This is a genomic window from Streptococcus suis, assembly GCF_046032535.1.
Taxonomy (GTDB): Bacteria; Bacillota; Bacilli; order Lactobacillales; family Streptococcaceae; genus Streptococcus; species Streptococcus suis_AK.
The window spans coordinates 5,232-62,902 of sequence record NZ_JARQPL010000005.1 but is presented as its reverse complement, the minus strand read 5'-3'; the positions used below and the strand labels follow the sequence as shown (position 1 = coordinate 62,902).

The 57,671-nt window shown below is 42.0% G+C and carries 62 protein-coding genes (1 of these 62 only partly in view); 14 read left to right on the top strand and 48 right to left on the bottom strand.

Annotated features, from left to right (window positions below; genetic code table 11):
* The 3 genes from racE to P7J58_RS02945 all read right to left on the bottom strand — a co-directional run.
* Window positions 1–397, bottom strand: partial view of a glutamate racemase gene (racE, locus tag P7J58_RS02955; RefSeq protein WP_029179821.1) — the beginning only. It extends 398 nt beyond the left edge of the window; the window shows 397 of its 795 coding nt (coding positions 1–397); the start codon lies at window positions 395–397; its stop codon lies beyond the left edge, outside the window.
* Window positions 398–486: 89 nt separating this feature from the next.
* On the bottom strand, window positions 487–729 hold the full coding sequence (locus P7J58_RS02950; protein WP_024375830.1) for a YneF family protein: 243 nt from the start codon (window positions 727–729) through the stop codon (window positions 487–489).
* A gap of 72 nt (window positions 730–801) precedes the next feature.
* Window positions 802–2,049 (bottom strand): diaminopimelate decarboxylase, encoded by a 1,248-nt coding sequence (locus P7J58_RS02945; RefSeq protein ID WP_408555633.1) that lies wholly within the window; start codon window positions 2,047–2,049, stop codon window positions 802–804.
* Between the two features lie 133 nt (window positions 2,050–2,182).
* Between P7J58_RS02945 and pepC the strand changes: the two genes are divergently transcribed.
* A complete protein-coding gene (gene pepC / locus P7J58_RS02940; RefSeq protein WP_408555634.1) occupies window positions 2,183–3,514 on the top strand; it encodes an aminopeptidase C in 1,332 nt (443 codons plus the stop codon).
* Window positions 3,515–3,562: 48 nt separating this feature from the next.
* Here pepC and P7J58_RS02935 read toward each other — a convergent pair whose 3' ends face one another.
* The 3 genes from P7J58_RS02935 to P7J58_RS02925 are packed head-to-tail and all read right to left on the bottom strand — an operon-like array spanning window position 3,563 to window position 5,555.
* On the bottom strand, window positions 3,563–4,264 hold the full coding sequence (locus P7J58_RS02935; protein ID WP_136648417.1) for a Bax inhibitor-1/YccA family protein: 702 nt from the start codon (window positions 4,262–4,264) through the stop codon (window positions 3,563–3,565).
* 21 nt (window positions 4,265–4,285) lie between these two features.
* Window positions 4,286–4,768 (bottom strand): HD domain-containing protein, encoded by a 483-nt coding sequence (locus P7J58_RS02930; RefSeq protein ID WP_002942738.1) that lies wholly within the window; start codon window positions 4,766–4,768, stop codon window positions 4,286–4,288.
* Window positions 4,769–4,814: 46 nt separating this feature from the next.
* On the bottom strand, window positions 4,815–5,555 hold the full coding sequence (locus tag P7J58_RS02925) for a TrmH family RNA methyltransferase (protein WP_408555635.1): 741 nt from the start codon (window positions 5,553–5,555) through the stop codon (window positions 4,815–4,817).
* A 130-nt stretch (window positions 5,556–5,685) separates the two neighbouring features.
* Here P7J58_RS02925 and P7J58_RS02920 point away from each other — a divergent pair, with 130 nt between their 5' ends.
* Together P7J58_RS02920 and yidC are read left to right on the top strand one after the other, a co-directional pair.
* Window positions 5,686–5,967, top strand: coding sequence for an acylphosphatase (locus P7J58_RS02920; RefSeq protein WP_408555636.1), 282 nt, complete (start codon window positions 5,686–5,688; stop codon window positions 5,965–5,967).
* A gap of 69 nt (window positions 5,968–6,036) precedes the next feature.
* On the top strand, window positions 6,037–6,948 hold the full coding sequence (gene yidC, locus P7J58_RS02915) for a membrane protein insertase YidC (RefSeq protein ID WP_408555637.1): 912 nt from the start codon (window positions 6,037–6,039) through the stop codon (window positions 6,946–6,948).
* An 83-nt stretch (window positions 6,949–7,031) separates the two neighbouring features.
* Here the strand turns inward: yidC and greA are convergent, their stop codons facing one another.
* The 25 genes from greA to rsmH all read right to left on the bottom strand — a co-directional run bounded on the left by greA (window position 7,032) and on the right by rsmH (window position 33,389).
* On the bottom strand, window positions 7,032–7,514 hold the full coding sequence (greA, locus tag P7J58_RS02910) for a transcription elongation factor GreA (protein WP_002938298.1): 483 nt from the start codon (window positions 7,512–7,514) through the stop codon (window positions 7,032–7,034).
* A gap of 73 nt (window positions 7,515–7,587) precedes the next feature.
* Window positions 7,588–9,405 (bottom strand): endolytic transglycosylase MltG, encoded by a 1,818-nt coding sequence (gene mltG / locus P7J58_RS02905; protein WP_408555638.1) that lies wholly within the window; start codon window positions 9,403–9,405, stop codon window positions 7,588–7,590.
* A gap of 71 nt (window positions 9,406–9,476) precedes the next feature.
* A complete protein-coding gene (locus P7J58_RS02900) occupies window positions 9,477–9,962 on the bottom strand; it encodes a GNAT family N-acetyltransferase (protein ID WP_408555639.1) in 486 nt (161 codons plus the stop codon).
* A gap of 55 nt (window positions 9,963–10,017) precedes the next feature.
* Complete coding sequence (gene murC, locus P7J58_RS02895) at window positions 10,018–11,349, bottom strand: UDP-N-acetylmuramate--L-alanine ligase (RefSeq protein ID WP_024378795.1); 1,332 nt, start codon at window positions 11,347–11,349, stop codon at window positions 10,018–10,020.
* Window position 11,350: 1 nt separating this feature from the next.
* Complete coding sequence (locus P7J58_RS02890; RefSeq protein WP_024376675.1) at window positions 11,351–12,013, bottom strand: hypothetical protein; 663 nt, start codon at window positions 12,011–12,013, stop codon at window positions 11,351–11,353.
* A 78-nt stretch (window positions 12,014–12,091) separates the two neighbouring features.
* Entirely contained in the window at window positions 12,092–15,184 is a 3,093-nt protein-coding gene (locus tag P7J58_RS02885) for an SNF2-related protein (RefSeq protein WP_408555640.1), read from the bottom strand.
* A 138-nt stretch (window positions 15,185–15,322) separates the two neighbouring features.
* Complete coding sequence (locus tag P7J58_RS02880) at window positions 15,323–15,631, bottom strand: hypothetical protein (protein WP_044767374.1); 309 nt, start codon at window positions 15,629–15,631, stop codon at window positions 15,323–15,325.
* 1 nt (window position 15,632) lies between these two features.
* Window positions 15,633–15,971, bottom strand: a complete 339-nt coding sequence (locus tag P7J58_RS02875) for an MFS transporter (RefSeq protein WP_408555641.1) — start codon at window positions 15,969–15,971, stop codon at window positions 15,633–15,635.
* 68 nt (window positions 15,972–16,039) lie between these two features.
* Window positions 16,040–17,350, bottom strand: a complete 1,311-nt coding sequence (gene der / locus P7J58_RS02870) for a ribosome biogenesis GTPase Der (RefSeq protein WP_012027640.1) — start codon at window positions 17,348–17,350, stop codon at window positions 16,040–16,042.
* Window positions 17,351–17,586: 236 nt separating this feature from the next.
* Window positions 17,587–18,300, bottom strand: a complete 714-nt coding sequence (locus tag P7J58_RS02865; RefSeq protein WP_408555642.1) for an NADPH-dependent oxidoreductase — start codon at window positions 18,298–18,300, stop codon at window positions 17,587–17,589.
* Complete coding sequence (gene dnaI, locus P7J58_RS02860) at window positions 18,297–19,196, bottom strand: primosomal protein DnaI (protein WP_408555643.1); 900 nt, start codon at window positions 19,194–19,196, stop codon at window positions 18,297–18,299. The genes P7J58_RS02865 and dnaI overlap by 4 nt, the downstream gene beginning before the upstream one ends.
* Window positions 19,196–20,347 (bottom strand): replication initiation/membrane attachment protein, encoded by a 1,152-nt coding sequence (locus P7J58_RS02855; protein ID WP_408555644.1) that lies wholly within the window; start codon window positions 20,345–20,347, stop codon window positions 19,196–19,198. The genes dnaI and P7J58_RS02855 overlap by 1 nt, the downstream gene beginning before the upstream one ends.
* Entirely contained in the window at window positions 20,334–20,825 is a 492-nt protein-coding gene (gene nrdR, locus P7J58_RS02850) for a transcriptional regulator NrdR (RefSeq protein WP_002938341.1), read from the bottom strand. Before nrdR ends, P7J58_RS02855 begins: the two co-directional genes overlap by 14 nt.
* 71 nt (window positions 20,826–20,896) lie before the next feature.
* A complete protein-coding gene (locus P7J58_RS02845) occupies window positions 20,897–22,027 on the bottom strand; it encodes an AI-2E family transporter (protein WP_024399411.1) in 1,131 nt (376 codons plus the stop codon).
* Window positions 22,028–22,497: 470 nt separating this feature from the next.
* On the bottom strand, window positions 22,498–23,187 hold the full coding sequence (locus P7J58_RS02840; protein ID WP_002942700.1) for a DNA-binding response regulator: 690 nt from the start codon (window positions 23,185–23,187) through the stop codon (window positions 22,498–22,500).
* An 81-nt stretch (window positions 23,188–23,268) separates the two neighbouring features.
* On the bottom strand, window positions 23,269–24,696 hold the full coding sequence (gene gndA, locus P7J58_RS02835) for an NADP-dependent phosphogluconate dehydrogenase (protein ID WP_002942698.1): 1,428 nt from the start codon (window positions 24,694–24,696) through the stop codon (window positions 23,269–23,271).
* Between the two features lie 87 nt (window positions 24,697–24,783).
* On the bottom strand, window positions 24,784–25,323 hold the full coding sequence (locus P7J58_RS02830; RefSeq protein ID WP_029176115.1) for a YceD family protein: 540 nt from the start codon (window positions 25,321–25,323) through the stop codon (window positions 24,784–24,786).
* A gap of 9 nt (window positions 25,324–25,332) precedes the next feature.
* Window positions 25,333–26,250 (bottom strand): thioredoxin-disulfide reductase, encoded by a 918-nt coding sequence (trxB, locus tag P7J58_RS02825; RefSeq protein ID WP_408555645.1) that lies wholly within the window; start codon window positions 26,248–26,250, stop codon window positions 25,333–25,335.
* Window positions 26,251–26,263: 13 nt separating this feature from the next.
* Window positions 26,264–26,488 (bottom strand): DUF4059 family protein, encoded by a 225-nt coding sequence (locus P7J58_RS02820; RefSeq protein ID WP_002936682.1) that lies wholly within the window; start codon window positions 26,486–26,488, stop codon window positions 26,264–26,266.
* A 17-nt stretch (window positions 26,489–26,505) separates the two neighbouring features.
* Window positions 26,506–27,849, bottom strand: a complete 1,344-nt coding sequence (locus P7J58_RS02815; RefSeq protein ID WP_029174431.1) for a DEAD/DEAH box helicase — start codon at window positions 27,847–27,849, stop codon at window positions 26,506–26,508.
* Window positions 27,850–27,928: 79 nt separating this feature from the next.
* Complete coding sequence (locus tag P7J58_RS02810) at window positions 27,929–28,762, bottom strand: hypothetical protein (protein WP_012027651.1); 834 nt, start codon at window positions 28,760–28,762, stop codon at window positions 27,929–27,931.
* 93 nt (window positions 28,763–28,855) lie between these two features.
* Window positions 28,856–29,854: a phospho-N-acetylmuramoyl-pentapeptide-transferase gene (gene mraY, locus P7J58_RS02805; RefSeq protein WP_408555646.1), complete on the bottom strand. Its 999-nt coding sequence runs from the start codon at window positions 29,852–29,854 to the stop codon at window positions 28,856–28,858.
* A 1-nt stretch (window position 29,855) separates the two neighbouring features.
* Window positions 29,856–32,105, bottom strand: a complete 2,250-nt coding sequence (gene pbp2X / locus P7J58_RS02800) for a penicillin-binding protein PBP2X (protein ID WP_408555647.1) — start codon at window positions 32,103–32,105, stop codon at window positions 29,856–29,858.
* Window positions 32,105–32,428: a cell division protein FtsL gene (gene ftsL / locus P7J58_RS02795; RefSeq protein WP_002937992.1), complete on the bottom strand. Its 324-nt coding sequence runs from the start codon at window positions 32,426–32,428 to the stop codon at window positions 32,105–32,107. The genes pbp2X and ftsL overlap by 1 nt, the downstream gene beginning before the upstream one ends.
* A gap of 10 nt (window positions 32,429–32,438) precedes the next feature.
* A complete protein-coding gene (rsmH, locus tag P7J58_RS02790) occupies window positions 32,439–33,389 on the bottom strand; it encodes a 16S rRNA (cytosine(1402)-N(4))-methyltransferase RsmH (protein ID WP_408555648.1) in 951 nt (316 codons plus the stop codon).
* Window positions 33,390–33,658: 269 nt separating this feature from the next.
* Here rsmH and P7J58_RS02785 point away from each other — a divergent pair, with 269 nt between their 5' ends.
* Genes P7J58_RS02785 through P7J58_RS02755 form a run of 7 tightly spaced genes read left to right on the top strand, consistent with a single transcriptional unit; the run spans window position 33,659 to window position 36,874 of the window.
* A complete protein-coding gene (locus tag P7J58_RS02785) occupies window positions 33,659–33,847 on the top strand; it encodes a helix-turn-helix transcriptional regulator (RefSeq protein ID WP_002942681.1) in 189 nt (62 codons plus the stop codon).
* A gap of 10 nt (window positions 33,848–33,857) precedes the next feature.
* The gene (locus tag P7J58_RS02780) at window positions 33,858–34,391 is read left to right on the top strand and encodes a DUF3278 domain-containing protein (protein ID WP_024399402.1); all 534 of its coding nucleotides are present in this window, start codon (window positions 33,858–33,860) and stop codon (window positions 34,389–34,391) included.
* A gap of 14 nt (window positions 34,392–34,405) precedes the next feature.
* Window positions 34,406–34,606, top strand: coding sequence for a hypothetical protein (locus P7J58_RS02775; protein ID WP_002942673.1), 201 nt, complete (start codon window positions 34,406–34,408; stop codon window positions 34,604–34,606).
* A gap of 10 nt (window positions 34,607–34,616) precedes the next feature.
* Window positions 34,617–35,699: a DUF3278 domain-containing protein gene (locus tag P7J58_RS02770; RefSeq protein ID WP_408555649.1), complete on the top strand. Its 1,083-nt coding sequence runs from the start codon at window positions 34,617–34,619 to the stop codon at window positions 35,697–35,699.
* Window positions 35,700–35,711: 12 nt separating this feature from the next.
* Window positions 35,712–36,056, top strand: a complete 345-nt coding sequence (locus P7J58_RS02765) for a hypothetical protein (protein ID WP_044760142.1) — start codon at window positions 35,712–35,714, stop codon at window positions 36,054–36,056.
* Entirely contained in the window at window positions 36,046–36,393 is a 348-nt protein-coding gene (locus P7J58_RS02760) for a hypothetical protein (RefSeq protein ID WP_408555650.1), read from the top strand. Before P7J58_RS02765 ends, P7J58_RS02760 begins: the two co-directional genes overlap by 11 nt.
* Window positions 36,394–36,445: 52 nt before the next feature.
* Complete coding sequence (locus P7J58_RS02755) at window positions 36,446–36,874, top strand: NusG domain II-containing protein (protein ID WP_408555651.1); 429 nt, start codon at window positions 36,446–36,448, stop codon at window positions 36,872–36,874.
* Window positions 36,875–36,915: 41 nt separating this feature from the next.
* On the opposite strand, the gene menA is transcribed toward P7J58_RS02755, so the two are convergent.
* The 5 genes from menA to P7J58_RS02730 all read right to left on the bottom strand — a co-directional run bounded on the left by menA (window position 36,916) and on the right by P7J58_RS02730 (window position 42,449).
* On the bottom strand, window positions 36,916–37,872 hold the full coding sequence (menA, locus tag P7J58_RS02750; RefSeq protein WP_408555652.1) for a 1,4-dihydroxy-2-naphthoate polyprenyltransferase: 957 nt from the start codon (window positions 37,870–37,872) through the stop codon (window positions 36,916–36,918).
* Window positions 37,865–38,914: an FAD:protein FMN transferase gene (locus P7J58_RS02745; RefSeq protein WP_044760156.1), complete on the bottom strand. Its 1,050-nt coding sequence runs from the start codon at window positions 38,912–38,914 to the stop codon at window positions 37,865–37,867. The genes menA and P7J58_RS02745 overlap by 8 nt, the downstream gene beginning before the upstream one ends.
* A 76-nt stretch (window positions 38,915–38,990) precedes the next feature.
* The gene (locus P7J58_RS02740; protein ID WP_002942658.1) at window positions 38,991–39,470 is read right to left on the bottom strand and encodes an FMN-binding protein; all 480 of its coding nucleotides are present in this window, start codon (window positions 39,468–39,470) and stop codon (window positions 38,991–38,993) included.
* 78 nt (window positions 39,471–39,548) lie between these two features.
* On the bottom strand, window positions 39,549–40,538 hold the full coding sequence (locus tag P7J58_RS02735) for a polyprenyl synthetase family protein (protein WP_172013033.1): 990 nt from the start codon (window positions 40,536–40,538) through the stop codon (window positions 39,549–39,551).
* 18 nt (window positions 40,539–40,556) lie between these two features.
* Complete coding sequence (locus P7J58_RS02730) at window positions 40,557–42,449, bottom strand: NAD(P)/FAD-dependent oxidoreductase (RefSeq protein WP_024380526.1); 1,893 nt, start codon at window positions 42,447–42,449, stop codon at window positions 40,557–40,559.
* Between the two features lie 183 nt (window positions 42,450–42,632).
* Here P7J58_RS02730 and P7J58_RS02725 point away from each other — a divergent pair, with 183 nt between their 5' ends.
* From P7J58_RS02725 to P7J58_RS02710, 4 genes are all read left to right on the top strand, one after another.
* Window positions 42,633–43,172, top strand: coding sequence for a Gx transporter family protein (locus P7J58_RS02725; protein WP_408555653.1), 540 nt, complete (start codon window positions 42,633–42,635; stop codon window positions 43,170–43,172).
* A gap of 262 nt (window positions 43,173–43,434) precedes the next feature.
* A complete protein-coding gene (locus P7J58_RS02720; RefSeq protein WP_029174444.1) occupies window positions 43,435–44,784 on the top strand; it encodes a TrkH family potassium uptake protein in 1,350 nt (449 codons plus the stop codon).
* Window positions 44,785–44,795: 11 nt separating this feature from the next.
* Entirely contained in the window at window positions 44,796–45,461 is a 666-nt protein-coding gene (locus tag P7J58_RS02715) for a potassium channel family protein (protein ID WP_044777586.1), read from the top strand.
* A gap of 320 nt (window positions 45,462–45,781) precedes the next feature.
* Entirely contained in the window at window positions 45,782–47,119 is a 1,338-nt protein-coding gene (locus tag P7J58_RS02710; protein WP_044672759.1) for an MATE family efflux transporter, read from the top strand.
* 21 nt (window positions 47,120–47,140) lie between these two features.
* Here P7J58_RS02710 and P7J58_RS02705 read toward each other — a convergent pair whose 3' ends face one another.
* The 12 genes from P7J58_RS02705 to P7J58_RS02650 form a co-directional block, all read right to left on the bottom strand.
* Window positions 47,141–47,512: a hypothetical protein gene (locus tag P7J58_RS02705; protein ID WP_044672758.1), complete on the bottom strand. Its 372-nt coding sequence runs from the start codon at window positions 47,510–47,512 to the stop codon at window positions 47,141–47,143.
* A gap of 139 nt (window positions 47,513–47,651) precedes the next feature.
* Window positions 47,652–47,909: a DUF896 family protein gene (locus P7J58_RS02700; RefSeq protein ID WP_408555654.1), complete on the bottom strand. Its 258-nt coding sequence runs from the start codon at window positions 47,907–47,909 to the stop codon at window positions 47,652–47,654.
* Between the two features lie 9 nt (window positions 47,910–47,918).
* Complete coding sequence (gene glyS / locus P7J58_RS02695; protein WP_408555655.1) at window positions 47,919–49,952, bottom strand: glycine--tRNA ligase subunit beta; 2,034 nt, start codon at window positions 49,950–49,952, stop codon at window positions 47,919–47,921.
* Window positions 49,953–49,963: 11 nt separating this feature from the next.
* Window positions 49,964–50,344, bottom strand: coding sequence for a hypothetical protein (locus tag P7J58_RS02690; protein WP_024376684.1), 381 nt, complete (start codon window positions 50,342–50,344; stop codon window positions 49,964–49,966).
* Window positions 50,344–51,261, bottom strand: coding sequence for a glycine--tRNA ligase subunit alpha (gene glyQ, locus P7J58_RS02685; RefSeq protein WP_024376683.1), 918 nt, complete (start codon window positions 51,259–51,261; stop codon window positions 50,344–50,346). The genes P7J58_RS02690 and glyQ overlap by 1 nt, the downstream gene beginning before the upstream one ends.
* A 34-nt stretch (window positions 51,262–51,295) precedes the next feature.
* Entirely contained in the window at window positions 51,296–51,775 is a 480-nt protein-coding gene (locus P7J58_RS02680) for a DUF1398 domain-containing protein (RefSeq protein ID WP_024378145.1), read from the bottom strand.
* Window positions 51,776–52,041: 266 nt separating this feature from the next.
* Window positions 52,042–52,746, bottom strand: a complete 705-nt coding sequence (locus P7J58_RS02675) for a B3/4 domain-containing protein (RefSeq protein WP_029184893.1) — start codon at window positions 52,744–52,746, stop codon at window positions 52,042–52,044.
* A gap of 170 nt (window positions 52,747–52,916) precedes the next feature.
* Window positions 52,917–53,609, bottom strand: coding sequence for a methionine ABC transporter permease (locus P7J58_RS02670; RefSeq protein ID WP_014638544.1), 693 nt, complete (start codon window positions 53,607–53,609; stop codon window positions 52,917–52,919).
* Window positions 53,610–54,674, bottom strand: a complete 1,065-nt coding sequence (locus tag P7J58_RS02665) for a methionine ABC transporter ATP-binding protein (RefSeq protein WP_408555656.1) — start codon at window positions 54,672–54,674, stop codon at window positions 53,610–53,612.
* Complete coding sequence (locus tag P7J58_RS02660; RefSeq protein ID WP_408555657.1) at window positions 54,667–56,034, bottom strand: M20/M25/M40 family metallo-hydrolase; 1,368 nt, start codon at window positions 56,032–56,034, stop codon at window positions 54,667–54,669. Before P7J58_RS02660 ends, P7J58_RS02665 begins: the two co-directional genes overlap by 8 nt.
* A 154-nt stretch (window positions 56,035–56,188) precedes the next feature.
* Window positions 56,189–57,046 carry a MetQ/NlpA family ABC transporter substrate-binding protein gene (locus P7J58_RS02655; RefSeq protein WP_029177834.1) on the bottom strand — a complete coding sequence of 286 codons (858 nt, stop codon included), beginning with the start codon at window positions 57,044–57,046 and terminating at the stop codon, window positions 56,189–56,191.
* Between the two features lie 179 nt (window positions 57,047–57,225).
* Window positions 57,226–57,671: LPXTG cell wall anchor domain-containing protein (locus P7J58_RS02650; RefSeq protein ID WP_408572553.1), on the bottom strand; the 446-nt coding region annotated here is incomplete at its 5' end.

Genomic DNA, 57,671 nt, shown 5'->3' with positions numbered 1-57,671 from the left:
GGGCCTGAATCTTTTGTCGATAAATATCTGATTGAATGGTCATAGCCGTTCCTAAGACTCCAACCTTACCAGTTTGCGTTGCCTTAATAGCTGCCGAAGCACCTGGTAAAATAACACCCAAAACAGGAATATCCAACTTTTCCTTGACTTCTTCCCAGGCTACCGCTGTTGCCGTATTGCAGGCAAAGACAATCATTTTTACATTTTTTGTCAAAAGGAAATTGACCAACTGCCAAGTATATTCTCTGATTTGTTCTGCTGGACGTGGTCCATATGGTGCCCGTGCCGAATCTCCGATATAAACGATTTCTTCATGGGGAAGCTGGCGCATTAACTCACGCGCAACCGTTAATCCCCCAACCCCTGAATCTAAAAAACCTATTGGTCGATTATCCATAACATTGAGAATAGCCAGAAAATCTGACTAGCCTTTCTTTTCTACTCAAAAAATGGGATCTGGGAATGAATATCCCAGTCCCAGTTTGATTATTTTTTCTTGCTTGCCACTTTTTGTTGGCTCTTGATTTGGCGAAGTACTTGTTGTACTTTTGCTTCGCTTGGTTTCTGCCCCATTTGGCTCATCATCAAACGCAAAGCATTTTCATCCAAAACTGGCTTGTCAGCAATGTAGTTTTCCACTTGTTTGCGAGACAAGTAAATACCCAAGGCTACTCCACCTGCAAATGCCACAAGCACCAAAACAATTACTAAACCGATACCTAATTGCATATCAATCTCCTCAAATCTTTATTTCTACATAACTGCTTCTATTATACCAAATTCAGAAGGCTTTTCCAAGACTTACCTGTCAAATTCAAAACCGTAAATGGTCGCAAAATAATCCTCAGGAGTTTCAGCACGGCGAATCATACGAGCTGTGCCATCTTCCTGCAAAAGGATTTCAGAGGAACGCAGACGACCGTTATAGTTGTAACCCATGGAGAAGCCATGTGCACCGCTGTCATGAATGACCAAAGTGTCTCCTACTTCTGCCCGTGGTAATTCCCTATTAACCGCAAACTTGTCGTTGTTTTCACATAGAGAACCTGCCACATCCACCACTTCGATTGGCGCATCAGGGCGCGTGATGTTGGTGATATGGTGGTAGGCACCATAGAAAGCTGGACGCATGAGATTGGCTGCCGATGCATCCACACCAATATAAGTCCTATAGGTTTCCTTACGATGGAGTACCTTTGTAATCAAGTGACCGTGTGGCGCCAACATAAAGCGACCAAGTTCCGTAAAGATTTTGACCTGTCCCATACCAGCTGGCGTGAGAATTTCCTCGTAAACCTTACGAACACCCTCACCAATGACAGCAATGTCGTTTGGTTCTTGCTCAGGACGATAGTTGACTCCAATCCCACCTGATAGGTTGATGAAGTCTAAGGTCACACCTGTTTCCTCACGAATTTCCAAGGCCAATTCAAAGAGTTGACGCGCCAGAACAGGATAATAGTCATTGGTAACGGTGTTAGAAGCTAGAAAGGCATGGATACCAAATTCCTTGACACCTAGCTCTTTCAGTTCCTTATAGCCTTTCATCAACTGTTCCTTGGTCATCCCAAACTTAGACTCTTCTGGGTGGTCCATAATATCCGTTCCCAGCGAGAAGACCCCTCCAGGATTGTAACGGAGACAGACCGTTTCTGGAATCCCAGCAACATTTTTCAAAAACTCAATATGCTCATAGGCATCAAGGTTAATGGTCGCCCCAACTTTTCGCGCGTAGACAAATTCTTGCGCCTGGGTGTCATTAGATGTGAACATGATGTCCTTAAAGCCCAATTTTTCACTCATCAGCACTTCTACATCTGTTGCACAGTCCACTCCACAACCTTCTTCTTGAAGAATTTTTAAAATAGCGGGTGTCGGAGTCGCTTTGACCGCAAAATATTCCTTAAAGCCTTTGTTCCATGAAAAAGCTGCATTAAGGGCACGCGCCTTCTCGCGAATACCTTTTTCATCATACAAATGAAAGGGAGTCGGAAATTGCTCCGTAATGCTTTCTAAAACTTCTTTACTAACAAATGGTGTCTTGGTCATATCTCTACCTCATCAAATATTTTTCTTATTATATCACAAATATGTGAGGAACTGTAGCTTTCAACTCCACCAAATACTTGCAAAATAAATTTCTAGCGCTATAATGTGATTATCATTAAAAAAGGAGCAATATATGTCAACATTAGATTTTGATTTTACAGAACGCTTGTATGCCAACTATCTAGCTAATCCAAGCCTACAGGCAACCGAAAATGCCGTGAGCCACAACGGACTTTTGAAATCCTTAGAAACACGCCAAAGCGCCATCGACAATGACTATGTCTTTTCAATCGACTTGACCAAGGACGCTGTTTCAAACCAAAAGGCTTCTGGACGTTGCTGGATGTTTGCTGCATTGAATACCTTCCGCCACAAGCTCATCTCTGACTTCAAACTGGAAAATTTTGAGCTATCACAGGCCCATACCTTCTTTTGGGATAAATATGAAAAGTCCAACTGGTTCCTCGAACAAATCATTGCCACAGCTGACCAAGAAATTGGTAGCCGTAAGGTAAAATTCTTATTGGATACCCCGCAACAAGATGGCGGTCAATGGGATATGGTTGTTGCTCTATTTGAAAAATATGGTGTGGTACCGAAATCCGTCTATCCAGAATCTATCTCATCCAGTGCCAGCCGTGAACTTAATCAGTACCTTAACAAATTGCTCCGTCAAGATGCACAAATCTTGCGAGACCTCCTTGCCAAAGGAGCTTCCTCGGAAGAAGTTCAAGTACAAAAAGAAAACTTACTTCAAGAAATCTTTAACTTCCTAGCCGTCAACCTTGGACTCCCTCCACGCAGCTTTGATTTTGCATATAGAGATAAAAACAATGTCTATCACCGTGATACAAATGTAACACCTCAGGCATTCTACGAGAAATACGTTGGTTTGAAACTATCTGACTATGTCTCCATTATCAATGCTCCTACAACTGACAAACCCTACAATAAATCTTATACAGTCGAATTGTTGGGGAACGTTGTTGGTGCCCCTGTTGTCCGCTATCTCAATGTAGAAATGAACCGATTTAAAGAACTGGCTATTGCCCAACTCAAAGCTGGTGAGTCCGTTTGGTTTGGTTCCGATGTCGGTCAAAGTAGCAACCGTCAAACTGGTATTATGGCAACCAACACCTACGACTTCTCTTCAGGTCTGGGTATCCATTTCCATCAAGACAAGGCCGGAAGATTAGACTACTCCGAAAGTTTGATGACCCACGCTATGGTCTTAACTGGTGTTGATTTAGACGATAATGAGCAACCTCTCAAATGGAAAGTAGAAAACTCTTGGGGTGACAAGGTTGGTGACAAGGGATACTTCGTCGCATCAGATAGCTGGATGGACGAGTATACTTATCAGATTGTTGTCCGAAAAGAATTCCTCACACCAGAAGAACTAGCAGCTTATCAAGCTCAACCACAAGTCCTTGCCCCATGGGATCCAATGGGAGCTCTAGCATAACAAACGACATATAAAAAAGAGGGCACCCCTCTTTTTTATATGTCATAATTAGTCTCTACTCAAACCACCAAAGATACGGAGTAAGTTGAGGAAGAGGTTGATGAAGTCAAGATAGAGCTGAAGCGCCATGGATACGACCCAACCTTGGCCAACATTACCACCAGTTTGTTCGAAAACATTGCGGATACGTTGGTTATCATAAGCAATCAAACCTGAGAATACCAAAACAGAAATGATAGACATCATAAAGCTTAGACCTGAGCTACGAAGGAAGATATTAATAACACTTGCAATAATAATTCCCCATAGAGCTGCACGCAATGCCTGGGCCATACCAGAAAGCTCTTTCTTCGTTGTCATCCCAATTACAGCCATGATAGCAAACATGAGAGCCGCTGACACGAAGGCGAGTACAACTGTTTCGCTAGTATAGAACATCAAAATCATGCTGATGGTAATACCATTTGTTACTGAGTAGGCAAGAAACATTGGTAGAGCCATTGGGCTATTTTTAGCTGCCATTGCTGAAGCAGAAACAACCAAGGCAATCTGACCAATCATAATCAGCATCATGATGATGGAACCTGCACTCAGCAGACTAAGCAATAAAGATTGAAAGACGGTCACAGCCAAGAAAGAAACTAGAGCTGATAGACCAATTCCCATGGCAACCACACCATAAATTTTACCGAAGAAACGGTTGAGGGCGGTATTATCCACCTGATTAATAATAAATGAATCGTTATTCATACTATTCTCCTTTAAATCATTTTATTGAAACCGAAAGACCTTACGATTTTTCCACTTGTGTTGTAAGGGCAGACTCCACTCTCTCACAGCCCAATACTTATCCACACATGTCACAATCCAAGATTCCTTGTAGCGAGGAGGAGCGATTGTCGCACCAAACATATGCTTCACAATGATGTCTTCTTCTAGTTTATTGAGTTGAATGAGTTTCTGAGCATTGCGTTTAGCAATTCGTGGATGAACCCAAGCATGGCTCTTGTTGAATTTGGTATCTCTCCAATCATAGAAGAATAAATCATGCAATAGACCACCACGAGCTGTTGACTTGGCATCCCAACCAAATTTTTTCGCAATCTTATAGCTTGTATAAGAGACATTGATGGAATGTTCCAAGCGCGTGGAGTAATAATGATGAGGGATTTTCCCCAATTTTTGCACCTTGGGTGTGGCAATCAAGTGCCCCACGTAATGCATGTATTCTTTATCTTGTTTATATGCAACCATTCGTTAACCTCGTTGGAATATTATATCACACTATAGTACACTTGGCTTAAATAAAGCTAAACAATAAAATTCCTGCTGCAATCGCCACATTGAGGCTTTCCGCCTGCCCTGGCATGGTAATATGGACAAGTTGATCCGCCTCATCGGCTACAAAAGTTGAAATTCCTTGACCTTCATTTCCCATGACCAAGGCAAAACTCGGATTTGGCGTAACTTCCTTATAGTCAACCGACTGACTAGAGAGGGTTGTTGCCAAGATTTGTATCTGATTGCTTTTTAAAGCAGAAAAAATAGCAGTCATCGGCATCCGATAAACTGGCAAGTGGAAATGACTCCCTTGCATGGAACGCAGAACTTTCATATTGTAAATATCTGCAGACTTATCCGATAGGAATACTCCATCAAAACCAGCTGCATCAGCTGTACGAATCATGGTACCAACATTTCCAGGGTCCTGCACATCCTCCAGAACCAAAAATTTTCCTGTTAAGACATCAGGTAAGGTCTGATTTGGTAAGGACAGTTGAGCTACTACCCCTTGCGGTGTCCGTGAGTCTGCCAATTCCTGCATAATATCTGAACTGACAACTGTTACATTGGATAAGCCAGCAACCCGATGAACATGTTCTTCTGATACCAAAATATGTTCAATAGGTACTTTGGCTGCCAAAGCCTCCTCCAACAAATGCCAACCTTCAATCAAATAAGAAGAAGTACGGTATTTTTTCTGTTGTAATTTCTTAACCTGCTTGACCAAATGATTGGCCTTTGAGCGAATGATCTCCATGAATGCCCCTTTTTCTTTTACTGCTCAGCAACTTCAATTTCCCAACGGCTAAATCAATTATCTTGATTTTTGAACAGTCTTACCCAACCATGATATAATAAAGTAAATGTCTTGTCAAAAGGAGAAACTTATGCAAAAGGTAAAAATGATTGCATCTGGTCGTGTGCAAGGAGTCGGCTTTCGTTGGTCTGTTCAATTTTTAGCTGTGGAAATAGGCGACATCTACGGCAGAGTTTGGAATAATGATGATGGAACTGTCACCATTTTAGCTCAGTCAGATAATGCTGAGAAGCTCAGCCATTTTATCCATGAAATTCGGAAAGGGCCTTCTCGTATGGCCAAAGTTACCTATCTAGATATCACCCTAGCCAACTTCGAAGACTATAAGGATTTTCAGGTGGCGTATAGATAAAACTTGTATATTTTGAACAAAAAAAGTAAAATAGAGAGTATACTGAAAAAAACAAAGGAACGAAAAAAATTGAAAAATAAACGTCTATTCATGTTGTCAGGCATGGCCTTATCAACACTTCTTTTCTTATCTGGTTGTGTTCAAACTGATAAAAGCGGAAATCCTACAGGTCTCATTTGGGATTGGTTGGGACAACCAATGTCCAACTTGATTCGCTTCTTTGCAGAAGATCAAGCTCTAGGATTTGGTCTTGCTATTATCATCGTCACCTTATTGGTTCGCTTCATCATCCTCCCATTGGGAATTTACCAATCTTGGAAAGCTGCTATCCAATCTGAGAAGATGAATTATCTCAAACCGATTTTAGGCCCAATCCAGGAGCGCATGAAAAATGCAAGCTCTCAAGAAGAGCAACTTGCTGCGCAACAAGAGTATTTTGCAACTCAAAAACAATACGGTGTGAGCATGCTCGGCGGAATTGGTTGTTTGCCGATGCTGATTCAAATGCCATTCTTCTCTGCAATCTACTTTGCGGCTCGCCATACACCAGGAATTTCAGAAGCTACTTTCCTTGGTATTAATTTAGGTTCAACTAGCCTGATTTTGACAGTTGTTGCTGGTATTTTATACTATGCCCAATCGCTCTTAATGCAAGTCGGCATGGATGAAGAACAGAAAAAACAAATGAAAACCATGGCTCTGATGAATCCAATTATGATCATGATGTTCTCATTTGGGTCTCCTGCTGGAGTGACTCTCTACTGGGTTATCGGTGGTCTCTTCGGTATTCTTCAACAAGCTATTACAAACTTCATTTTGAAACCTCGTATCCGTGCTAAGGTTGAAGAAGAATTCAAAAATAATCCTCCAAAACCATATAAATCAACTATCAAGGATGTAACTCCTAAAGCATCCGCTATCATCGAAGAAAAAACTTCTAAGAAATCAAACCGTAACGCCGGTAAACAACGTTCTAGATAATAAATACTAAAAGATTGGGATTCCCAATCTTTTTTAGTACCTACGCGAATAAAAAGAGAGAATCTTTCGACTCTCTCCACACCTTATTTCGTTTTTTCAACCTTCAAGATTTTTACATCATAGCTACCAGCAGGTGTTTCAATTGTTGCAACATCTCCTGTTTTTTTACCAATCAAAGCATGGCCAATTGGGCTTTCATTTGAAATCTTGTTTGCAAAGGCATCTGCACCTGCAGCACCAACGATATGATAGACTTCTTCTTCGGTCTCACCAACTTCTTGAACAGTCACAGTCTTACCAATTGCCACTTCATCCGCAGCAACTGCATCACTGTTTACGATTTCAGCATAGCGAATTTTTGTTTCGATGGTTGAGATTTGACCTTCAACAAAAGCCTGTTCATCTTTAGCTGCTTCGTACTCAGAGTTTTCTGAAAGGTCTCCGTAAGAACGAGCAATTTTAATACGTTCAACAATTTCTGGTCGACGAACTAGCTTTAGTTCCTCTAGTTCTTTTTCTAGTTTTTCCTTTTCTTCCAAGGTCATTGGATATGTTTTTTCTGCCATTTGTCTTTCCTTTTCTTTTATTTTTCATGAAAACAAAATTATGTGGAAAACCACATAATTTTGTTGTAAGAATTTACTCATTATTAAGATGTGCATTTACATACTTAGCAACGTTTTGGTTATGTTCATCAATATTATTTGTAAAGTAAACATTTCCAGTTGTAACATCTGCTACAAAGTAAAGATAGTCTGTTGTGTTGGCATTAATCACTGCCTCGATAGCCGAAAGGCTTGGACTATCCACTGGTCCAGGCAGCAATCCTGGTGTCCAATAAATGTTGTATGGTGACTCAATTGATGTATCAATCGCTGCATCTTCTGCCAAAGTTGTTTCTTGACCAAGTTTACCCTGAGCATACAAGATTGCAATATTGGATTGTAGAGGCATTGCTGCATTCAAGCGGTTAAAGAAGACACTTGCAATGTTTCGACGATCTTCATCAGTCGAACCTTCTTTTTCAACCAAAGATGCCAAGGTAAGAACTTCATTTACAGTCAAATTCTTAGCAGCAATCGTTTCATAATATGGTTGTAAACGATTATCCATCGCGGCAATCATTTGCTCAACGAGCTCTTCGATAGTTGTTTCATCGCTGTATTCATAAACCGCTGGGAAGAGGTAACCTTCCAACTGATAAATAACTCCACTATCAGCAGCTGGTAAGCTGGCAAACAATTTTGGATAAGTAGCAACCATTCGATTAATAAAATCTTGGTTGGTCACAGTAGCCATAAATTGTTCTGTGGTAAATGGTGTTTTATCATTTTTATCTTCTGTCTTGGTATTATCTGTAATAGCCTGAGCAATTTGTGTCAGTGTATATCCTTCGACAATCAAAATCTTACCTGCGGCTTCTTTTTGAGCTGTCGGAGTGCCACTTTCTTGAAGTGCTTTGGCGATGTCATCCACAGACATATTTTGTTTTAAATTATAAAAACCACTTTGGAAATTATTATAGCTCTTAATTTTAGAGTAGTAATTAAAAATAGTAGCATTCTTAATCAACTTGTTATCAACTAAAATTTTACCAATTTCTAAAGTTGAAGATCCTTCTGGAATCTCTACCTGAATAGTTTCTGTAGCTTTTGCATTAACTGGTTCCAGACTAGATTTTACCCACATATAACCAGTAACACCTGTCACTAGAACTGCCACTACAACAATTGACATGATAACAGAGACAATGCGTTTAGCAGCTTTATCCTGTTTTTTACGACGTTGCTTGTTTGCTCTGTGGGTTGTTCTTCTTCTGGGTTGTGTTTCCTGCATCTGCTTGTCTACTTCTGGAACAATAGCCGTTGTCTTTGGAGCAATAATAGTTTCCTCTAGTGAGATGATTTCTGTATCACCAGTCACAGCTGACACGTCTTCCGTTGGAAATTCCAAAAATGTATCTTCTAAAGGAGAATTTCCCGGAAGGACAGACTCTACTGGCTCAGAAACTGACGAGCTTGATGGTACTTCATCAAATCCTGCCGTATTAGCAGCCACAAGATTCCTTAATTTCTCCAAGTTTCGTTCAACAGTATCTTGTGGAACTGGACTTGAAACGACTTCTTTTTCAATCACAAAAGTCTCTGGAGTAGCCAAAGTTTCTGATGTTGGCTCTTCGATACTTTCCGTCATCACTTCTGATTCTTGCTGTTCTTCTGACAAGTATGAATCAGGAAAGGCAATCCCTTCTACTTTTACAATTTCAGTCTCTCTATGGGGGGCTTTTTCTTCGGCAAGACTAGGCTGGAGCTCGTTGATAACTTCATTACGCTTATCAACAAGAACATCCGCTGATTGTTCCGCCAAACGTTTCACCTTCAATTCTTCCAAATCTCGTAAAATTTGATCGCGGAAGCTTGAAGACTGCGTGTTTTTTTCATTCGTATCCTTTGTCACGCTGTTACTCCTTTCACACAGTTACTATACATTATATCTTAAAGGCTTATGAATTGCAAGAACTTCCCTTTCTACAAGGCTTTCCAGTACATATCACTCCACATTTGTCCTCCAAATTGTGACAAGGAGGGGCCAAAGTCTTCAAACTGGTTCATTTCATAGTAGCCAATCAAATACTCCTTACAGGTCAGGGAAACTCCTTCAAATCCTCCCGCTAAAGCCACTTCTTTTATAGCTGCCAACAAAAGTGTCCCCACTCCCTGTCCCTTATAGGTATCCGCTACGGATAGACTGGCAATAGCTAGGTGACTGCCTGTCGGCATGTCACTCTCTGTCAAGTAAAAAATATCGTCCGTAACAGTCTGCGAAGCAGAAGGACAGGATAACAAATAACCTGCTATTTCCCCCTCGTGTTCCATTATTAAACAGGTTTTACTCAAAGCATTCAGATAAATGGCGAGAACAGACTCAGCTATCTGTTCTTCTTTGGAAAAATTGGCATTTTCAATCAAAACAACTTGTTCTAAATCCGAAGGAGTAGCAAAACGAATTTCCATAATTTTCTCCCTTATATAGCGGAAAAACAGGGGCCATAGGCCTCCGTCTTTCTTTTTATTGGACGTTATTTGTAAGATTTGACAAGAGTCTTTCGAAGGAATATTCATAGGACTGAATATCACCAGCTCCCATAAATACATATACTGCATTGTCATGGTCTAAAAGTGGTGAAGTATTTTCAACTGTAACAAGTCCACCTTTTTTGTTGATTTTAGCCGCCAAATCTTCTACCTTAACCTGACCATTGTCTGTTTCACGCGCTGAGCCATAAATTTGAGCAAGGTAAACTGCATCTGCTCCATTCAACGCATCTGCGAACTCATCAAGAAGCGCAATGGTTCGAGTGAATGTATGTGGTTGGAAGATGGCTACCAACTCCTTGCTAGGATACTTCTGACGTGCCGCATCAATGGTTGCAATAATTTCCGTTGGATGGTGAGCAAAGTCATCAATGATAACAGTATCATTGACAATTTTCTCCGTAAAGCGACGTTTGACACCTCCAAATGTCTTCAAGTGTTCTGCAACCAGTTGCAAATCAAATCCAGCAATATAGAGATTAGCAATAACAGCTGTTGCATTCATCACATTATGCTTGCCAAAGGTTGGAATTTGGAATTCTCCCAACTCTTCTTCACCATGGCGAACTTTGAATTGTGAACCACTTGTAGAAGGCTTCAAGTCATAGGCAACAAAATCATTATTGTCTTCCAAACCATAATAGTAAATTGGAGCATTTGCCGTGATACGACGAAGTTGCTCATCTTCACCAAAAACGAAGAGAGCTTTTTTTACTTGCTTCGCATAATCATTGAAAGCATTGAAAACATCCTCTAGACTAGTGAAATAATCTGGATGGTCAAAATCAATATTGGTAATGATGCTGTATTCAGGATGGTATGGGGCAAAGTGACGTTCGTATTCATCGGATTCGAACACAAAATACTGAGCATTTGCCGAACCGCGACCAGTACCATCACCAATCAAGAAGGAAGTATCTGTGATATTGCGCATAACATGTGCCAATAATCCCGTTGTAGAGGTCTTACCATGGGCACCAGCAACACCGAGGCTCGTAAAACCTTTCATAAATTCACCTAGAAATTCATGGTAACGTTTGTAGGTATAGCCCTGGGCATCGGCATAAGCGATTTCCACATTGTTATCTGGACGAAAAGCATTACCAGCAATCAATTCAACATCTGCTGTAATATTTTTCTCATCAAACGGTAAAATCTGAATCCCAGCTTGTTCAAGCCCACGTTGTGTAAAGTAGTATTTCTCTACATCACTACCTTGAACCTTATGCCCCATTTGATGTAACATAAGAGCAAGTGCGCTCATACCTGATCCCTTAATTCCGATAAAATGATAGGTTTTTGTCATGTTATCCCTCTTCTATATGTGTCAAATTCAATTCTTGTGCCACTTGGCGATCTCGTTGTTGTCTGCGCTCAGGATAATTGTAAACCTGACTCTTTCTTAAAAAGTCATACGAATTTTTCTTTATAACCTGCTCCTGTTCTCTATCTTCTTTCTTCAAAGAATAGACAGCTGGCATATCAGCGAGAATATAGTCTGTCTGACGTAGGTTGTCCGCCAAACGTGTCAACCGACCTGCCTTAGATTCAGTTGTTGAAACGACAGGAGGTTTCACCACAACTTTAGCTGGTGCTGGTTTTTCATCTCTTAAGTAGGTTGCTGATCGTTTTTTCTTCAAGTCTTCTCTAGCCTGTTCGCGAGCCAACTGCCCCTGTGTTTTCACTGGAGAAGGCTTCGTTTTAGTCAGTTGCTGAAGGCGTTCCTTGCGAGAATAATGGCTTGGCTTAGCTTCAAACAGAGGAGGCAGGAGCTCATCTTCCGTTTGTGCTACTGGTTTTGCCGACGCAACTCGCTGTGAATCGGTAGACCAGCTAAATTCCTTTTCTTGATAAGGTCCCCTGATATTGCTAATCAGGTCGCTCTCATCATATAAACTCATAATTGGATTTTCTCCAACTAGTACCTCATCATCTGCGACTAGTGGAAATCTTTTTTCATGTCTAATCATAAGTCATCCTTTCGAACCCTTATTATACCATACTTAGGCCTTATTTCCTAATTCTACGCTGAGTCAACTGATTCCATATCACTCAATCCCTAAAATCTCACGAATATCCTCAACCGTCAAATTCGCTCGGCTTTCATTGCCATCAAGGACTGTTTTGACAAGGTTCTTTTTATTTTCTTGTAATTCTTGAATCTTCTCTTCGATTGTCCCTCTAGTAATCAGGCGATAGCATTCAACCTTTTCAGTCTGCCCCATGCGGTGAGCCCGACTGATAGCCTGTGCTTCCACGGCAGGATTCCACCAAAGGTCAACTAGGATGACTGTGTCTGCACCTGTCAAATTCAAGCCAACGCCACCTGCTTTCAAGGAAATGAGAAAGGCATCTCGACTTCCTGCATTGAAGGCCTGTGTCATTTCTTGGCGTTGGTTAGCAGGGGTTGAACCAGTCAAAGTATAGGATGTCATCCCAATTTCTACCAGCTGTTCTTCTATTTTTTCCAGCATATTTCTGAATTGGGAGAATATCAAGACCCTGTGTTCACCTTCTTTTAGTTGCAAGAGTAATTCTTTCAAACTATTAAGTTTGCCACTCTCACCACTAAACTCTTCCATGAAAAGGCTGGGGGTATCGCAGATTTGACGTAAGCGAGTAATTCCTGATAGGATTTCCATCTTGCTACGATTGATTTGAGCATCATCTGCGCCAGCTATTTGAGTCCGCATTTGTTGAAGCTGGGCTAGGTAGATAGCTTTTTGTTCATCTGTTAGTTCATTAAGCACATTGACCTCTATCAAATCAGGCAATTCCTGAAGAACGTCTTCCTTATGACGTCTGAGAACGAAGGGTTGAATGGTCCGCGCAATGTCCTTGGCTGCTAATTTACCGAAGTCTTGTTTGCCTGGCAATAAACCTGGTAAGACAATTTGGAAAATGGACCAGAGTTCCGTCAAATGGTTTTCAATCGGCGTACCTGAGAGGGCAAAGCAATTACCAACCTCAAACTCACGCAGTAGCTGTGCAATCTTAGATTGGGCATTCTTCATGACCTGCGCCTCATCTAAAATGAGGTAGTCAAAGCGTTCCTGTCTATAGAGTGCAACATCCTGTCTGAAGGATGGATAGGAGGTAACTAGGACTTGGTGACCATTGGCAATGATCTCTTCACGCTGGTCCTTGTTTCCATGGACAACAGCCACATCTAAACTTGGAGCAAACCGCTTGCACTCATCTAACCAGTTATAAATCAAGCTAGACGGTGCCAATATTAAAACTTTGGAATCTTTTGTCATCCGACTGGACAGAAAGGCGATAGTTTGCAAGGTCTTTCCAAGCCCCATGTCGTCAGCTAAAATCCCACCAAAACCATACGTATCCAGCATAGTCAACCACTTAAGCCCTGTCTGCTGATAATCCCTAAGCGACGTTGTTACTTCCACAGCAGGAAGCGGGAACAAATCTGGCTGAGCTAGATAGCTTGCCATTTCCTCAAATTCCTTGGAGAAACTGACTTGGTTGAATTGTGACAAGGATTGAGCCAATTGGTAACCGGCAAGAGTATGGACTTGTACCTGCCCCTCCTTACCATGACGGGCCCGCAGATAGATTAGGGTTTGACTGATTTTCTTAGTTTCCTCATCAAAAACAAATACCTTACCGCTCGGGCTAGTATAGTGATCCTCTTGATTCAGCAAGGCTGTAATCGCCTGATTGATTTCAGATTGTTCAATACCTGATAAGTCAAACGAAATATCCAAAAGTGAGCCGTTACGCACAATTTCTAATTGAGGTTTGGCTTCAATATATAAATCCTGGAGCTTTTCTGCTAGATGAACCTGCCCCATTTTTTGTAATATAGGCAATTGTTGTTGGAAAAATGGATAGAGCTCCTGCTGACTAAGAGCCGCTCTCTGGGCATGATATGTCCCCCTAAAGCCAGCTAAACGAATAGCCTGATAGACCCTCTCCAAATGTTGGAAATGGCTGGCAAAAGGCAGGAGAGCCAAATCCTCTTCACTCCTTACCTGACGTCCATCAAAATCCAAAACCAATTGGAGTGATAAACTTTCATTTGCCTCCATCTGAATATGAAATTCTGGCTTGAAATCATGAATGATGAAGCGTTTAGGTGCCTTAACAGTCCCAATTGTCTGCAAATCCAGCAAGCTTAAAGCCAGACGATTTTGGTCAGGGAAATCCACCTGCACTTTTCTCAAACTTGATTCGGTTGGAACAAGTTCGGAAATTTGGTAAATCAGATGTTCTTGATGGCGATTGACACTATAAACCGTGCCATTTACTAAGAGATAGCGCCCATGAAAAAGAGGTCGGACTGTTTTTTCATGAATAACCATTTCAATCATCTGCGTGTGAACGGTCACCTCAAAATGATAGAGCCCTTCCTCACCTGTCAACGGAAGAACCATCAAGGAGGAATAGGACTGCTGTTGATAGGAAAAGTTAAAATGTTCTAGCTGATTTAACAGCTCCAACCCCTCCTCAAAATAGGCTTGTGGCAGACGAAAATATCGTCCAAAATGAGTAAGAATATCCGAATCTATACCAACTTTCTCTGGTACCAAGGCCCAGAGAAAATCCAGGAGAGCCTGACTTGGTTCATCAAAATTTTCATAAGTAACTTGCTCATAATAATTTTTACCTATCTGATAGTGACCGTTGGCTTTCACAATACGCAAAAAAGCTCCGATGTCCCGCACAATATACGAACGTGTATCTGGCAAGCGGGTCATTTTCAAGGTCCAATCTATCTGACGATCATAGGGCAATAAGCTCCCTTCAACTGATAACTGATACTTAATCCCCAATTCAGGTTCTGGCCGCAAAATTTCATCTAAAAAGAGACCGCCAAAATATGTCCGACGGACGGTTTCCTTATGTTGTTCACCATCTTCTTTCAAAGACTGCTTCATATCCTTGCCTGAGGCATCATTTTTTAAAAAATACTCCGTGGCAGCTAGGTGTTGACAGTAGCCCTTACTTTGAAATAACTGGCAACTACACTGTAAATCGCTATCTGCATCGCCGTAAGTAAAGCGCTCACCAGCAATATCCAGCACCATCTTTCCATTCTCACTATGAAGAACAGTTAGTTTTCCAGCCTCGTACAAATCAATTCCTTCTTGGCGAATCCGCCCTGGCATCATGCGACCCATTCTAACTCCTTTATCCTTCAAACAATCATCAGCTCTTCTGTAAAATATATCTAAAATATTATCTTTTCATTATAGCATATTTTCAATTTGAATTGTTTAAATAGGTATCAAAAAACACCAGCAGGTAAACTGGTGTCTCTAATGAATAGCTAAATAATAAATCGTTGCTTGACACATTTTCAAAATTGTTTTTCCGCTTTTCCAAAGCCAAAATAGGGCAAATAGCAGGAAAACAACTGCCACTACTACGTTAATCAAGCCTTTTCCATCCAAGAAAAACTTGAAAAAGAAGACGGTCACACAAGTGAGCAAGGCAAGGAGTAAGACATGAATCAGAACTCCCAACCAACCTAGCCAGTAGCGAATTCCAAAGGGAGGGTGTTTCTTTTCATCGAAGTCTGCTAGACCAGTCAAAAACTCAACTAGCAACTCACCAAAAAATTCCATACTAGACTTCCTTTCTCAGCTGTCGGTAATACTTGGTTCGTCGAATCAGGATCTTGATAGCCTTAAAGGAAAGTAAGGTTAGCATACTAGCCACGAATAGACAAAAAAGGAATATCACAACCAATGGCTGTTTATACTGATTATAGACCATAATTGAACCACCAGTAAAGGCGATAAAATAGGATGCCAAAGTCACAAAATTGAGCCAAATGCAAGCCACCAGTCCCAGCCAATACCGAAAACCAAATGGCTTATACTGACTATCTTCATAGAAAATAAAATAAAAAGTGGAAATTGAAAGTAGTATAAAGAACAATCGCCAAATCGGAAACGCTACCATAAAATCACCTCCTAGTCCCATTCTAGCATATTTACGAATAATTGCAAAGAAAAAAGAGGTTACCCTCTTTATTTCCGTTTCCGTGCAATCAGATGAATCGGTGTCCCTTCAAATACAAAGGCCTTGCGGATTTGATTTTCCAAGAAACGCATGTAGGAGAAGTGCATGAGCTCTTCTTCGTTGACAAAGACCACAAAGGTCGGTGGTTTGGTCGCAACCTGAGTCGCATAGAAAATCTTGAGACGTTTACCTTTATCAGTCGGTGTCGGGTTAATGGCAATGGCATCCATGATAACATCGTTGAGAACAGCCGACGGAATACGGGTATTCTGGCTCTCACTGATGGCCTTGATCATCTCAGGCAACTTATGCAAGCGTTGTTTGGTCAAGGCTGACACAAAGATAATCGGTGCGTAAGACAAGTATTGGAACTGGTCACGAATATCGTCTTCCCACTGCTTCATGGTATGGTTGTCTTTTTCAAGCGTATCCCACTTGTTGACCACGATAATCATTCCCTTACCAGCTTCATGGGCAAAACCTGCAATACGTTTATCGTACTCACGAATGCCTTCTTCTGCATTGATGACCATGAGTATAACATCCGAGCGTTCAATGGCACGCATGGCACGCATAACAGAGTATTTCTCGGTATTTTCATAGACCTTACCAGACTTGCGCATCCCTGCAGTATCAATCATGGTAAATTCTTGACCTTCTGGGTCTGTAAAGTGCGTATCAATAGCATCACGAGTCGTTCCCGCAACAGGCGACGCAATCACGCGCTCTTCACCCAAAATAGCGTTAATCAAACTTGATTTACCAACGTTTGGACGACCAATCAAGCTGAACTTGATAATATCTGGATTTTCTTCTGCTTCCTGAGCTGGTAGGTTTTCAATGATAGCGTCCAAGACATCCCCTGTTCCGATACCGTGTACAGAAGATACTGGATAAGGATCTCCAAGACCGAGTGAATAGAAATCGTAAATGTCATTACGCATTTCAGGGTTATCGACTTTATTGACAACTAAAATAACTGGTTTGTTTGTCTTATAAAGGATACGAGATACATACTCGTCAGCATCCGTCACACCTTCCTTGCCTGATACGACAAAGACGATAACATCCGCCTCATCCATAGCAATCTCAGCCTGGTGCTTGATTTGCTCCATGAAAGGTGCATCCACATCATCAATACCGCCTGTATCGATCAAGGAAAACTTACGGTTGAGCCACTCACCAGTAGCATAAATACGGTCGCGGGTCACACCTTCCACGTCTTCTACGATAGAAATACGTTCCCCCGCAATACGGTTAAATAGTGTTGATTTACCAACGTTGGGACGGCCAACGATGGCGATAGTTGGTAGAGCCATAGCTCCTCCTCTTCTAATATAGTCGTTTTCGTTTATCTTTTATTACGTCGACGCATGAGGAAACTTCGTTTCCCTATTTCCAACTTCAAATAATGTCATCATTATTTGAACTCGCTTTGCCGTACTCCAGTACTGTCTGCAGCTTTTGATGTGAACTTGGTTCACTTTATCTCCAATCTCAAACTGTCTCCCAGACAGTTTGAGCGAGTACTAAAAGCAAATAAAAAGACTATAACTTACAATAGTTTATTTTTTTCTAATACAGCCCTCGTTTCAGGCTGCTCTGGCTGACCAAACTGGGCAACCATACGCTCCGACCAGGTTTCTGTCTGACGGGCACCTGCATAGTCTGTCTGAACTTGGTCGTAGGCTTGGATGACTTCCACGCCTTGCTCCACATATTCTTCCTGAAAGACAATGGTTTCACTTGCCAAACGTGGTTTGACAGGATGATTTTGGGCTGGTCGACCCAGGGCAATACAGAAAATTGGATAGGTATAATCTGGCAAGTTGAACAGCTCTGCTATTGCCAAAGCCTTATGGCGAATCATACCGATAAAGACCCCGCCGTAGCCTAAGCTTTCAGCTGCTAAGAGGGCGTTTTGCCCTGCTAGAGCCGCGTCGACTGAAGAAATCAGGAGATTCTCAGGTCCCTTGGCATCAAAGTCTGAACCATGGAGTTGAGCCGCCTTGCTGGCACGATTATGGTCGCCCACAAAAACCAGAATGGCCTGAGCCTGTAAAATAGCTGGTTGGGGCACCAAATCATAGAGAGCCTGTTTTTTCTCCTCCGACTGTACCACAATGATGGAATAAGACTGGAAATTCTTCCAGCTAGACGCAGCTCGCCCAGCTGAAATAATAGCTTGCAGATGTTCCGCCTCAATAGGCTCTTCCGTAAAACGACGGACGGAAGTATGGTTCAGCATCAAATCAATGGTTTCATTCATCGGCGGTTATTTCCTTTCAAATGCAAATCGCGAGCCAGATAGCGAATCCGCTCCATAACCCGTTTGGCCTGCCAGGTCTCATCACCAGACTTGCCAGATGCAAAATGCCGTTCCAAATCATCAAAGGAGAAATTGGACGTAAAGAAGGTCGGCAGATTTTCCTGCATACGGTATTGAAGAATGACCTGTAGAACATCGTCACGTACCCACGGACTATGTTGCTCCGCTCCAATATCATCTATCACCAAGACCTGAGCCATCTTGATTTCATCAATTCGCTCCTTGACAGAACCATCTTTGATAGCATTTTTTATATCGACAACAAAGGTCGGATAGTGGAGCATGGTGGTTGATTGAAGATGAGTTTTGGATAACAAATTGGCTAAATAAGCCATCAAATAACTTTTACCAATACCGAAATTGCCATAGATGTAAAGACCTTTTGGCTTTTCCTCAAAACGTTTGACAAAATCCGCAATGGCCAACATGACTTCCACACGATTTTCATCGCTCTTATCAATATCCGCCACAGTTACATTTTTCAAACTTGCTGGCATATTGATAAGCTGGATACGGTTCTTGATAGCTTCCAAACGACGGTATTCGACCAATTCCTCTGTCTCAAGATAGGAAACATCCGCATAGCCCTCATTCATGACCAAAACTGGTTGATACCCCTTAGCAATATAGGATTCATCCTGTTTGACAAAGAGGTCCCGCTGGCTGATATATTCCAAAAACTTAGAAATGGAGAGGGTGATTTCCTGCTGAGTCAAACCTTCTTTTTTGATAAAAGCAGCGACTTCAGGATCACTCACTATCTCCTGATAGAGTTGCTGATAAGATTTTGGACTTGGATTGGTTGTTTGCGACAACCTGTCTTGAACTGATTTCATCAGCTACCTCCTTTGTTTTCCATTTCTTCTAATTCACGATAAAGGGCAGCTAATCTAGCTTGACCTTCCTGCGTTTGTCCTTGCTGAACCTCTTCCTTACTCCACTCAGGCACATTGCTTTTCTGTGGCTGGCTCGGCTTGGTAACAGCTTGACCTGTCTTCAATTCTCTTAGGTAAAGAACAGCTGCCTCTGCGTCGCCAATTCCCTTGTAGGAAAAATCATTGCCCAATTTCATGGCATATTTTTCATTGAGATTGGCTGAGTCCACCTTGTTAAAGGTATAGAGGACCAAGACATTGATGACTTCGTCAAGCAGACCCAAATTAGCCAAATCCGTCAAACATTTTCGTTCTGTTCCTGTCACGGCTGCCTTCCGTTGCTCCTTGATAAAGGACAGGAAGGTTAGGCTGGATTTTGATTTCGCTTCACGAACAATGGCTTGTTCTTGGGCAGTGAGGTTGGTGCTTTCTGTTGGCAATGACTGACGTGACTGCTGCAAGCGTTTGGTCGAGATCGTCTGTCCAATAGCTGTTGCTTTAGCCTGCCGATAGGTTTCCAACCAGGTCCACCCTGCCTGCTCTGCTATGTAACTAAGCGCAATAATATCCTCAGCTTCATCCTGAAAAAGAAGCTTATCTTTAGCCATTAATGCCTTGAAGGCAGACCAGTCAAAATCATGTTTCGGTTCAAAAACAACTGGAGCCTGCCCATCCATGGTAAAGACCTGAGAAAATGTTTTTGAGATATTCTGTTCCTGATTGGGTAGGTGAACAAGTAGCTTCTCCATGCTTGACTCCCCAATCTTCCTTGCCAACAAGTTCTTATACAAGGGTTTCGCTAGAAAACTTTTTACGGTCAGAGGGGCTTGTAGCGCCAAACCTGTTAATTCATCTGCACGATAGAGTTCTAGGAGCCCCATGGCAGTCAGAACATCCAGAGCCTTCTCCAAACGATTCATCCCAAAATCCATGTGATTGAGAATGACAGTCCATTTGTAACGGCCTTGCCCTTGATCGGCAAAACTATAAAAGTAATAATAAAGCGCTAATGCATCAAAACCGATAATCGGCTGGTAGCATTGGCTAAGACTGACAATATCAGGTGTAAACGGGCTGATTTTTATATAGGCAAATAAATCATTTGGTTTCATCTTTTTTTCCCGGTTTTACCTTACTTCCTTTGGAAATCATCTGCTTAAGCAAATTTTCTAGCTCTCCAACATCTTTGAAAGAACGATAAACCGATGCAAAACGCACATAGGTGATTTCATCCAATTCGACCAATTCTTCCATTACCAAATTCCCAATGACATCGGATTCTATTTCACTATCACCTTGTGCTCGAACCTTCTGTTCAATCCGATTCACCACTTCATCAATATCATCGGTTGACACAGGGCGCTTTTGAGCAGAGCGAATAATCCCATTGAAAATCTTTTCACGTGAAAACTGCTCTCTAGTTCCGTCTTTTTTCACAACGACTAGAGTTTTCTCTTCAATCCGTTCATAGGTGGTAAAACGTTGACCACATTGGTCGCAGGAACGACGACGACGGATGGTATTGCCATCTTCAGCCTGACGACTATCAATGACACTTGATTTCAAACTCTGACATTTTGGACAACGCATACTCTTTCTCCTACATAAACTTTATCACTTCAGTATAGCATAAAAATGACAAAAATAAAAGAAAGCGAGAATTACTCACTTTCTACCAATAATTCACCTTGCTTCTTCAATCGACTGGCAACCCATTCACGAACCAGGCGGTAGACAACCGCAAAAATTGGGGTAAAGAAGACCATACCAAGTAGACCAAACAAATTACCACCAATCAAGGCTGCAGCCAGGGTAAAGAGAGTCGGAAGACCAACTGATTGACCAACCACGCGCGGGTAAATCACATTCCCTTCAATCAACTGAAGAATCTGGAAGAGCACGATAGACCAGAGTGCCAAGAGCGGATTTTGTACCGCCACAAAGAGAGCACTAATCAAACACGCTGAAAAGGGACCGATATAAGGTACAAACGATAGGACCCCAGCCAAAATACCAGCCATGCTGGCATAAGGAATTCCTGAGAGCGAATAACTAACAAAGACAAGTATCCCAATGATACATGCCTCAACAATCTGACTCATCAAGAATCGGTCATAGGTATCAACAATAACTTCTCCAATATAGTTCACTACTCTGACAGCCTTCTCTGGCAAGGTAGCCTGCAAGAACTTTCTCGTCATCGCCTGCAAGTGTTCCTTGCTCCCTAAAATCGCTAGAGTGAAGAAGAAAGCCATTATCAACGTCATAGTGTTCGAAAAAATCCCCGTCACATTGGACACCAAGCCAGATAAAATTGGTGTGACCAAACTTGAAATAAGTGTTAAATTCTTCAACTGATCCAAAAAGCTGGCAATCTGGTCTCCGATTTGTCCCGACAAAAGACCATTTGATTCAAGAAAATTAGTTAGGGCATTTACCGATTTTGGAATGGCTGTGCTGCTAACCGAAACCAGTTCTGAAACAGTCGTCACCAATGTAGGAAGAACAATCACCACCAGTCCTGTCACAATTAAAGCAAATCCAATTAATACTCCAACAATTGCCAAAGACCGCTTGGATTTCTTTAAAAAAGAAATTTTTTCAAACTGATCTTCTAATTTTTTCATGGGAACATTGAGGATGAAGGCAAAAATAGCTCCAATAAAAAGCGAATTCATACTGCCTAATAATTGTTGAATAGCCCCATAAATACTAGACCAGTTGAGAACAGCTAACAATGTCGCTCCAGATAAGAGTATTAATATGACTTTTTCTTTAAATGATGTATTCATAACTTTTCCATTCTTACTTATTGGCTACTATTTTATCACACGCTTATAGAAAAAGAAAGAGGGGCTGGACAAAAAGACCAACCTCTCTTTTCAAAGTTCGTGTCAACATCTCAGCGCAGTGGTTGATTGGGTTTAACAGTCCAGTGGACTGTTAAAGGTTGGAGATAAGATTTGCGAAGCAAATCTCAGAAATTCGCGTTTCACACTCAAAATCTGACCTCTACGACTGATGCGAACAGAGTTCGCTTCATCTCCAACCTCAAACTATCTCCCAGACAGTTTTGTAGCGAACTTTGTTCGCTCTATTTCCAACTTCCAACTGTCCCCCAGACAGTTTGAGCTGTGCGGGGGTGGGAGTGAAACAGTCTGGGAATAGACTGTTTCAGCTCGACAACTAGAAATAAAGACTTGTTGACGAACTCATTTTTGAAAAATAGAGTTCTTTCTCACTCCCTCCTCTCTACTCTAAATCAATCGCGCATGGCATATCCGACACCACGAACTGTTTTTATATATGAATCTTGATGTGGCAAATCCAGTTTACCACGTAGATAGCGAATATATACATCGACGACATTGGTCTCAGAAGCCGCTTCATATTTCCAAACACGCTCAAGAAGTTGTTCTCGACTAACAGGCTCTGGGCTATTCATTAAGGTCGCCAACAGATCATACTCTCGGCGGGTCAAATTAATCAATTCATCACCTCGAGTCACTGTTCGATTTTGAAAATCAACCTTCAAATCACGATAGGCCGCATGCATGTGAACCTGCTTACAATTATTATCAATAAAATCACGACCACGAAAAATCGCAGAAATTTGCTCCACTAAATCACTGATGACAAAGGGCTTCACTACGTAGGAAACAGCATAAGAGAGGACTTCTTCCCCATATTGACTAACTTCTGTCGGCTCAACTACCACAATCATGACCGTGGCTGGTTTTATCGCTAATAGTTCTGCAGCCAATTCCTTGCTGGACATGTCTGAAAGCTGAAAACTCATCAGAATCAAGTCAAAATCCGTTTCATGTGCCAAGGACATAGCCTCTTTCCCTGTCGATGCATAATCAACAAGATAGTCTTTTTTCTGCAATTCCATGGAAACAAAATGCGAGAGATTGCGTTCTTTACCAGCAATCAAAATTTTCTTAGCCATTGTCCATCCTTTTCTATTCTTTCAAATGGTGTAGGAATCGTATTATGACTAGAAAGAAGGGCGCTTCCACGCCCATCTTTTCTATTTTGATTCGCTATACCAGTCGTAATGGAAGATTCCTTCTTTATCTTTACGGTTATAAGTGTGAGCACCAAAGTAGTCACGTTGTGCTTGAATCAAGTTCGCTGGCAAGTTTTCAGCACGGTAGCTATCGAAGTAGGTAATAGCTGCTGAGAATGTTGGTACAGGAACTCCTGCTTGAACTGCCAAGGCAACAACATCACGAACTGCCTGTTGATACTTAGCTGTTACATCAAGGAAGTACTCATCCAAGAGCAAGTTTGCCAAGTCTTCATCACGTCCGTAGGCATCTGTGATTTTTTGCAAGAAGCGAGCACGGATGATACAACCTGCACGCCAGATTTTTGCGATTTCACCAAATGGCAAGTTCCAGTTGTTTTCTTTTGATGCTACGCGCAACTGTGCAAAACCTTGTGCATAAGACATGATTTTTGAGAAGTACAATGCTTGACGGATTTTTTCTACCAATTCAGCCTTGTCGCCTTCGTATGCAAACGGAGCTGGTTTTGGAAGGACCTTGCTTGCTGCCACACGCTCATCTTTGTAGGTTGAGATATAACGAGCAAATACAGATTCTGTAATCAATGACAGTGGCACACCCAAGTCAAGTGATGATTGACTTGTCCACTTACCAGTTCCCTTGTTACCAGCCGCATCCAAAATGTAATCAACGATTGGTCCATCTTGACCTTGATCGTCTTTACGTTTCAAAATATCTGCTGTGATTTCAATCAAGTAGCTATCCAATTCGCCTTTGTTCCACTCAGTAAAGATGTCAGCCATTTCATCAACAGACAAACCGAGCAAGTGTTGCATGAGGTCATAAGACTCCGCAATCAATTGCATGTCGCCATACTCGATACCGTTGTGTACCATTTTTACGTAGTGACCAGCTCCATCTGGACCGATATAAGTCACACATGGCGCTCCATCTTCTGGTGCTTTTGCTGAAATTTCTTCCAAGACATCTGCTACCAATTCGTAAGCTTCTTTCTGACCACCAGGCATGATAGATGGACCTTCAAGAGCTCCTTTTTCACCACCAGATACACCTGTACCGATGAAGTTAATACCTGAGTTTGCCAATTCTTTTGAACGACGGATAGTGTCTTCGTAGAAAGTATTACCACCATCGATCAAGATGTCACCTTCATCCAAGTGTGGCAAGAGTGCTTGAATGGTTGCATCTGTACCAGGACCAGCTTGAACCATAAGCATGATGCGACGTGGTTTTTCGATAGATGCCACAAAGCTTTCCACATCGTAACTTGGTACCAAGTTTTTACCTGGGTTGCTTGCAACAACATCTTCTGTTTTATCAGCAGAGCGGTTGTAAATAGCTACTGAATAGCCACGTGATTCAACATTAAGCGCAAGGTTGCGGCCCATAACGGCCATTCCTACAACACCAAAATTTGCTTTAGTCATTTGTTTACTCCTCTAATTTGTATCCCTTTCATTATACACCGAATGGGGAAAGTTGACAAGAATTTTCAGATAATTTAACTATCCAAACTATTCTTCACTATCAAACAAGCCCTGCAATTGAGCAAAAGGACTATTGGCCTCTTTTTTCTCTTGAGCTTTTTGTTGAAAATCTTCCTCAGTCATTAAAGCCCAAGCTTGACCAGATGGCAGTTCCTGTCCAGCTTCTTCTTCAGGTGTCAAGACTTTGATTGGTATAGCCAGTAAAATATTATCTGCTACACTCTCATCAAGGACAATGTGGTCATCTTCTACTACCAGTACCATATCCTCATCAATCAAATCTTGTTCTTTAAGAGCTGCTTCATTGGCAACAAAGAGTTCATTGACCTCTTGAACTTCATGTAACAGGACAGGTTGCAGAGAACGACTGGATGCCAAGGTAATATCGTAAGTCATCTGATAATCCAAGAAAAAGAAACCTGACTCAAAGCGAACATTTCCACTTACTTGTACAGGCGACAAGCCTAGAACTTCACCATTTCGAGCCTGCAATTCTTCCTGCAAGTCCAAGGTTTTCTCAAAGGAAATTCCATCTGGATTTTTCTGAATGTCGTAAATATGAAACATTGTATTCCCCTATTCAGCTAGTTCTGTGATGTAGTTATAGACTTCCTGACCAGCAACTGCACCATTTCCCACAGCAGTCGCAATCTGGCGCAGTTGATTTTGGCGAATATCACCGATAGCGTAAATACCTGATTTGCTGGTTGCCATCTTTTCATCTGTAATAATCCAGCCAGACTCATCCGTAATACCCAAATCGGCAACCGAATCCGTCATCGGATCCAAACCAACATAGATAAAGACACCACCGAAATCAAGTTCACTGACTTCTTCAGTTTTCACATTTTTGATAACCACGCTTTGTACACGTAAGTCGTCGCCCTTGATTTCTTCCACTACGCTATCCCAGATAAAGTTGATTTTTTCATTGGCAAAAGCGCGGTCTTGAATGACTTTTTGAGCACGAAGTTGGTCACGGCGGTGAACAATGGTCACAGATTCCGCAAATTGTGTCAAGAAGAGGGCTTCTTCGACCGCAGAATCACCTCCGCCAACTACCAAGAGTTTTTGACCACGGAAGAAGGCACCGTCACAGACCGCACAATAGGAAACGCCGCGACTATTGTAAGTATCCTCACCTGGAATACCTAACAAGCGATGTTTTGCCCCCATGGCTAGAACGACTGTCTTTGTCTCCAAAACACCATCCTCAGTAATCACTTTCTTAATTTGTCCTTCTTCTTCAATACGGACTAGGGTGCCAAAAATATGGTCCACACCGAATTTTTCCAAGGGTTCAAACATTTTTTCAGCCAAGGCTGGACCTGAAATATGGTCATAGCCTGGATAGTTTTCAATTTCCGAAGTATTATTCATCTGACCACCATAAATACCACGTTCCAAAAGAGCTACCTTTAAATTGCTACGCCCTGCATAAAGAGCTGCAGTCATCCCCGCAGGACCCGCACCAATTACAACTGTATCGTACATATACTTTTTCCTTCTACGCTTTAAACATTAATAAGATTCCCACTACTCCAAAGGCTGCAATGGGGATTGTCATCACATTAATCATCAACAAATCAAACAAGAAATCTTGTCGTTCTTGCAAGGTTTTATCCACACCCTTTGTCGCACGCCAGATAAACCAGACCAGACTAGAAGTGATAATCAACAAGGAAGCTATTAGCAATCCTTGTAAATAAAAACTTAGAATGTTTTGTAACATCTTTTTCCTCGATTACTTTAAAAGGTTTGACGCTTGGCTTTACGTTCTGCACGACCCTTTGCACGCGCTTCAACTCGCTTGGTCTTGCGACGTTTTTCATCAACAGCCCATTGTATTTTCTTCTTGTAGCCTGGTTTGACTTTTTTCTTTTTCTTCTTGACCAAGCCAATCATTTCCAAATCTAGTTTTTCACGAGATTTTTCACGGTTAGCACGGCGGTCACGGTCGTAGGTATCGACAAATTCGCCATTTTTCATTTCTTTTGGCAAGAATTTGATATTGAGTTTTTCTAGCTCTCGAATATCTGCATCATCGCTTGGCTGATAAAGGGTAATGGCAATACCTGATAAACCATTACGACCTGTGCGCCCCACACGGTGAACAAAGAAGGAAAGGTCTTGTGGAATAGTATCATTGATGACATGACTGACGCCCTCAATATCAATCCCACGTGCTGCTAAATCAGTTGCAACAATGTACTGATAGTCCAAGTTTTTCACCTGGTTCATCATCCGCTTGCGCTCACGTGGAGGAATATCCCCATGAATCTTTGCGACACGAAGACCGTTCGCAGTCAAATAGCTATGCAATTCATCTGCACGTGTCTTTGTATTGACAAAAATCATGGCCAAGTAAGGTTGCATGAGCTTGGTTACTTCCAAGATTTGAGCATTACGGTCACGCCCCTTGGTTGAAATCAGCCAGTTTTCAATGGTATCTGAAATGACCGTATGGGTCTTGATTTGTTCCATGACTGGATTGGACAAGTATTTTTTCAAAAACGGTTGGAGTTTCTGCGGAATGGTCGCTGAAAAGACCATAAATTGCAAGTCTTTTGGCAGGCTACCAGCAATCTTATCAACTGTTTCTAAAAAGCCCATGTCCAAGGTCATATCTGCCTCATCCACCACAAAGGTTTTTGCTTTATGGATAGCAAGGTCACCTGATTTGACCAAATCATAGATACGCCCTGGTGTCCCAACAACAATGTGAGGCTGACTAGCTTGAAGCTTGTCAATTTGACGGTTCTTATCCGTACCGCCAACATAATTGGTCACACGAACCTCGATGTCCGAATGACTAGCCAACTGGCGTGCCGCTTGATAAATCTGAGTAGCCAGTTCACGAGATGGGGCTGTAATAACAGCCTGAACTTGGTCCAATTCCTCATTTAATTTTTGGAAAATCGGGATCAAGAAGGTATGGGTCTTACCCGAACCTGTTTTTGATTCCCCTATCAAGTCTCGCCCTGACAAAACAACTGGAATCAATTTCTCCTGAACTTCTGTCGGTTGGACAAAGTTAATTTCTTTCAAAGCCTCCTGAATATAAGGCTTGAGTTTCATATCTGTAAATTTCATAGTTCCCTCTTTAGTTGTACTGCCCTCTATTATAGCACGATTTAGGTGGACAAGCAAAAAGGACGGATACCCGTCCTAATCAACTCTCACTTGCTTCAGTAAATTCTGCCTCAATAATTCCAAGTTCCTTCTCTTCTTCCAAACTTGCTTTAAAGGCCTCAGTGAGTTCTAATTCGCCATCAAAATCACCATTTATTTTTTTCACAAATGTGTCTGCCAACATCCCTCCCATGGGCTGGAAGGTAAAATAGGTCAAACCTCCTGAAATTAGACCACCCAAAATAGGAACTGCATTGGCAATCGTCTTTTCAACAGTCTTTTTGGTAATTTTCACACCAATCACTGCGGCTACCTTTTTCACCAAGGGATACCAAGTTGTCTTGGTCAAAGCCTGCATAGCTACTTTTTTACCGATATTAGCTCCGACTGTCTTGGATACTTTATTGAGAAGAACTGCTGAACCACCTGCTCCAAACATGACACCAATGTAGGCAATAATGCGGATTTGAACCTCTTCTGAAATTTCCTTCCCTTCACCAACAAATAATTCATCTTCACCAAAAAGATAAGCGATTTGTTGCGACAAATTCAAGGCAAAACCAAAATACTGAGCTATATCAGCAGTACCTGCCGCCACCGCTGTAAATGGATTCCCCGGTAAACCAGCTGCGAAAGAAATCAAAGATGTTTTCGTAGTCATATCATTAATGATTTTTTCAGCTTCTTTACGCAAAGCTTTTGTAGTGAAGACCGCCGTTGGTCCATCCGCAATAATTTTATCTAGATAGGGACTATCTTTAAAACGAGTCTTCAAAAATTCTTCCCGATTGACTTTAACCATAGGAAGTTGACTAGCAGCTGTCATGGTTTGAATAACCACTCCATATAACTGTTCTTGATTGAATTGTTCCATTTTTATCCTCCACCAATTCTCTCTCTATTTTACCCCCCCCCCGACCATATTTGTCAAGGTGAAAAAAACAGCATTTCTGCTGTTTCTGACATTTTATAGATAAAGAATAGCTAGGGTAATCAAGCTCATGATGAGACCGACTGACCAGAGGAAAAAATCAACTTTCCACTCGCTCCATTTTTCAGCTTTTCCGGTCAAACCTCCAAGCTCCAAATGGTGATGAAAAGGAGTCATACGGAAGATACGACGACCTTCTCCAAAGCGTTTTTTGGTGTATTTAAAATATGAAACTTGCAACATAACAGAGGATGTTTCAATGACATAGACCAGGCCGATAAGGAGGAGGGTCCATTCCTGACGGAGGGCAATTGAAATAGTTGCCAACATACCACCGAGAGCCAAGCTGCCCACATCTCCCATGAAAATCTTCGCTGGTTTACGGTTATAAACAAAGAAACCGAGCAAGCCACCAATCATGGTCACACAAACTAGAAGAATATCGAATTTTTGCTCATTGAAGGCGATGACAGAGTAAGCTAGAAGACTGATAACAACTGAGATAGAAGCCAATCCATCAATACCATCTGTCAAATTAACTGCATTTGAAAAACCGACCAGCCAGAACAGAACAAATGGGAAATAGAGAACTCCCAAATGTACCATGTGACCAAATACATTCAATTCTCCGCCACCTGCTCCTCTTACGTGGACAAAGTAGAAGACAATACCTCCTAAAATTTGTAGAACAAGCTTTTGTTTAGGATTAAGACCTTCATTTATTTTACGGAAAATTTTTAAAAAGTCATCCAAAAATCCTACTACACCATAAAGGGCAAGGATGAAGAGGATGGCAAGGACACCACCCGTCAACAGTTGAAAGGTCGTTGCAAACAACAAGCTGACAAGAATCGCAACAACGAGAAAAACTGTTCCCCCCATTGTTGGTGTACCTGCCTTAAACTGATGTTGTTTCACATCTTCGTGCATCTGTTGCCCCTCGATGCGTTTGGCTTGATAAAATGTAATAAATCGTGGGATTAAGAGAACGGTTGCTAGAAAAGCTACCAATCCCGACATAAGTGCGAATTGCATGTTAGTCTCCTAAGGTTATTGTTATTTTCTCGGTTTTATTCAAAGCGGTACCAACCTCTACACTTTGGTCGACTACTTTTGAACCCGTTCCTTTATAGGTCACTTCGATACCAGTCCATTCAGCAAATATATCCATATTCTCTTTGGTGATTGCGTACAGGTCTGGTATTTCTTCGAATTTATTTGTCAGGAGTAGAACCTGTTGGTTGGCGATTACGTTACTTCCTTTTTCGACTGAAACTTTTTTAATTTCAGCACCGTTTCCAAGGATAACTGGTTGAACTAATTGACGGCGAAGTTCCTCAGCCGACTCGCCTGGTGCCTTACCAATGAGGTCTGGCAATTGATACTCTGTCTCATTAGCGACCCGGGTCAATGCTGGCGCAGGTGAATCCAGATTCAAATTGTCTTTCAACAGCATCGCTTCTTTCAATGTAGGACTGACAATGTCACGCCAAGACAGGACATTTAATACTTCCGGTTGGCGAATGGTCACATACATGATAAATTCAGGGTCCTCAGTAGGGATCATGGCTACTACAGAGTTGATGTAGGCACCTTTAATGTACCCTTGACCATCTTCACTGGCAATTTCCGCCGTACCTGATTTGACTGCAATATCATAGCCGTCAACCTGAATTGCAGGCCCCTGTAAGTCATGTGAGTAGAGCGTACCATAAACAGGGTCAGTACCGACATTAATCATATAGCGAAGTGTATCGTCGGCAGCTTGTTCAGAAACTGGATTTCCCACTTCTTCTTTCGAAGAAACTCTAGCTGTATCTGTATTAGGATTATAAAGAGCTGAGATGAATTTAGGCTCTAGCATAATACCATTGTTCGCAATGGCGGTAAAACTACGAAGCATCTGTGCTTGGTTTGCAGAAATACCCTGACCAAACGATGACATGGCGATAGAAACAATGTTATCCTCTGGTACCATTCCTGGCGCCTCATCCCCCATACCAAAACGCGTTGGGTAGCCAAAGCGGAATTTAGCGAGGTAATTTAGCCATTTTTCATCTCCCATCTGTTGCTGCAACAAGGTCATCCCAACGTTACTGGATAGGGAGAAGCCTTGCGCATAATTGAGAGTCACAGCTGAATAACCTGCATTGAGGGTCCAGTCATTGATTTTCGCGTCTGCAATAACGTACTCATTATTGGTATAATACGCATTTGGATCAAAGGTTCCATTATCGATAGCTGACGCTACTGTTAGCACCTTCATTGTTGAACCAGGCTCAAACGCTTCTTGGTATAAGAGTGACCGCTCTAGCAGTCCTTCTTGGCCTAGACCTTCTTTGGTATCTGAATCATAGCTTGGCCTTTGGGTCGTCGCCAATATTTCACCCGTCTTGGCTGAAACCAAAGTTGCATTCGCATATCGCCCTTTGGCGTTATCAAAGAAGGTATTCATATTGGTTTCAAGAGAACGTTGCAGATCGGCTGAAATTGTCGTATAGACATCCTGCCCATTTACTGTCTCCGTTTCAACCTTTTCTGTTCCAGGTAGGACACGGCCTTGGCTATCTTTCTCGTAGATAACCTTTCCATCTTGACCAGCCAGAATATCATTCAGATAATATTCCAAACCACTCACACCCTGTAAACTATAACTACCATCCTTGTTTTCAACCGGATTAGCTAACCCGACAAAAATTGAAGCAAAATTTCCATTCGGATACATCCGTCCTGGACTAGCGTCAAAGGCAATCCCTTCAATACCTGCCGCCTTCATCTCTTCTTGGATTGACGACATTGTACTATAGGAGATATTCTTACCTAAGGTCCCAAAGTATACCTGCTTCAGTTTCGGTTGATTCAGCTGCTCCATAACATAATCTGTCTCCATTCCGAGATGCTTTTTAAAGATTTCTGCTACTTTGCTGAACTGAGAAGACTGCACATACAAAACTTTTTTCAGTTCTGACACATATTCTGTGTCAATGATTGCATAGACTGTATAGGTCGTTGAATCTTCTGCAATAGGAATTCCTGTACGGTCGTATATCGTCCCCCGTTTAGCTTGAACGGTAACTTCACGCTGGTGTACCGCATCAGCTCTCTCTGACAAGTCCACCCCAAATTTACTATCAGTGCCGATAATATAGGCAAAGTTGATTAAAAAGAGAAAAAAGACGAAAACCGTCAAAAGAAGTAGGCTCTGTCCTACTCTTCGACGATTTTTTGACGGAATATATTGTTTTTTCAAGACATACCGCAAGAGTTTATTATTTCTTCTGGGCATTATTCGGCTACTCCAATATTGTCATTATTAAAAGTTAATCCAGCTTTTTCAGCAATTTCCATCAAGCGAGCTGAACGTGTCAATTCATTGACAGCTTGCTTTGCATCGTTAATTTCAATCTGTTTTTGACTAATATCTTGATTGACTTTGGCCATGCCAGATTGAAGTTGCAAAAGCCGCGTTTGCATAAAGATAATTCCTATCGCAAGGGCTAATCCAGATAATACGATGCTTGAATAGAAGGCTTTTTCTACACGTGTGAAGGTTCTAATTTTATCACCGATAACCCGCATAGTGGCTTCTCTACGTTTTTCTTGCAACATAGACTCTCTCCTATTTATGTACTTTCTTAGCTACACGCAGTTTGGCTGAATGCGCGCGATTATTTGCCTCTAATTCTTCTTGACTAGGTAAGATAGGCTTACGATTGACCAATTCAAGTGGCGCCTTCAAGTCGTCTGGAATAAATGGCAAACCTTTTGGAACATCAATCGTACTTGCTTCTTTGAAGAGTTGTTTGGTCAAACGATCTTCTAAAGAATGGAAAGTAATCACAGAAATCCGGCCATCCAAAGCCAATAAGTCAATGGCCTGCTGGATAGATTCGTCTGCTGCTCCCAACTCATCGTTGACCTCAATCCGAATAGCTTGGAAAATCTGCTTAGCAGGATGCCCCTTCTTCTTAAGTTCCTTGGCTGGCTTGGCAGATTTGATCAGCTCTGCCAACTCAGTCGTTGTTTCAATCGGCTTGACCGCACGCGCCTGTTCAATCTTACGAGCAATCTGTTTGGAAAATTTATCCTCACCATATTTAAAGAAAATCCTCACCAAATCATGGTAGTCATAGGAATTGACCACATCATAGGCCGTCAACTGACCATCACGGTTCATCCGCATATCAAGCGGAGCATCTTGTTTGTAAGAAAAGCCACGCTCCCGCTCATCCAACTGCGGACTTGATACACCCAAATCGTAACAAATCCCATCAATCTCTGTTACACCTAGCTCTGCCAAGCGAGTCTTGAGATTGCGGAAATTGTCCCTGATAAAGGTCACTTGTCCTTTTTCAATGTAGGATGCCAAGCGAATATGGGCATGATCAATAGCAGTCTGATCCTGATCAAAGGCATAAAGATGCCCCCCATCCGTCAACTGACTGAGCAGATACTCACTATGCCCTGCTCCACCCAGCGTTGCATCTACATAAATTCCATTCGGTTTGATGTCTAACATATCTACTGTTTCATGCAAGAGAACAGTAGTGTGATTAAATTCCTTGCTCATATCTTATCTATTGTACCACAAAATAAATCAAAAAGTTGTTGCAAACTTTTTACAAAAAATGTGTCAAATATAGTTGACAAGCTTTCTTGATGGGTATATAATAACATTACAGAAATGTGTCAGATATAATTGACATCAACAGGGAGGGTTTCCACATTTTTTACAGTTGTATGTCAGATATAATTGACAGCAGTTTAAAAGGATAGCCAACCTATCCTCTCATTTTTAATCAAATATGTCAGATATAATTGACATAGAAAGGAGGGCACATGAACCGAGTCAAAGATTATCGCCTACTACTAGGAATTTCCCAGCTGGATTTGGCCAAGGCCATCGGCGTATCCAGGCAGACCATCAACATGATTGAAAACAACAAGTACAACCCCTCGCTAGACCTCTGTATCAACCTAGCCAAGGCTTTACAGACCGATCTCAATAGTCTCTTTTGGAATGAATAAGGAGTTTTTCATGAAAGATTTAGTTACAAAATTGCTCAATCAAGCAACCAAGGATTTTTATTCCATTAGTGGTCCCATGGATGAAATGCGGCAGCAAGAAAGCTATCGCCTCAGTAACACCATTGTCATGATTGTTTTTCCTATCCTGGTAATAGGAAATACAATTGCACTTCTTATCGCCTTACGACAACCTGAAAAAGTTGGCTTTCTGCTCCCCCTAACCAATATACTGATCATTGGTTTCACGCAAGCCTTAGCTTCCCACCTTGCCTTGAAAAATGGCATTAGTCAAAGCTATGAGGATGAAATTGATGTGACCAAGCTCAATAAATCTCTTGTAAAAAGTAGTCGTAGCACATTTTTCGGAGCCTTTCTGGCTTCCACGACTGCCCCTGCTTTCTATCAAGAATGGTCTGTATTTCTTGAAGAACTAACAGACCCGATCCTCCTACTAGGTCGGCTAATTGTTGCAGGAGCTATCACCTTCATCCATTACTACTATTGTAAGAAGCAGTTACAAAAGAAAATTCTCGCAAACAAATAAAAGGAAGAAAAACCATGAAAAAGAATACACGTCAAGCCCTTATCTCTACTCTAATTTTTATCCCGCTCTTTGTACTCTTTCAGCTTTGGGGCAATAGCGGAGCAGACATCTTGCATACCATCAGCCAAGCCAAATTCTGGATACAACTGCTGATTGCTGGAACCATCTACTTCTTAGGCTTTGTTTACATCTTACCATTGTTCGATCAAAAATAAGGAGCTGCGTATGAAAAAAGAAACCTTTCAAGATAAATTAATCAAACGATTTTACGGTATCGCAGGGCCCTTGGATGAATTTCGCCAAAAAGAAGCCTTCCGACTAGGCAATACCTGCTTTATCCTGCTCTTTTGGGGCACCATGGCTCTTACCCTACTGGCAATTGCCTTATACAAACGCTTCCCACAAGTCGTTGCCTATGGCTACCCAACGGCTCTATTCCTATCCACTCTTTCCGCCAGTATGTATATGACATCCAAGATGCGCCACAGTCAAGTGGATAGTTTAGATGTAGAAGAGCTGACTACCAAGGAACAGAAACAACTCAAGGGAGCAAGTTTCAAATTCGCCCTCTATTTCACTACCGTTATGTACATTTGGACTGTTGTTTTTGGTGCCTGGATGGATGGGCTCAATCCTCTCGACCACCTATTTGACCTCCGAAAATTTCTAGCAGCCTGTCTAGGTGGTATTTTCACGGGCATTGCTCTTGAAATCATGTTACGCAAACGCATGAAAAAGGCAGAAAAACTAACTGTCAGCTCTGCTATTTCCAAAGAAGAACCCAAGTGGATCAAAAATATGATACGACACTTCTATGGTATCCGTGGTCCTTTAGACGAGTACCGACGGACAAGGGCAGATGAGATTGGGGGACAGGCCTTTATCTACTACTTATATTTCCTAGCTTTTGGAAATGCCATCGCCTACTTCCTAGCTATCCGCTATCCTGTGGAGGTTGCCAACTATTATCCAATGATAATTGCCTTCTTCAGTATTATCCTCATTGGTATCGTTAATATGCGCACCCTCCATGCTGACCTGCCTCAATATGACGTGGACGAACTAAGCCCTGAGGAAAGACAAGGCCAGACCCTCAATCCACTCGTTTGGGGACTGGGGGTTGCCCTGCTATCTAGCCTCTTTGCTGGGCTGGCAGACCTCTTTAGCCTCCAGCTTCCCCTACTGGATTCCATCTTCCACGTAAAATCCCTCTTCTTCGGTGGCATGATGGGCCTCTTTGCCAGTCTAGCCCTGTCTGCCCTTGCCTATCTGCAAAAATTAGACACAGAAACCACTAAGAAAAAATAAGGAGCTAACACCATGGACAAACCTTTTACACCCAAACAAACCTGTCGATTTTTTGTTCTATTTTATGCTTTATTTTCTGCCTTCTTCATCTACTCTTACATGGTCAATGAGCCGATTAGTGGTTCATTCTTACTTACTTTTCCAGCCATTCAAATCATCAAATCCTATCAAACAGCAGAAGAAAAACGCTACTTTATCATTCAAGCCATCTTTGCCCTGTTTGCCATGACCTTGACCTATTCCGTGGGCATTTGGCTAGGACATGTCAAACCACATATCCTCATCCTTCCTGCTGGATTTGCTCTGGCTATTCTTTATCGATTGTATTTCAAAAAGGAGAAAACAGATGAACGTTAACAAACCGAAACTTATACTCACTTTGATTGTTCTCTCCTATACAACAATTTGTAGCCTGTATATACATAGCTACCTGACTGGGGACAATCCACCAATCTTTATCTTACCGCTCACTATACTTCCAATCTTGAATAGTGACTGGCAAACTAGCATCCCAGAATCAAATGCTTTCCAAAAAGCTATCTATCTTTATCGTAAACCACTGCTCTGGTTTCTCTTTGCAGGTCTTGTCCTAACCTTCTCCATTGGTTTTTTCACTGGACAAATCAAACCGCTTCTAGCAGGATTTTGGGGAATATTTACTTTCCTGCTCTTCTATAAACAATTGAAAAAGTAGTCTGCATCCAACATTTTACAAAGTAGGATTTTTTCTATAAAATAGATTGTATATGACATTCAAATCCATTCTCAAACAACTCAAACTATTTGATTATATCTTAATCGGATTCACCCTAATTTTATCCTTTCTTCCAGCAATTTTTACCTATACACATCTGGCAACAGATACAAATGAGGCAAAAACAATTGCCTATGTCCGCATCAATGGTGAGGTGGTCGACCAATTTGAATTATCAAAGGACACACCCCATCAAGAAAAGACCTACTATCCCAATGAAGGGCAATACAATATCATTGAAGTTGATGGCGAACGCATTCGTGTCAAGGAAGACAATAGCCCAGACCAAATCGCCGTTATGACCAGCTGGATTAGCCAGCCGGGTCAACTCTCCGTCTGCCTGCCCCATAATCTCTTGATTGAAATCAAATCCGTCGGTGGCGAAAGCACTGATGAAGAAGAACTCATTTTACCACTATAAGAAAGAAGACACAGCCTGATAAATGACTGTGTCTTTCCTTTTTAGAAAATAAGAGCTAAAGCAAGTATCACCACATATAACAGCGCAAAGAGTACAAAACTCTTTACTGCCTCGATAAAGGTTTCCCGTTTGACTTGCTTTTTCAAAAATGTTTCTAGACTCTTATAAGCAGGCCAAACTCCGATTAAACCTACCAGTGCCCAGATTGGTAAGAATCCAGTCAGACAGTAGATTATCCACAGCAACCAAGGTACGCTTGCTAAGACAAAATACAATTTGAGAGCATTTTTCTTGCTAATATAGTAAACCAGAGTATAACGATGATTGCGAATATCTTCCTCTAAATCACAGGTATTGTTGGCCAACATGATATTGGCAATCAAGGTTACCAAAGGAATGGACATAAAAATAATTTCTATTATTCTTGTCCAAGAGAATTGCAAGGTCATCCACTGGCCGCTCACTTGGCTGGTCAGTAGCAAATCTGATTGCTGAATAAATACAGCAAGAAAGAAGATGCCAAATCCCATGGTTACACCAGAGAAAACTTCACCAAGAGGCATTCTCGAAAGCGGAATAGGGCCAAAGGTATAGAAGATTCCAATGAGGAAACAGAGAGCTCCCATCGGTAGTAGGAGCCAACTGGTCCGCCATACAAGGAGTAATGAAACCAGTAGAGAAAAAATAAGTAAAGCAAAGACGATTCGAAGCATCTGCCGAAAATCTAGAGAGAATTTTCCAATCACATTGCTTTCCTGACGATAGGTTTCATCCTTGGCCTTGTGGTAGTCCATGCTATTGTTGATGGCAGTTGTACACATGTCAAAGCTAAGGACGGCAATAATGAAGAGGAGAGTATTGAGCCAATTGAAAGCTTGATAGCGATACAGGCTCCATAAAATCCCCAGGGTCATCGGAAAAACACTAGCTACCTTGGTCTTCAGTTCAACAAATTCTAGAAATACAGGCAGACTGAGCCCTTTAGTTGATTTATTCATTGACAAGATGATACTCCTCATTCGTTAATTCAAAGCTTTCTTTCAAGCCATCACTCAGATGAACGCCCTGCTCCTTATCGATGAAAACAGCTTCTACACCGTCAATCTGATTGATAAAGTCAAGACCTTTTTCCACACCTAGTAAGAAGAGAGTTGTGGATAATGCATCTCCTTGGATAGATGTTTTGGAAAAGACTGTCACACCTGAGATATCGTTTTCCACAGGATATCCCGTTTTTGGATCCAGTATGTGGTGGTATTTGACACCATCGACTTCTAAAAAACGTTCGTAAATCCCTGAGGTAACAACCGAATCATGTGTCCCTGGCACAGAACCAACCGTTGCTCCACGCACTTGGTCTGGGTCCTGAACTCCCACATTCCAACCATTTTGCGTCGTAGGCGAATCCCCCATAACCACTACATTCCCACCTAGATTGATGATAGCTGTCGTAATCCCTTTACTGGCAAACAATTCTCTAACCTTATCTGCAATGTAACCTTTGGAAATGGCTCCTAATTCTAGCGTCATTCCTTCTTTGATAAAGACGGTCTTCTTCTCCTTATCTAAAGTAATGTCTTTATAAATGATAAATGGCAGAGCAGCTTTGATTTCTTCATCACTCGGCTTACGTGCATCCTCATCTCCAATTTTCCACAGATTGCTCACAGCTCCAATGGAAATGTCAAATAGCCCCTGACTTTCTTTACTCATGTCAATAGCTGTTTCAATCACTTCAAAGGTACGTTCATCCACCTCAACAGCTTCTTTTCCTGCTGCCTGATTGATACGGTAGACATCTGCCCCTTCCAAGTTTGTGGACAACAGACTTTCCATCTCCTTGATATAGGAGACAGCTTCATCCATCGCTTCTTCCTGATTTTCATGATAAATGCTCAATTGCACTACTGTGTGAAGTAAGCTTTCACTACGAGTCAACGGAGTTTTCACAACAGATAAACTTTCGTTTTGTTTACCACCACAGGCAACAAGCAAAACCATCAGTAGGCCCACGAACAATAGACTTGCAATTTTTTTCACTGATTTTACCTTCCCCAAAAAATAAGAAGACACAGTAGCCAAACAAGTGCGACTGTGTCTTTCTGAACTGACTAAATTAGTCAAGTTTTACAGTTTCTGTTTTTCCTTCAGCAGCTGCTGCAAGAAGGGCTTCTGTACTCTTCTTGAAGTCTTCAGAAGTCTGAGTTGCACCTGAGACAACTTCAACAGCTGAAAGGTCTTGTTCTTTCACTAAAGCTGCATTAAGTTGTTCGATTGCTTCACCAGCAGAAACTCCAGCTTTATCTTTCATGTTTTTGTTGTACTCTTCATTTGCTGATTTAAGACTTCCATCTTCAGCTTCGTAGTCAAATTTTGACTCACTGATTTTTCCGTCTTTAACAGTCAATGTGTGAACAATTTTGTAGCCATAATCGTCTTTGCCTGACTCAGCTTTGTAAGTACCATCTTTCAATACTACTGTTTCTGTAGTTGAAGATGAAGTTGAAGTAGATTCTTGTTTAGAACCGCAAGCAGCAAGTGCAAATACCGCACCAAGAACTACCAAACTTTTCAACACAACTTTAGTTGTTTTCATAACAATACTCCTTTTGTAAAGTAAATAGTTTTATATTTATAATGATATACCTAATAAACTAAATTGTCTAGTATTTTTTTAAAAATAATGACTAAAAACTATTGCCACCAAATTTTGCATAGACGCAGTCGATAACTGTGGTATTCTATCTACAAAATTCATCATTTTTTCCAAATAGCTAACAATCAGTTTCTCTGTTTTGGCAATAGCATGCGTTGCAAAAATCCTATCTGTAAGGATTTCCAACCCTTCTGCCGTAGGGGATTGAATATAAGCCCGCAATTGCTGCTGGATAGACTTGTCTTCTCGCATGGCAAAAAGTAGCGGTGCAGTATAGATACCGTTTTGAATATCTTGCAATCTAGGTTTTCCTGACTCTGCCACATCCAGCTGGTAGTCAATTAAGTCATCTCGTAGCTGAAAGGCCATGCCAAGTGCTTGCCCAGACCGAAAAGCCATGCTACTGTCTTTCCTAGATTGACCTGGTACAAAACTCCCAAGTTGACAGGCAAGTCCAAATAGAAAAGCTGTTTTTCCTTGAATTTGCTTGAGATAGGCTTTCATAGTCATATTGGCATCAAATTGATTGAGTAGCTGAGATAATTCTCCTCGAAGAATTGTTTCCATCAGCTTATCATTGCCCAAATCCAAATCATCACATGATACTTCTAGCAAACGAAGCCCTTTTCCAAATAGTCGACTTGAATAGGCCAGAAGATAATCACCCGTGTAGATAGCGATTCGATTCGAAAATTGTTGATGAGCCGCCGTGACTCCCCTCCGTTTATCCGCGCCATCAATCACATCGTCATGAATAAGAGTCGCCAGATGCAGAACTTCTAAATGGGCAGCAAAATATAGCTTTGAACGGCTAATCTTTCCTTCCGTCATTTGTGCAAAGAGTAGACAGAGGCCAGCACGCAGGTATTTCCCTGGTGCCTCTACATATTCAACAATCTTCGATGTAACTGCTGGATGCAGGACCATCATCTCAGATAAGATGATGGATTTTACCTCTTCAAGTCCCCTCTCAATCTCAGGATAGGTATTCCAAATTTGATGTACCACTAACTTTCTATATTTCCTTTATTTTTTATCCTTGATACGGTAAATATGCTTGGGCTTTCCATAAATCTTCTTGTCTAGGAAACGACCCAACCACGGCATAATCCAATAGTCTAGACCGAAGGCTCTACCCGCACCATTCATAAGAGAAATAGCTGCTGGGATGAACCAAATATTTACCCAGTAGAACATGCCTGACAGGCTGAACATAACTACCAAAGCAACGGTTGCAGCAGATACAATCCATACAAAGGCACCAGCAATCAAAGCCAGACCGATACCGATTTCTGCTACTGTCATAAATTTTTGCATAAAGAGTGCTACTTCTTGGTTTGGCATCATAAATTCCATGATAGTAGCAAACCAATCAGGCATTTTGTCCAAAACAGCCATCGGTGCTTCACCATAGGCATAGCTCAAACCAAAAATTGGTTCAGCTGCTTCTGCCGCAGCAGTTGCCGCTTGTGAGGCACTTGAAACCGCCTCAGCAGCAGATGCACCAGATACTGGGTCAGCTAACCAAGGGAATGGGAAGACAACTTGATCCCCAAACCATGATGTTGTTCCGAATAGACCAAAGGCTTTCTTGATACCTTCGTAGAGCCATACTGAACCATAAAGGACACGCATTGGCACAGACCAGAGAAGATTTCCTTTGCCTGAAGTATGACCGCCAAAAATGTTTCGCTTATTCTGAATGTCAAAGAATTCATGACGAACATAAGAACCCATGTAGAAGAAACTACGGATGGTAAAGAAGTAGAGTAGGTTTACCATGTGTTTGACAGCCATTGCCATAAAGCCTGACATGTGGTATTTGTCCATCAAGAAGGCTACACCGTAGCGTGCTCCAATAGACACCATAAACCCATCATATTTACCTTTGTAGCTATGCTTTTCGCCACCCTTGATTGCTGCAATAATATTGCTTGCTGCCGTATGACCTGTCTGTTCAGCTGCTTGTACAATCTGTGGAGTTGGTTTTCCTTCTGATTCTTCAAAGTAAACCAAGTCGCCAGCTACATAGACATTTTCCTTGCCTTTCGCTTCCATGAACTCATTGGCTACCAAACGACCTGCACGTGCTTTTTCAATACCAAATTCACTTGCGTCTGTATTGGCTTGAACACCAGCTGTCCAAATAGAGGTATAGGTAGGAATTTGACGACCTGATGAAAGTGTCAAGCTATCTTCTTGTACACTTGCTACACCATCGCCAAGTACCAATTCAACACCTTTTTTCTCAAGGTATTTACGTGCCTTGACTTGCTCTTTTTCAGTAACCATAGCCAAGATATTTGGCGTTGCTTCGACAACCTTGAGAGAGAATTCTTTTGGATCCAACTTGAACTCACGCGCCAAAATTGGTACCCAGTCAATCAACTCACCGATCATCTCAATACCTGTGAAGCCAGCACCGATAACGGTAAATGTTAGAAGAGCGCGACGTTTGGCTTCATCATGCTCACGCATGGCACGATAGCAAGCATCAATCATGTGGTCATGCAAACGTTCTGCTGCTTCGATAGACCAAAGTGTAAAACCGTGTTCTTTAACACCTTTCACACCAAAGTCATTAGCCTCACCACCCATTGCAAGGAGCAGGTAATCAAAATCCAGAGTTTGGTGTTCCGCAACTACTTGTTTCTTATCGTAGTCAATCTCAACAACCTTATCTGTTACCAATTGAACCTTTGGATATTTTTTGAAGATACGTTGAAGGTCATACTTGATTGCATTGGCTTCTACACGCCCAGCCGCAACTTCATGCAACTCTGTCATATAGGTATGGAAAGAGTTCTTATCAATCAAGGTAACTGTTACATCTTGATCCTTTTTAAAAGTTTTTCCTAGCAATCGAGCTGCTGCAATCCCCGCATAACCAGCACCGACAATCACAATATTTTTCGTCACAATGTTTCCTCCTTGTGAAAATCAAAACAAATCACATGTTTCCATTATATCGTATTCCAAGATAGTTGACAAGCAAATTTCAATAATTAGTAATATACAACAAACAAAACTTGCCATAGAGAACAAAAACAAGTATGATAGTAAAATAGATAATCGACTAGAAAGAGTTTTTTCTCTACACACATGAATTCTAAACATCAAACACTTAACTTTATTACGATGCTGGCAGCTCAGGCAGTTGTCATTTCTTTGATTGAACGACTCATCACCCCCCCATTTGCCTTTGCTCCAGGTGCCAAGCTAGGACTGGGAAATTTAATTAGCTTGATCGCTATCTTTACCCTCCCTACAAAGGATAGCCTAAAGGTTGTCGCACTACGCTTGCTCATCTCAACCTTTCTGGGAGGCACCTTTTCCACATTCCTCTATGGCTTTGCCGGAACTACTTTGAGTTATGTAGGAATGCTCTCTGCCAAGCAGCTCGGTCCAAACCGTGTCAGTCCTATTGGAATTTCTATTCTGGGTGGGATGTTGCACAATCTTGGTCAGCTTCTTGTTTTTGCTACCATCGCCCGTTCTTTCTATGTACTGAACTACCTGCCAATCCTCGCTTTTACAGGAATTTTATCAGGCTTATTGGTCGGACTGGCTGCTACCTACCTCCTCCAAAAGGTCGGACCTTTACGTCACTATCATCAACAAGTCTTAGCAGAATGGAAATAAATCTCCCTAGGTCAACTAAGGAGATTCTTTTTATGGTCCGAACCACTTTTTCATTGCCCATAATAATTTCCCCATAATCCTGGTGTCACAAATAAAATGAGCCACCTCATGTAAACACCACTTATAAAATCCATGGTAATAAAAAACAAGGAAGCTTTCAAGAAGAGAAAAAATCAGGTTCTTTGCGTGTTTTAGTCGTACATTTTCTTTCTTTTGTGCTACAATATCTTCATCTTTTATTTTTTTGAGAAAAGGTAGAATTATGTCACCATTTAGGATTAAACTTTCTCCCAGTCAGCGAATCATTATCAGTTTCTTATTCGTGATTCTGACTGGATCAATTTTACTAAGTCTTCCCATCTCACAAATTAGCACCTCTACAGCAAGTTATTGGGATCATCTCTTCACATCTGTCTCCATGGTTTGTGTGACAGGACTATTTACCAAAGCCGTTGCTGAAACCTATTCCACTTTTGGACAGATTATCTGTATGATGCTAATCCAAATTGGTGGTTTGAGCTTGATAGGATTTATCGGTCTCTTCGCTTTACGCGGTGGTCGTAAAATGAATTTCATCAATATGGCGACCTTACAAGAGGCTCTAAACCGATCTGACACAAAATATTTTCGTAACTTCCTCAAATCAGCTTTTGGTTTTACCTTGGCGGTCGAAGCCTTTGGAGCCCTCTTACTGTCCTTTCATTTTGTACCTGAATTTGGATGGGCAAGAGGTTTATTTACCTCGATTTTCGTAGCTATATCAGCCTTTTGTAATGCTGGTTTTGATAATTTTGGCGCAACTAGCATCATGCGCTATGTGGATAATCCTCTAATCAACATAACATTAGCCAGTCTCATTATTATGGGAGGTCTTGGATTCTCGGTTTGGTTTGACCTTCAGACACAAATCGGGCAAAAACGTAGCCTACGAAAACTAGGGTTCCATACAAAGATTGTTCTAGGTCTAACAGCTACTATACTAACCCTCGGAACTCTGACAACCTTACTCACTGAATGGAATAACCCTTCTACTATCGGGCAACTATCATTTGGTCATAAATTATTAGCCAGCTTTTTCCAGACGGTCACCATGCGAACCGCTGGTTTTGCCAGTATCGACTACACGAAGGCTGAACCAATCACCCTCTTGCTCTATATCTTTCAGATGATGCTTGGCGGAGCCCCAGGTGGAACAGCCGGCGGTATTAAAATAACCGCCTTCCTAACCTTAGTGCTCTATGCTCGTAGCGAGATTCTCGGTCTCCCTCATACCAACTTTATGGGACGAACCATTGATAACCTCAGCATCCGCAAAGCTTTTGCGACATTCTCCGTCTTCCTGCTTATGTTTATCATAGGACTCTTCGCACTTGCCTTAACAGATGACCGACAACCACTTCTATTTTTAATGTTCGAGGTCATGTCAGCACTAGCCACTGTAGGTGTTACTGCCAATCAGACACCAAGTCTAACCATGGCCGGTCAAGCAGTCATTATGGCGCTCATGTTCTTCGGCCGTATCGGTCCACTTTCTATTCTCGCAAGCCTTTCTGTTCGAAAATTATCTAAAACCGAAAGTCTTCAATACGCAAAATCATCTATGCTTGTTTAAAAGGAGAAATCATGCCAAACTATACTATCGGAATTCTCGGCCTGGGAGTTTTTGGTACTACCATTGCAAAAACATTACACAATTACGATTGCAATATTATTGCTATCGATAATCATGAACAACGTATCAATCATCTAGAACCTATTCTCACGCGCGGTATTGTCGGAGACATCACCGATCGCTCGCTCCTACGTGCAGCAGGAATCGGTAACTGCGATGCTGTTGTTGTAGCTACTGGCGAAAACTTGGAATCCAGTGTCCTTGCTGTTATGCATAGCAAGGTCCTAGGCGTTCCTATGGTCATTGCCAAAGTCAAAGGAACAACTGCGAAAGAAGTCCTTCTCCGTGTTGGTGCTGACAAGGTCATTTCTCCCGAACGCGAAACAGGTATTTCCCTAGCCAAACAATTACTCCACCGCGATACAACCAGCCTCTTTGAGCTTGACGGTAATGTTTCCATTGTTGAGTTTCACCCGCCAGTAAAATGGATTGGCAAAACACTCGGCGAATTAAAACTCCGCCAACACTATAAACTCAATATTATCGGTTACCGAAGTGGCGAAAATCAGGAATTAAACATCCAACTAACTCCTGACTATGTCTTCAAATCTAACGAACTCATCTTAGCAGTAACAGACCATAACACTGTCGATCATTTTGAAGAGCTGACAAATTAATACTCAATGAAAATCAAAAACAGACTAGCTCCAAAGGTTTGGGGAACCTTTGGAGGTTGGAGATAGGGCGAACGTAGTTCGTTACTACTTACGCAGATAGAACCCTGTTACTATTTTGTTTCAAGGTAACAGGCTGAAAGGCTCCACTGGAGCCTTTCACTCATCAAATCAAGTCAACAATGTCTGATTTTGATTTTCGAAGAGTATGAATAACAAATTTACGCCCTATACTCCGTTTTCAGGAGAAATATTTTATCCCTAGAAAGCCTACTAGACTATCATTTATCTAGTGGGCTTATCATCTGTCAAAAGGAGACGTTATGAATGATTTAACCAAAGGAAAGCCGATTGCAGTCATCTTACAATTCGCTATTCCCTTATTGATTGGATCTTTTTTTCAACTGGCCTATAATTTTGCTGATTCCATGATTGTAGGGCATACTTTGGGAAAGGATGCCTTTGCAAGTGTCGGTTCGACAGCCAGCCTGATTTTTTTAATCATCGGTTTTGCCCAAGGTGTTACCAATGGATTAACCATTATTTCTGCCCAACGCTTTGGAGCTGGCGACTTAGAGGGGCTTAAAAAATCTTTTGTCCACGGACTCTTCTACGCTTCCCTCATCAGCCTTTTACTAACAGTCTTAGCCTTAGCTTTTTTGAAACCTATCTTGGTCTTAATGCAAACACCTGTGAGTATCATCGACCACTCCCATGCCTTTCTAACGGCCATGTTTGGAGGATTGACCTTTACTATTTTTTATAATTTCCTGTCTTCAGCCCTACGCAGTCTCGGAAACTCTAAAACACCTCTACTGGCTCTAGTTATCGCTTGTTTTATCAATATCGGTCTGGATTTTTTCTTTATCTTAGTCATGAACTGGGGCGTTTTCGGAGCTGGCTTTGCAACTATCCTTGCCCAAGCCTGTTCGGTCCTCTTTCTTATTTTTTACATTATCCACAAGGTACCTCACTATCATATCGGACTAGCTGATTTAAAATTGGATAGAGGTAATCTCAAGAAACATGCCCAGCTTGCTTTTCCAATGGGATTTCAAGCCAGTATTATCGCCATCGGAGCCATGACCTTGCAGTTTATGGTCAACCAACTAGGGACAGACGCAATCGCCGCCCAGGCCATTGCCCTTCGTACTGACCAGTTGGCTATGCTGCCCATGGTCAATCTGGGCTTGGCTATCGCAACCTTTACTGCTCAGAACTACGGTGCCAAGCTCTATGATCGTATTCGAGAAGGAGTGCGCCACTCATTACTCCTCAGCATTGCTTGGGCCATTGTATTTGCGGTCATTCTCATCTTGAGCAATCGCTTCTTCTCTGGTCTCTTTCTGCCAAATGCCAGTCAAACAGTGCTGGACTTGGCTCTTGTTTACTACATCATTAACGGCTCTTGTTACTGGATTGTTGCTTCCCTCTTTATTCTTCGTAGCTTTATTCAGGGACTTGGCAAGGGCTTTATCCCAACACTAGCAGGCTTTGGAGAATTGATTTTCCGAGTAGCAGTCGCCATCATCGGCATGCAGTATTTCGGTTTTTATGGGACCGCCGCCGCTAACCCTGCCGCCTGGATCGGAAGCATCATCGTCCTGATTCCAAGTTCCATCATCTTTATGAAAAAATTAAAAGCTGGACAAAGTATTTAGAAAAGAAAACGCATGAAACTCTCATGCGTTTTTAAAATAATATTTTCGCAGGAATTGGATAAGCATAGCTTGCCAAAGGAGTACATAGCTGATACCTAAGAGGATTGCCAGGCCTCTATGCCAATTCACATCTGGAATGAAACTGACCAAAATGGAGAAAAGTAGAATGGTTACTACCATAATCTTGTCCCTCTTAGATCCCCACGGTAAATACTCTGACAATTGTTTTTCAGGATGCTTTTTGACTTCTTGATGTAGGGAATAGCTTAGGCCCAGACCAACTCCTGTTGCCTCAACAATTCCAGAAAAGTACATAAAAGGCAGAAAGAAAATCGTGCTGTATGCACATGCGATGTAGGTAAGAAACAAGAGAAAATAGAGTAGTTTTTTCATGACAAAGCCCTCCTGAGCCTATTTATCTATATACATTTTATCATTTATGAATCGAATGAACAAGTAAATATATGTTCTCAAAAGCACAAAAAAAGACTAGGAAACCTAGTCTTTACTTGTTTTTTTAGCAACCTTATTCTTAGGAATTCGGGTCGTCCAAGCTACGGCCATGCAAGCCCTTTTCACGTTGGACTTGGCGGAGTTTCTCTGGCGTCACGTCGTTGCCGTCTTCATCGACAATCTTGATGCCTTCGACATGGGCACGCACACTACGGCGGTAGCCCTCAATGTACTCCTCACGAAGAGCTGCCTGTTCCTGCAACTCCTCCTCTGTCAAACCTTCCGCCTTTTTCTTGCGGGCCAATTCATTGAGGCGATCGATTTTTGCTTGTTCCATGTTTGCCTCCTACTTACTGTTCAAGAGATTGAAGACTGCTACTACAGCAGCCTTATCCGCCAAGGCTTTCAATAAAGCCAAACGGTTGGCTTTAACCGCCGCGTCGTCTACCATGACCATGGTATTGTCGAAGAAGGCTGCGATGACTGGGCTGAGAGCAAAGAGCTTGTCCAAGTTGCCCGCCATATCTTCTGTCAACTCCAAGTTCGCCACTGCAGCTGCAAGGGCTTTTTCCTGGTCATTTTCAAAGAGGACCTCGTCAATGTCAGTCGCCTCCGCCTTTTCAGCCAAGTTGAAGACACGTGACAAGTTTTCCACGGCTTCCTTGTAGTCAGCCTCTTTTGATTTTTGGAAAATAGCAGAGCTGGCTGCCAGTTGTAGTCTAACCACAAATGTTGAGCTGGCAAGTACAGCCTCACGGATGTCTTTCGGAATCGCCTTATCCATCATCTTCTCTACACGAGCACGGATAAAGTCCATCACAGCTGGCTGGTTGTCATAGGTCAAGCTGGCAAAGTTCAAGCTGTAGAGCTCCGCAATCAACTGATCCAATGGAATTTCCCAGCCAAATGCTTCCAAGATCCGCACGATACCCTGTGTCGCACGACGCAGAGCGTAAGGGTCGTTTGAGCCAGAAGGAATGAGACCTACTGAGAAGAAGGAGAGAAGGGTATCAAACTTGTCAGCCAGTGCCAAGACCGCCCCGACCTTGCTCTCAGGTAATTCGCCTTCTGCTGAGTTAGGAAGATAGTGCTCACGGATTGCCGCTGCCACCGCAGGTTTTTCCCCTGCAAGAAGGGCATACTTCTCACCCATAATCCCTTGTAATTCATCAAACTCGCCGACCATACCTGTCAAGAGATCAAACTTGTAAATGTCCGCTGCACGTGCCACATCCGCTTTTTCATCCGCAGACAAGCCTGCCAAGTCAGCCAGTTTTTCTGCGATAACTTTGGTGCGTTCCATGTGCTCATAAAGGGAGCCGATTTTCTCATGGAAGGTCACGACTTTGAGGCGTTCTACCAAGTCGGCAATCTTGAGTTTTTGGTCTTCACGCCAGAAGAACTCACCATCTTCCAAACGTGCCACCAAGACTTTTTCATTTCCTTTGATGACATTGTCAAGGTACTGGTCGTTACCGTTACGGACAGAGATGAAGTTTGGCAAGAGTTTGCCAGCCTTATCACGCACTACGAAGTAACGTTGGTGATTTTTCATAGAAGTCACCAAGACCTCTTCTGGTACTTCTAGGTACTTGGTGTCAAAGGAACCCATGAAAGCAGTTGGGTACTCGACCAGGTTGAGAACTTCATTGAGCAGGTCTTGGTCAATCTCAACGGTCACATTGTGTTTGTCCTCGATCGCCTTGATTTGCTCGACGATCATATTTTGACGCTCTGCGGGGTCTGTAATGACAAACTGTGCACGCAGGTCAGCCTCGTAAGAATCTGCACTTGCAATCTCCGTTTCATTTCCAAGGAAACGATGACCACGGCTGATGCGAGCGGATGAAATGTCCAAGAAATCCATGTCCAATGCCTCGTCGTCCAAGAGAACGGTCAAGGTGTGGACAGGGCGGATGTAGGCAAATTTGTTGGACGCCCAGTTCATGCTGACAGGGAAGGTCATAGCCTTCAAGACCTCTGGAATGCCCGCCAAGACTGCCTTAGCTGACTGACCAGCTTCGTGTTTGGTCACGTAGACATACTCTTCACCCTTCATCTCGCGGAATTCGATATCAGCAGTCGTCAAGCCTTTGCCACGGACAAAACCTTCTGCCGCCTTGGTGAAGTTTCCGTCTGCGTCCAAGGCAATCTTCTTAGCAGGCCCCTTGAAATCTTCCGTCAAGTCAGTCTGCTGGTCCGCCAAACCACGGACACGAACAGCCAAACGGCGTGGTGTTGAAAAGACATCGATGCTATCAAAAGCCAAACGGTTGTCTGTCAAAAAAGTCGCCATGCGGTCACGCAACTGGTGCATGGCGGGGGTTACGATGTAGGCAGGGATTTCTTCCAAGCCAAGTTCAATTAATAGTTTTTTCATACCTTCTTATTCTAACTTTCTGTAATTTTTACTCCTACACACTTAGATGTAATATGTTTTTCAGCACTCCACAATGGGATAATCTTCCCTTCAGAATCTCTAAAAGAGTTTAAAAGTTGCTCTGATGAATCAAGGAACTCAACTAGTGAAGAGTTAAATGAAATTGATAGGATTACTAATTTCATGTCATCGGACGAAGTCACCACCGATAGTATAATATTATTGAATTTATCTTCCGGTAACAAGCCGCTGAGCAAATGACTCAGAATTGCACGTTTCATCCTCTTATTATGATATTCTTCAGGTTTAACAGGATAATCAATTTTAATTTCTTCATCTACCTTTAAACTTAAAGAAATTAAAATATCTGGTTCTTCATATCTCAAAGGCATTATTCAACCTCTTCGGCCAACAATTCTGCTCGTGTTGCTTCATCTAAAAGTGGGAAGCCAAGTTTCTTCCGCTCTGCCACAAAGGTCTTGGCAACGACACGGGCAAGGTTGCGGATACGGGCGATGTAGCCTGCACGCTCGGTTACAGACACGGCACCGCGGGCATCCAACAAGTTAAAGGTATGAGAACATTTGAGAACATAGTCAAAGGCTGGGTGAACCAACCCCTCTTCCAAAGCCCGCTCTGCTTCTTTCTCAAACTTGGTAAAGTTTTCAAGGAGCATATCCTGGTCTGATACTTCAAAGGAGTATTTTGAATGCTCGTACTCCGGCTGAATAAAGATTTCGCCGTATTTAACACCGTCAGCCCACTCAATATCGTAAACGGAGTCAACCTCTTGAATATAGGAAGCCAAACGCTCCAAACCATAAGTTACTTCGGCTGTAACGGGGCCAGTCGCCAAGCCGCCAACCTGTTGGAAATAGGTAAACTGCGTGATTTCCATACCGTCCAACCAAACTTCCCAGCCCAGACCAGCTGATCCTGTTGATGGGTTTTCCCAGTTGTCCTCAACGAAGCGAATATCATGCTCCAAAGGATTGATGCCCAAACGCTCCAAAGATTCCAAGTAAAGTTCTTGGATGTTAGAAGGCGACGGTTTCATCACCACTTGGAATTGGTGGTGCTGATACAAGCGGTTTGGATTTTCTCCGTAACGACCGTCAGCTGGACGACGAGATGGCTCCACATAAGCCGCATTCCATGGCTCAGGACCGATAGCACGCAAGAAGGTGTAAGGGCTCATAGTCCCCGCACCTTTTTCCGTATCATAAGCCTGCATGAGCAAGCACCCCTGCTCATTCCAAAATTGTTGTAAGGTTAAAATGATTTCTTGAAAAGTCAACTTCTTTGACATATTCTTCCTTCTTTCTATTTATATTGTAAAATTGCTAGTTCTTCACACTCGGTACAGCTTCCACAAAGACAGGCTGCTCTACCTTGTCCACATAGGAGCAGGTCATAGCTTCTAGGTCAGTGACCCACTTGTAAATACCTGCTTCTGCTGTTTCTTGACAGAAGGTGAGAAAATCTGTTTGTCCAGCCTGGTGATTGCGTAAGATAGTCACAAACTGGTCCAGATTGGCTTGGTCCGAAACAGGTACCGTCGCTTGATAGCCCTGTTTTTCCAGAGTCTGCCCTGTCTGTGAGCGATAGGTAACCTGCCCAGACTGAATATCCACCGTATTTTCTACCATACTCAAGTCCTTAAAATAGGCAATCAGTTTGGGAAAATCAGGCCCAGTAAACTGTACATGACCTCGATTGATGTTTTCTAAGGTGAACATTGGTCTCCTTTCTTTATAGTAGCTGTCTTCCACCTTGAGATGAAAAACAAGAAATACTCGGTCGGCAGACAAAAAGAACCACATTCTCTTCCCCTGTCAACAGACATAGGGGCGTTGAGAACGCGGTTCCACCCTAATTTATTACTTCATTTGTATGAATCTGATTGAGTCGGACATGGTCACGACTGGGAAAGCGCCAATTATTTCAAGACTGGCTTGGCTTTCACTCTCCCAAGCTCGCTAGACAGGCTTTTGAAACAACCTTCTTTCATGCTTAGTATTGTAGCAGAAAAATCAACATTTGTCTAGAAAGACCACTATTTATCCGTACACAATCCCGCTGACAAATCCTACAAGGCTATTGCAGGCCTGTCGCAATCTAGTAGATATTTTTCTGGTACTACTCCCAAGAATTTTTCTGCCTGTTGACTGATAAAATCTAGGGCATTTTCCAAATCTTCTACTCTATCAGAATTGACCAACTCCATGACCAAGAAAGCATTCTTTGTCTCATCCGTAATCATGGTTCGCTCACCATCGCGCCAATTGAAACAGCGACAAACGGCGCCTTTATCATCCTTATAGCAAACTTCACCTGGTAGAGTTGGGTTATTGGTTTCATCACCAATCAGATAAAACTCATCTCCACCCTCAGTGACCGTTAGTTGAAGATTACCTACAAATGTATCTAAATCTTCAGCACCACATGGAAGACCAAAACGTAAACTCGCCGCATTATAAATGTCCACTAATGGAGAAATTGTTGTGACTGGACGGTCACTAGTTGAACGTTTCAAAAGGGCTTCGATACTAGAACGCGCGCCTTTTTTTGTTTTAAATTTTTGATAGGCTTGACGATATGTACGAATGACCTCGTTCTCACTAAAGGTATCTTCCGTAAGAAATTTCTGGGCAATGCTGTTACTCTCCTCAAGCAAGTTCACAAGTTCTTCTGGCGATTGCGATGGAGCCTTATAGTCTTTCAATAAGAGAACTCCGATTTTTGCATCTGGAAATAAATTCCAAAACGATGAATCAATAATAAATTGTGACATATTCTCACTCCTTTTATAGAAAAATCAGCACCCTATGAACATCTTCTAAGACCTAACGACGTTCATAAAATGCTGTTGCATGACTACCCGGTGGCAGTGTTTATTTAATTAACATTATTGTATAAAAAAGTCAAGGACTATCCAAAATTTGAAAAAACACAGCCAAATAACTATCTATGACTAATCTTCCTCGTCAAGAAATCTCCAATAAACTGGATTACGAAGATGATAACTAAAATCAAAAGAGTTGCTAAAAAGGTCACATCATTATTATACCGTAAGTAGCCGTATGATAGCGCAACCTGTCCCAAACCACCTGCTCCGATAGCTCCTGCCATGGCTGTATAGCCGACCAAGGAAACCAGGGCAAAGGTCGTCACACGAATCAAGTCAGGCAGACCTTCACGCAGATAGACAAGGACAATATCCCAGAAAGTCGCACCTGATGCCTGAGCAGCCTCAATGACACCACGGTCCAATTCTGACAAGACCACTTCAACCTGACGTGCAAAGAAAGGGAAGACTGACAGGGCAAGGGGCACCAAAGCCGCCTCTGTACCAATGGTTTTTCCAACAATAATTTTTGTCAAAGGAGCAATGGCCGCCAACAAAATAATGAAAGGAATGGCACGGAAGATAGAAGCTACCTTATCCAAAATCCAATAAACCGTCTTATTGGCAATAACCCCACGTGGACCTGTCAAAACCAAGAATAAACCAGACACCAAGCCCATAAATCCACCGAAAGCAAAGGAAACAAAGGTCATATAGAGGGTCAAATTAAAATGTGTTAACCAACCTGTCTGACCATCCCAGCCCAATTTATAAATATCTGGAAAATTCGTTTGAATCCATTCTAACATCTAATTTGCTCCTTTCAAAATCGTCACTTCCACACGCGCCTCCGTCACTGCCTCAATCGCACGGTGCAACTGACCAGGTTCACCTGATAAGATCACTACCATCTCACCGACTGGCGTATGGTCCAAAATTTCAATATTGCCATAAAGAATATTGGCAGATACTTGATAGAATTTATACAAGTCATTCACAATCGCCGTATCCGTATTTGAACCAGCATACTTGAGTTGCACTAAAATGCTATTCTCAGGCAAATTCTGAACAATATCCTGCTGGTAAATTTTCACCAGGGCCTCATCAATTCCTGTTGCTGTTTTGATGAAATCCTGTGTCAATTCTTCCTTTGGATGAGAGAAGATTTCTAAAACTGAACCTTCTTCGATCAAGCGACCATCCTGCATAACAGCCACACGGTTACAAATGTCTTTTACAATCTGCATCTCGTGGGTAATCATAACAATAGTCAAGCCCAATTTTTCATTCAATTCCTGCAAAAGTGCCAAAATCTGCTTAGTTGTTTTCGGATCCAAGGCTGAAGTAGACTCATCAGAAATCAAGATTTTAGGGTCATTTGCTAAGGCACGGGCAATGGCAACACGTTGTTTTTGACCACCAGACAACTGAACTGGATAGTTTTCAGCACGATCCGAAAGACCAACCAAGTCCAACAACTTAGCAACTTTTTCTTTCTTCGCTTCCTTGCTCAAGCCAGAATGCTTGAGAGCAAAGGCTACGTTTTCTTCTGCCGTCATCTGAGCCATCAGATTGAAATGCTGGAAAATCATGCCGATTTCACGGCGTTTGCTCCGCAATTGAGCTGGGGTAAGTGTGACCTTTTCTCCCTCGTAAATTACATCCTCATCGATAGTAATTTTACCCGCTGTCGGCACCTGCAATAAATTGATGACACGTACAAGGGTAGATTTCCCTGCTCCAGAATAACCTACGATACCGTAAATATCCCCTTGATTGATATGGATGGTCACATCCTTTACCGCTTCGATTGTATGTTTTTTCTGCTGGAAAGTTACATCAATATTATCTAGCTTAATCATTTCCTTACTCATAACTTGCAATTAACTCCTCTACTAATTCAACATGGCTATAGTAGTCAGCGATGCTGACATTTTCATCACCGGCATGGTCACGGCTGTTGGCATTTCCTAGACCAAATCCTGCAATCGGTACACCTAGAGCATGAAAGACTGTGTGCATAGGGCCTGTCCCCGGGGACGTTGGCAAGACAGCAACTCCTTCTGGTGTCAATTTTTTGGCCAATTCAATCACATTGACAATGGCAGGGTGGGACATGTCACTTCGGTAACTCTTTTCACCCAAGGTAAAGATAACTTCTACCTGACCAAAACCATGCTTATCTAAGTGCTGTCGAATTTTTTCCAAAACATCATGGGGGTCCAAACCAGGCACCAAACGAACCTCCATTTTCGCAGAAGCCTGAGCTGGTATGATGGTCTTGACACCTTGACCAAGATAGCCAGTTGACAAGCCTTCAATGGTAATCGATGGCTCAAAATACAAACGCTTGAGAAACTCACGACGCTCCTCCACCAAAGTAGGCAGTGTTAAGCCATAAATCTCCTTCATAGACTGACTGGTAGCCAGTGCAAATTCCTCAACTAAGGCCAATTCACGTTCATTTGGTTCTTGCACTTGTTCGTAAATACCATCAACCAAAATTCGTCCATCTGCAGCCCGCATGGATTGAAGTGCTGATAATAAATACCAGCTTGCCGAATCAATGACACCTCCATAAGAAGAATGAATGTCTAAGTCAGCTGATTTGACCTGAAGATCAAAGGTCACAATTCCCTTGTTTCCCCCAGCGATTTCTAGCTGATGTAGGCTATTGCGATGCCCCTGCTCCCAGACAAGCAAATCAGCACCAATCAAATGTTCTTTATATTTTGAAAGATATTTGTCCAAGTCGACAGAAGCTGACTCCTCAGCCCCTTCCATAATAAAAATCACATTGACTGGTAAATGGCCATTCTGTCTAGCTTGATATTTTTTCAAGGCCGACAGACGAGCTGTGATATGGCCCTTATCATCATCTACCCCCCGACCATAGATATAGCCATCGGAAATGGTCAATTCAAAGGGGTTCCCCTTCTCCCAGACCTGATCGGCATCTGCTGGCACTGTATCGTAGTGGTTATAGAAAATCAAGGTTTTGGCATTTGGGACTGTCGCTGCAAACTTAGCCATGACAAAAGGTGCTGCATAACTGTCATCTAGAATAACCTCCGCCCCTGCCTCTTCAAACATCTCTTTCAAGTAAGTCGCCACATCTAAGAGACCAATCTGTTGAGCAAAAATAGATTTCTTTGAAATCAAGACCTTCAACTTTTCAAAATAAGTTTGAATAATCGCATCATTTTCAAATGCTTGAACTTTACTATCTGCCATACTTTCTCCTCATACTCAATGAAAATCAATCAAATCTACTAACCAAAATCAAATATATTATGGTATTTCTAACTTTAGTTAAAAGATTGTCTTATCTCTATAAAAACAGATAGAGGGCTGAACAATTCTGTCCAGTCCTCGACCTATTTGCATTTTACCAAACTGGCTCATCCATACCGTCTGAAGTCTCTTCAATAACCTTTTTCACTTCATCCGTGTGGTAGGCTTCGATAATTTTCTTAATCGCTGCTGCTTGCTCTGATTTTTCCCAATCGCTACGAGCTGCAATCAAGTTGTACCACTGTTTTGAATTTTCATCTTTTTGCTCTTTGTAAAGGGCATTTTTGTAATCCAAACCAGCTTCCAACACAAATGTGTTGTTTACAACTGCTGCATCAACTGAGCTAAGTGAGCTTGCTGTTTGGCTTGCATCCAACTCAGTGATCTTCAAGTTTTTCTTGTTTTCAGTAATATCAGCAATAGTTGCCAATTCTGTACCAGATACACCAACCTTGATCAAACCAGCTGCTTGAAGAAGGTAAAGAGCACGACTTTCGTTTGTTGGGTCGTTTGGAACCGCAATTTCGGCACCGTCTGGAATTTCTTCCACTTTAGTGTACTTATTTTTACCATCAGCTGTACCTGAGTAAAGACGGATTGGTGCGATATAAGTATCCGCAATAGCAACCAAATCTTCACCATTTTCTTCATTCCAGTTATTCAAGAAGTTATAGTGCTGGAAGGCGTTGATGTCTACCTCATTTTCAGCTACTGCCTTGTTTGGTTGTGAATAGTCTGTAAATTGAGTGAATTCCAACTTCACTTCGTCCCCGAGAATTTCTTGAACTTTATCCCAACGAGCTTGCTCAGAATCGCTCAAGCTCATCACACCCACACGAACAGTTGTTGCTGAAGAATCGGATGAAGAGCTAGAAGACGAGCTACCACATGCAGCAAGTACACCTACTGATAAAGCAGCTGCTGCTAAACTAAACAATTTTTTTAATTTCATAAAATGATCTCCTTAAATTAGAACTGTATCTATCTTAACACAGAATGTTCTTTCTGACTAATTGACTTTTTTTATAGAAAGTTATAACTTTTCGTTATAACAAATACCCTTGCAACTATAAGTATTGATAATAAAAAGAGGGAAGCTATTTCCCTCTTTCGTAATATTTTCCCAGCTTGCTAGCCTAAGAAATCTTTTTTCCTTTTAGCTACAGTTAAGCTAAGAAGTGCGAGTCCCGCCAAAATTGGTAGCTTGGACTGATGTCCATTTGTTCTAGGTAAGATAGAGGCCGATGATTTTTCAGATTCTACTTTCTGTCTCGAAACGGTAGTTGCTGAATATAAAGCCTCGTTATTAGTATTTCCCAATGTCAATTGGGTCGATACTTCGATAACTGGATACACTAGATTAGTTAGGTTACTTGAAGATTCAGTAACTGCTGATACTCCTTTGATTAGTGCAACAGGTGTTTCTATGACTGGCGGTTCGACTTCTGTTGAAGTTGGCGGCGTTTCTTCGACTGGCGGTTCGACTTCTGTTGAAGTTGGCGGCGTTTCTTCGACTGGCGGTTCGACTTCTGTTGAAGTTGGCGGCGTTTCTTCGACTGGCGGTTCGACTTCTGTTG

Bases quoted from the DNA above. Each gene is read 5' to 3' on its own strand.
- P7J58_RS02950 (WP_024375830.1), bottom strand. From the start codon at position 729: ATGCAATTAGGTATCGGTTTAGTAATTGTTTTGGTGCTTGTGGCATTT.
- P7J58_RS02945 (WP_408555633.1), bottom strand. From the start codon at position 2,049: ATGACCAAGACACCATTTGTTAGTAAAGAAGTTTTAGAAAGCATTACG.
- pepC (WP_408555634.1), top strand. From the start codon at position 2,183: ATGTCAACATTAGATTTTGATTTTACAGAACGCTTGTATGCCAACTAT.
- P7J58_RS02935 (WP_136648417.1), bottom strand. From the start codon at position 4,264: ATGAATAACGATTCATTTATTATTAATCAGGTGGATAATACCGCCCTC.
- P7J58_RS02930 (WP_002942738.1), bottom strand. From the start codon at position 4,768: ATGGTTGCATATAAACAAGATAAAGAATACATGCATTACGTGGGGCAC.
- P7J58_RS02925 (WP_408555635.1), bottom strand. From the start codon at position 5,555: ATGGAGATCATTCGCTCAAAGGCCAATCATTTGGTCAAGCAGGTTAAG.
- P7J58_RS02920 (WP_408555636.1), top strand. From the start codon at position 5,686: ATGCAAAAGGTAAAAATGATTGCATCTGGTCGTGTGCAAGGAGTCGGC.
- greA (WP_002938298.1), bottom strand. From the start codon at position 7,514: ATGGCAGAAAAAACATATCCAATGACCTTGGAAGAAAAGGAAAAACTA.
- P7J58_RS02900 (WP_408555639.1), bottom strand. From the start codon at position 9,962: ATGGAAATTCGTTTTGCTACTCCTTCGGATTTAGAACAAGTTGTTTTG.
- murC (WP_024378795.1), bottom strand. From the start codon at position 11,349: ATGACAAAAACCTATCATTTTATCGGAATTAAGGGATCAGGTATGAGC.
- P7J58_RS02890 (WP_024376675.1), bottom strand. From the start codon at position 12,013: ATGATTAGACATGAAAAAAGATTTCCACTAGTCGCAGATGATGAGGTA.
- P7J58_RS02885 (WP_408555640.1), bottom strand. From the start codon at position 15,184: ATGGGTCGCATGATGCCAGGGCGGATTCGCCAAGAAGGAATTGATTTG.
- P7J58_RS02880 (WP_044767374.1), bottom strand. From the start codon at position 15,631: ATGGAATTTTTTGGTGAGTTGCTAGTTGAGTTTTTGACTGGTCTAGCA.
- P7J58_RS02875 (WP_408555641.1), bottom strand. From the start codon at position 15,971: ATGGTAGCGTTTCCGATTTGGCGATTGTTCTTTATACTACTTTCAATT.
- der (WP_012027640.1), bottom strand. From the start codon at position 17,350: ATGGCTCTACCAACTATCGCCATCGTTGGCCGTCCCAACGTTGGTAAA.
- P7J58_RS02865 (WP_408555642.1), bottom strand. From the start codon at position 18,300: ATGAATGAAACCATTGATTTGATGCTGAACCATACTTCCGTCCGTCGT.
- dnaI (WP_408555643.1), bottom strand. From the start codon at position 19,196: ATGAAATCAGTTCAAGACAGGTTGTCGCAAACAACCAATCCAAGTCCA.
- P7J58_RS02855 (WP_408555644.1), bottom strand. From the start codon at position 20,347: ATGAAACCAAATGATTTATTTGCCTATATAAAAATCAGCCCGTTTACA.
- nrdR (WP_002938341.1), bottom strand. From the start codon at position 20,825: ATGCGTTGTCCAAAATGTCAGAGTTTGAAATCAAGTGTCATTGATAGT.
- P7J58_RS02845 (WP_024399411.1), bottom strand. From the start codon at position 22,027: ATGAATACATCATTTAAAGAAAAAGTCATATTAATACTCTTATCTGGA.
- P7J58_RS02840 (WP_002942700.1), bottom strand. From the start codon at position 23,187: ATGGCTAAGAAAATTTTGATTGCTGGTAAAGAACGCAATCTCTCGCAT.
- gndA (WP_002942698.1), bottom strand. From the start codon at position 24,696: ATGACTAAAGCAAATTTTGGTGTTGTAGGAATGGCCGTTATGGGCCGC.
- P7J58_RS02830 (WP_029176115.1), bottom strand. From the start codon at position 25,323: ATGTTTCATATTTACGACATTCAGAAAAATCCAGATGGAATTTCCTTT.
- trxB (WP_408555645.1), bottom strand. From the start codon at position 26,250: ATGTACGATACAGTTGTAATTGGTGCGGGTCCTGCGGGGATGACTGCA.
- P7J58_RS02820 (WP_002936682.1), bottom strand. From the start codon at position 26,488: ATGTTACAAAACATTCTAAGTTTTTATTTACAAGGATTGCTAATAGCT.
- P7J58_RS02815 (WP_029174431.1), bottom strand. From the start codon at position 27,849: ATGAAATTTACAGATATGAAACTCAAGCCTTATATTCAGGAGGCTTTG.
- P7J58_RS02810 (WP_012027651.1), bottom strand. From the start codon at position 28,762: ATGGAACAATTCAATCAAGAACAGTTATATGGAGTGGTTATTCAAACC.
- mraY (WP_408555646.1), bottom strand. From the start codon at position 29,854: ATGCAATTCGCACTTATGTCGGGATTGGTAGCTTTTCTAGCAACCGTT.
- pbp2X (WP_408555647.1), bottom strand. From the start codon at position 32,105: ATGCCCAGAAGAAATAATAAACTCTTGCGGTATGTCTTGAAAAAACAA.
- ftsL (WP_002937992.1), bottom strand. From the start codon at position 32,428: ATGTTGCAAGAAAAACGTAGAGAAGCCACTATGCGGGTTATCGGTGAT.
- rsmH (WP_408555648.1), bottom strand. From the start codon at position 33,389: ATGAGCAAGGAATTTAATCACACTACTGTTCTCTTGCATGAAACAGTA.
- P7J58_RS02785 (WP_002942681.1), top strand. From the start codon at position 33,659: ATGAACCGAGTCAAAGATTATCGCCTACTACTAGGAATTTCCCAGCTG.
- P7J58_RS02780 (WP_024399402.1), top strand. From the start codon at position 33,858: ATGAAAGATTTAGTTACAAAATTGCTCAATCAAGCAACCAAGGATTTT.
- P7J58_RS02775 (WP_002942673.1), top strand. From the start codon at position 34,406: ATGAAAAAGAATACACGTCAAGCCCTTATCTCTACTCTAATTTTTATC.
- P7J58_RS02770 (WP_408555649.1), top strand. From the start codon at position 34,617: ATGAAAAAAGAAACCTTTCAAGATAAATTAATCAAACGATTTTACGGT.
- P7J58_RS02765 (WP_044760142.1), top strand. From the start codon at position 35,712: ATGGACAAACCTTTTACACCCAAACAAACCTGTCGATTTTTTGTTCTA.
- P7J58_RS02760 (WP_408555650.1), top strand. From the start codon at position 36,046: ATGAACGTTAACAAACCGAAACTTATACTCACTTTGATTGTTCTCTCC.
- P7J58_RS02755 (WP_408555651.1), top strand. From the start codon at position 36,446: ATGACATTCAAATCCATTCTCAAACAACTCAAACTATTTGATTATATC.
- menA (WP_408555652.1), bottom strand. From the start codon at position 37,872: ATGAATAAATCAACTAAAGGGCTCAGTCTGCCTGTATTTCTAGAATTT.
- P7J58_RS02740 (WP_002942658.1), bottom strand. From the start codon at position 39,470: ATGAAAACAACTAAAGTTGTGTTGAAAAGTTTGGTAGTTCTTGGTGCG.
- P7J58_RS02725 (WP_408555653.1), top strand. From the start codon at position 42,633: ATGAATTCTAAACATCAAACACTTAACTTTATTACGATGCTGGCAGCT.
- P7J58_RS02720 (WP_029174444.1), top strand. From the start codon at position 43,435: ATGTCACCATTTAGGATTAAACTTTCTCCCAGTCAGCGAATCATTATC.
- P7J58_RS02715 (WP_044777586.1), top strand. From the start codon at position 44,796: ATGCCAAACTATACTATCGGAATTCTCGGCCTGGGAGTTTTTGGTACT.
- P7J58_RS02710 (WP_044672759.1), top strand. From the start codon at position 45,782: ATGAATGATTTAACCAAAGGAAAGCCGATTGCAGTCATCTTACAATTC.
- P7J58_RS02705 (WP_044672758.1), bottom strand. From the start codon at position 47,512: ATGAAAAAACTACTCTATTTTCTCTTGTTTCTTACCTACATCGCATGT.
- P7J58_RS02700 (WP_408555654.1), bottom strand. From the start codon at position 47,909: ATGGAACAAGCAAAAATCGATCGCCTCAATGAATTGGCCCGCAAGAAA.
- glyS (WP_408555655.1), bottom strand. From the start codon at position 49,952: ATGAAAAAACTATTAATTGAACTTGGCTTGGAAGAAATCCCTGCCTAC.
- P7J58_RS02690 (WP_024376684.1), bottom strand. From the start codon at position 50,344: ATGCCTTTGAGATATGAAGAACCAGATATTTTAATTTCTTTAAGTTTA.
- glyQ (WP_024376683.1), bottom strand. From the start codon at position 51,261: ATGTCAAAGAAGTTGACTTTTCAAGAAATCATTTTAACCTTACAACAA.
- P7J58_RS02680 (WP_024378145.1), bottom strand. From the start codon at position 51,775: ATGTGGTTCTTTTTGTCTGCCGACCGAGTATTTCTTGTTTTTCATCTC.
- P7J58_RS02675 (WP_029184893.1), bottom strand. From the start codon at position 52,746: ATGTCACAATTTATTATTGATTCATCGTTTTGGAATTTATTTCCAGAT.
- P7J58_RS02670 (WP_014638544.1), bottom strand. From the start codon at position 53,609: ATGTTAGAATGGATTCAAACGAATTTTCCAGATATTTATAAATTGGGC.
- P7J58_RS02665 (WP_408555656.1), bottom strand. From the start codon at position 54,674: ATGAGTAAGGAAATGATTAAGCTAGATAATATTGATGTAACTTTCCAG.
- P7J58_RS02660 (WP_408555657.1), bottom strand. From the start codon at position 56,034: ATGGCAGATAGTAAAGTTCAAGCATTTGAAAATGATGCGATTATTCAA.
- P7J58_RS02655 (WP_029177834.1), bottom strand. From the start codon at position 57,046: ATGAAATTAAAAAAATTGTTTAGTTTAGCAGCAGCTGCTTTATCAGTA.